50 protein-coding genes, 2 riboswitches and 1 other annotated feature (1 of these 53 running past the window's edge) are annotated in these 57671 nt (G+C 44.3%); of the genes, 27 read left to right on the plus strand and 23 right to left on the minus strand.

Annotation, left to right across the window (positions count from 1 at the left end):
• Window positions 1–1056: inosine/guanosine kinase (locus tag CAG60_RS08095; protein ID WP_161438696.1), on the plus strand; the 1056-nt coding region annotated here is incomplete at its 5' end.
• Between the two features lie 199 nt (window positions 1057–1255).
• On the opposite strand, the gene CAG60_RS08100 is transcribed toward CAG60_RS08095, so the two are convergent.
• Window positions 1256–1669: an H-NS family histone-like protein gene (locus CAG60_RS08100; RefSeq protein WP_004395065.1), complete on the minus strand. Its 414-nt coding sequence runs from the start codon at window positions 1667–1669 to the stop codon at window positions 1256–1258.
• Window positions 1670–2130: 461 nt separating this feature from the next.
• Window positions 2131–2358, plus strand: a riboswitch (Lysine riboswitch).
• Window positions 2359–2472: 114 nt separating this feature from the next.
• Here CAG60_RS08100 and CAG60_RS08105 point away from each other — a divergent pair.
• The 9 genes from CAG60_RS08105 to hisIE all read left to right on the plus strand — a co-directional run bounded on the left by CAG60_RS08105 (window position 2473) and on the right by hisIE (window position 11544).
• Window positions 2473–4062: a Na+/H+ antiporter NhaC family protein gene (locus tag CAG60_RS08105; protein ID WP_158138558.1), complete on the plus strand. Its 1590-nt coding sequence runs from the start codon at window positions 2473–2475 to the stop codon at window positions 4060–4062.
• Between the two features lie 133 nt (window positions 4063–4195).
• Window positions 4196–4332: a sequence feature (His leader region), on the plus strand.
• A gap of 40 nt (window positions 4333–4372) precedes the next feature.
• On the plus strand, window positions 4373–5269 hold the full coding sequence (gene hisG, locus CAG60_RS08110) for an ATP phosphoribosyltransferase (protein ID WP_154167907.1): 897 nt from the start codon (window positions 4373–4375) through the stop codon (window positions 5267–5269).
• 4 nt (window positions 5270–5273) lie between these two features.
• Window positions 5274–6572 (plus strand): histidinol dehydrogenase, encoded by a 1299-nt coding sequence (gene hisD / locus CAG60_RS08115; RefSeq protein ID WP_161438697.1) that lies wholly within the window; start codon window positions 5274–5276, stop codon window positions 6570–6572.
• Window positions 6572–7612: a histidinol-phosphate transaminase gene (gene hisC / locus CAG60_RS08120; protein WP_161438698.1), complete on the plus strand. Its 1041-nt coding sequence runs from the start codon at window positions 6572–6574 to the stop codon at window positions 7610–7612. Before hisD ends, hisC begins: the two co-directional genes overlap by 1 nt.
• A 62-nt stretch (window positions 7613–7674) precedes the next feature.
• Window positions 7675–8748: a bifunctional histidinol-phosphatase/imidazoleglycerol-phosphate dehydratase HisB gene (gene hisB, locus CAG60_RS08125; protein ID WP_161438699.1), complete on the plus strand. Its 1074-nt coding sequence runs from the start codon at window positions 7675–7677 to the stop codon at window positions 8746–8748.
• A complete protein-coding gene (hisH, locus tag CAG60_RS08130) occupies window positions 8748–9359 on the plus strand; it encodes an imidazole glycerol phosphate synthase subunit HisH (protein WP_202598548.1) in 612 nt (203 codons plus the stop codon). Before hisB ends, hisH begins: the two co-directional genes overlap by 1 nt.
• A 60-nt stretch (window positions 9360–9419) precedes the next feature.
• On the plus strand, window positions 9420–10157 hold the full coding sequence (gene hisA / locus CAG60_RS08135) for a 1-(5-phosphoribosyl)-5-[(5-phosphoribosylamino)methylideneamino]imidazole-4-carboxamide isomerase (protein ID WP_161438701.1): 738 nt from the start codon (window positions 9420–9422) through the stop codon (window positions 10155–10157).
• The gene (gene hisF, locus CAG60_RS08140) at window positions 10139–10912 is read left to right on the plus strand and encodes an imidazole glycerol phosphate synthase subunit HisF (protein WP_154167915.1); all 774 of its coding nucleotides are present in this window, start codon (window positions 10139–10141) and stop codon (window positions 10910–10912) included. Before hisA ends, hisF begins: the two co-directional genes overlap by 19 nt.
• Window positions 10909–11544, plus strand: a complete 636-nt coding sequence (gene hisIE, locus CAG60_RS08145; RefSeq protein WP_161438702.1) for a bifunctional phosphoribosyl-AMP cyclohydrolase/phosphoribosyl-ATP diphosphatase HisIE — start codon at window positions 10909–10911, stop codon at window positions 11542–11544. The genes hisF and hisIE overlap by 4 nt, the downstream gene beginning before the upstream one ends.
• A gap of 46 nt (window positions 11545–11590) precedes the next feature.
• Here the strand turns inward: hisIE and CAG60_RS08150 are convergent, their stop codons facing one another.
• Window positions 11591–12274: a pseudouridine synthase gene (locus tag CAG60_RS08150; RefSeq protein ID WP_237667763.1), complete on the minus strand. Its 684-nt coding sequence runs from the start codon at window positions 12272–12274 to the stop codon at window positions 11591–11593.
• Window positions 12275–12585: 311 nt separating this feature from the next.
• Here CAG60_RS08150 and CAG60_RS08155 point away from each other — a divergent pair, with 311 nt between their 5' ends.
• Window positions 12586–14814, plus strand: a complete 2229-nt coding sequence (locus tag CAG60_RS08155) for an NADP-dependent isocitrate dehydrogenase (protein ID WP_161438703.1) — start codon at window positions 12586–12588, stop codon at window positions 14812–14814.
• 53 nt (window positions 14815–14867) lie between these two features.
• Here CAG60_RS08155 and cspD read toward each other — a convergent pair whose 3' ends face one another.
• Complete coding sequence (cspD, locus tag CAG60_RS08160; RefSeq protein WP_004395077.1) at window positions 14868–15089, minus strand: cold shock domain-containing protein CspD; 222 nt, start codon at window positions 15087–15089, stop codon at window positions 14868–14870.
• A 694-nt stretch (window positions 15090–15783) separates the two neighbouring features.
• Between cspD and clpS the strand changes: the two genes are divergently transcribed.
• Both clpS and clpA read left to right on the plus strand, forming a co-directional pair.
• Complete coding sequence (clpS, locus tag CAG60_RS08165) at window positions 15784–16104, plus strand: ATP-dependent Clp protease adapter ClpS (protein WP_040904233.1); 321 nt, start codon at window positions 15784–15786, stop codon at window positions 16102–16104.
• A 39-nt stretch (window positions 16105–16143) separates the two neighbouring features.
• Window positions 16144–18408, plus strand: coding sequence for an ATP-dependent Clp protease ATP-binding subunit ClpA (gene clpA, locus CAG60_RS08170; protein WP_040904235.1), 2265 nt, complete (start codon window positions 16144–16146; stop codon window positions 18406–18408).
• A gap of 172 nt (window positions 18409–18580) precedes the next feature.
• Here the strand turns inward: clpA and infA are convergent, their stop codons facing one another.
• The 3 genes from infA to aat form a co-directional block, all read right to left on the minus strand.
• On the minus strand, window positions 18581–18799 hold the full coding sequence (infA, locus tag CAG60_RS08175; RefSeq protein WP_004395079.1) for a translation initiation factor IF-1: 219 nt from the start codon (window positions 18797–18799) through the stop codon (window positions 18581–18583).
• 84 nt (window positions 18800–18883) lie between these two features.
• On the minus strand, window positions 18884–19585 hold the full coding sequence (locus tag CAG60_RS08180) for an arginyltransferase (protein WP_161438704.1): 702 nt from the start codon (window positions 19583–19585) through the stop codon (window positions 18884–18886).
• Entirely contained in the window at window positions 19582–20316 is a 735-nt protein-coding gene (gene aat, locus CAG60_RS08185) for a leucyl/phenylalanyl-tRNA--protein transferase (protein WP_161438705.1), read from the minus strand. Before aat ends, CAG60_RS08180 begins: the two co-directional genes overlap by 4 nt.
• Window positions 20317–20349: 33 nt before the next feature.
• Here aat and CAG60_RS08190 point away from each other — a divergent pair, with 33 nt between their 5' ends.
• Both CAG60_RS08190 and aroA read left to right on the plus strand, forming a co-directional pair.
• Window positions 20350–20805 (plus strand): glycine zipper 2TM domain-containing protein, encoded by a 456-nt coding sequence (locus tag CAG60_RS08190; RefSeq protein WP_040904237.1) that lies wholly within the window; start codon window positions 20350–20352, stop codon window positions 20803–20805.
• A gap of 133 nt (window positions 20806–20938) precedes the next feature.
• Complete coding sequence (gene aroA / locus CAG60_RS08195; RefSeq protein ID WP_161438706.1) at window positions 20939–22219, plus strand: 3-phosphoshikimate 1-carboxyvinyltransferase; 1281 nt, start codon at window positions 20939–20941, stop codon at window positions 22217–22219.
• A 59-nt stretch (window positions 22220–22278) separates the two neighbouring features.
• Here the strand turns inward: aroA and CAG60_RS08200 are convergent, their stop codons facing one another.
• On the minus strand, window positions 22279–22530 hold the full coding sequence (locus CAG60_RS08200) for a YciN family protein (protein WP_158138553.1): 252 nt from the start codon (window positions 22528–22530) through the stop codon (window positions 22279–22281).
• Window positions 22531–22947: 417 nt separating this feature from the next.
• Here CAG60_RS08200 and topA point away from each other — a divergent pair, with 417 nt between their 5' ends.
• The 4 genes from topA (at window position 22948) to CAG60_RS08220 (ending at window position 29723) form a co-directional block, all read left to right on the plus strand.
• Window positions 22948–25578 (plus strand): type I DNA topoisomerase, encoded by a 2631-nt coding sequence (gene topA / locus CAG60_RS08205; protein WP_161429851.1) that lies wholly within the window; start codon window positions 22948–22950, stop codon window positions 25576–25578.
• A 433-nt stretch (window positions 25579–26011) separates the two neighbouring features.
• On the plus strand, window positions 26012–27229 hold the full coding sequence (gene glgC / locus CAG60_RS08210; protein ID WP_161429850.1) for a glucose-1-phosphate adenylyltransferase: 1218 nt from the start codon (window positions 26012–26014) through the stop codon (window positions 27227–27229).
• Window positions 27230–27239: 10 nt separating this feature from the next.
• Complete coding sequence (gene glgA, locus CAG60_RS08215; protein ID WP_040904783.1) at window positions 27240–28685, plus strand: glycogen synthase GlgA; 1446 nt, start codon at window positions 27240–27242, stop codon at window positions 28683–28685.
• Between the two features lie 213 nt (window positions 28686–28898).
• Window positions 28899–29723: an alpha/beta fold hydrolase gene (locus CAG60_RS08220; protein WP_004395089.1), complete on the plus strand. Its 825-nt coding sequence runs from the start codon at window positions 28899–28901 to the stop codon at window positions 29721–29723.
• Between the two features lie 238 nt (window positions 29724–29961).
• Here the strand turns inward: CAG60_RS08220 and CAG60_RS08225 are convergent, their stop codons facing one another.
• The 3 genes from CAG60_RS08225 to elyC all read right to left on the minus strand — a co-directional run bounded on the left by CAG60_RS08225 (window position 29962) and on the right by elyC (window position 33153).
• The gene (locus CAG60_RS08225) at window positions 29962–30552 is read right to left on the minus strand and encodes a TfoX/Sxy family DNA transformation protein (protein WP_040904243.1); all 591 of its coding nucleotides are present in this window, start codon (window positions 30550–30552) and stop codon (window positions 29962–29964) included.
• A gap of 113 nt (window positions 30553–30665) precedes the next feature.
• A riboswitch (cyclic di-GMP riboswitch) is annotated at window positions 30666–30748 on the minus strand.
• 205 nt (window positions 30749–30953) lie between these two features.
• Entirely contained in the window at window positions 30954–31964 is a 1011-nt protein-coding gene (gene purR / locus CAG60_RS08230) for an HTH-type transcriptional repressor PurR (protein ID WP_154167931.1), read from the minus strand.
• Between the two features lie 382 nt (window positions 31965–32346).
• The gene (gene elyC / locus CAG60_RS08235) at window positions 32347–33153 is read right to left on the minus strand and encodes an envelope biogenesis factor ElyC (RefSeq protein WP_154167933.1); all 807 of its coding nucleotides are present in this window, start codon (window positions 33151–33153) and stop codon (window positions 32347–32349) included.
• A 115-nt stretch (window positions 33154–33268) separates the two neighbouring features.
• Between elyC and cmoM the strand changes: the two genes are divergently transcribed.
• Genes cmoM through mukB form a run of 4 tightly spaced genes read left to right on the plus strand, consistent with a single transcriptional unit; the run spans window position 33269 to window position 40560 of the window.
• Complete coding sequence (gene cmoM, locus CAG60_RS08240) at window positions 33269–34063, plus strand: tRNA uridine 5-oxyacetic acid(34) methyltransferase CmoM (RefSeq protein ID WP_161438707.1); 795 nt, start codon at window positions 33269–33271, stop codon at window positions 34061–34063.
• A complete protein-coding gene (mukF, locus tag CAG60_RS08245; RefSeq protein WP_161426348.1) occupies window positions 34060–35397 on the plus strand; it encodes a chromosome partition protein MukF in 1338 nt (445 codons plus the stop codon). The genes cmoM and mukF overlap by 4 nt, the downstream gene beginning before the upstream one ends.
• Window positions 35378–36106, plus strand: a complete 729-nt coding sequence (gene mukE, locus CAG60_RS08250) for a chromosome partition protein MukE (RefSeq protein ID WP_004395095.1) — start codon at window positions 35378–35380, stop codon at window positions 36104–36106. The genes mukF and mukE overlap by 20 nt, the downstream gene beginning before the upstream one ends.
• Window positions 36103–40560 (plus strand): chromosome partition protein MukB, encoded by a 4458-nt coding sequence (gene mukB / locus CAG60_RS08255; protein ID WP_161438708.1) that lies wholly within the window; start codon window positions 36103–36105, stop codon window positions 40558–40560. Before mukE ends, mukB begins: the two co-directional genes overlap by 4 nt.
• A gap of 442 nt (window positions 40561–41002) precedes the next feature.
• Here the strand turns inward: mukB and hemB are convergent, their stop codons facing one another.
• The 7 genes from hemB to CAG60_RS08290 all read right to left on the minus strand — a co-directional run bounded on the left by hemB (window position 41003) and on the right by CAG60_RS08290 (window position 48715).
• Entirely contained in the window at window positions 41003–41983 is a 981-nt protein-coding gene (hemB, locus tag CAG60_RS08260; protein WP_202598549.1) for a porphobilinogen synthase, read from the minus strand.
• Window positions 41984–42418: 435 nt separating this feature from the next.
• Complete coding sequence (locus tag CAG60_RS08265) at window positions 42419–43393, minus strand: alpha-L-glutamate ligase-like protein (protein ID WP_040904245.1); 975 nt, start codon at window positions 43391–43393, stop codon at window positions 42419–42421.
• A gap of 1 nt (window position 43394) precedes the next feature.
• The gene (locus CAG60_RS08270) at window positions 43395–44903 is read right to left on the minus strand and encodes an inactive transglutaminase family protein (RefSeq protein ID WP_154167941.1); all 1509 of its coding nucleotides are present in this window, start codon (window positions 44901–44903) and stop codon (window positions 43395–43397) included.
• A gap of 8 nt (window positions 44904–44911) precedes the next feature.
• Entirely contained in the window at window positions 44912–45664 is a 753-nt protein-coding gene (locus CAG60_RS08275) for an ATP-dependent zinc protease family protein (RefSeq protein WP_154167943.1), read from the minus strand.
• A gap of 156 nt (window positions 45665–45820) precedes the next feature.
• Window positions 45821–46792, minus strand: a complete 972-nt coding sequence (cmoB, locus tag CAG60_RS08280) for a tRNA 5-methoxyuridine(34)/uridine 5-oxyacetic acid(34) synthase CmoB (RefSeq protein ID WP_004395101.1) — start codon at window positions 46790–46792, stop codon at window positions 45821–45823.
• Between the two features lie 116 nt (window positions 46793–46908).
• Window positions 46909–47637, minus strand: coding sequence for a carboxy-S-adenosyl-L-methionine synthase CmoA (gene cmoA / locus CAG60_RS08285; RefSeq protein WP_161438709.1), 729 nt, complete (start codon window positions 47635–47637; stop codon window positions 46909–46911).
• Window positions 47638–47812: 175 nt separating this feature from the next.
• The gene (locus CAG60_RS08290; protein WP_161438722.1) at window positions 47813–48715 is read right to left on the minus strand and encodes a DUF72 domain-containing protein; all 903 of its coding nucleotides are present in this window, start codon (window positions 48713–48715) and stop codon (window positions 47813–47815) included.
• A 323-nt stretch (window positions 48716–49038) separates the two neighbouring features.
• On the opposite strand from CAG60_RS08290, the gene aspS reads away from it, so the two are divergent.
• Window positions 49039–50814: an aspartate--tRNA ligase gene (gene aspS, locus CAG60_RS08295; RefSeq protein WP_161438710.1), complete on the plus strand. Its 1776-nt coding sequence runs from the start codon at window positions 49039–49041 to the stop codon at window positions 50812–50814.
• 169 nt (window positions 50815–50983) lie between these two features.
• Window positions 50984–51562 carry a thymidine kinase gene (locus CAG60_RS08300; RefSeq protein WP_161425134.1) on the plus strand — a complete coding sequence of 193 codons (579 nt, stop codon included), beginning with the start codon at window positions 50984–50986 and terminating at the stop codon, window positions 51560–51562.
• A 206-nt stretch (window positions 51563–51768) separates the two neighbouring features.
• On the opposite strand, the gene CAG60_RS08305 is transcribed toward CAG60_RS08300, so the two are convergent.
• From CAG60_RS08305 to CAG60_RS08315, 3 genes are all read right to left on the minus strand, one after another.
• Window positions 51769–52398: a YdcF family protein gene (locus CAG60_RS08305; protein ID WP_161438711.1), complete on the minus strand. Its 630-nt coding sequence runs from the start codon at window positions 52396–52398 to the stop codon at window positions 51769–51771.
• Window positions 52391–53221 carry an NAD-dependent epimerase/dehydratase family protein gene (locus CAG60_RS08310; protein WP_161438712.1) on the minus strand — a complete coding sequence of 277 codons (831 nt, stop codon included), beginning with the start codon at window positions 53219–53221 and terminating at the stop codon, window positions 52391–52393. The genes CAG60_RS08305 and CAG60_RS08310 overlap by 8 nt, the downstream gene beginning before the upstream one ends.
• A 127-nt stretch (window positions 53222–53348) precedes the next feature.
• Window positions 53349–53585, minus strand: a complete 237-nt coding sequence (locus CAG60_RS08315; protein WP_004395108.1) for a TIGR02647 family protein — start codon at window positions 53583–53585, stop codon at window positions 53349–53351.
• A 251-nt stretch (window positions 53586–53836) separates the two neighbouring features.
• Here CAG60_RS08315 and focA point away from each other — a divergent pair, with 251 nt between their 5' ends.
• Both focA and CAG60_RS08325 read left to right on the plus strand, forming a co-directional pair.
• Window positions 53837–54679: a formate transporter FocA gene (gene focA / locus CAG60_RS08320; RefSeq protein WP_004395109.1), complete on the plus strand. Its 843-nt coding sequence runs from the start codon at window positions 53837–53839 to the stop codon at window positions 54677–54679.
• A gap of 241 nt (window positions 54680–54920) precedes the next feature.
• Window positions 54921–55310 carry a DUF2750 domain-containing protein gene (locus CAG60_RS08325; protein WP_040904785.1) on the plus strand — a complete coding sequence of 130 codons (390 nt, stop codon included), beginning with the start codon at window positions 54921–54923 and terminating at the stop codon, window positions 55308–55310.
• Between the two features lie 110 nt (window positions 55311–55420).
• Here CAG60_RS08325 and CAG60_RS08330 read toward each other — a convergent pair whose 3' ends face one another.
• The 3 genes in view from CAG60_RS08330 to sapC are tightly spaced (at most 2 nt apart) and all read right to left on the minus strand, a layout consistent with a single transcriptional unit that may run on beyond the window.
• Window positions 55421–56209, minus strand: coding sequence for a peptide ABC transporter ATP-binding protein (locus tag CAG60_RS08330; RefSeq protein ID WP_161438713.1), 789 nt, complete (start codon window positions 56207–56209; stop codon window positions 55421–55423).
• Between the two features lie 2 nt (window positions 56210–56211).
• Window positions 56212–57201, minus strand: coding sequence for a peptide ABC transporter ATP-binding protein (locus CAG60_RS08335; protein WP_004395112.1), 990 nt, complete (start codon window positions 57199–57201; stop codon window positions 56212–56214).
• Window positions 57201–57671: the 3' portion of a putrescine export ABC transporter permease SapC gene (gene sapC / locus CAG60_RS08340; RefSeq protein ID WP_161438714.1), read on the minus strand. 417 nt of this gene lie beyond the right edge of the window; only the last 471 of its 888 coding nucleotides appear in the window; its start codon lies off the right edge, out of view; it ends in the stop codon at window positions 57201–57203. Before sapC ends, CAG60_RS08335 begins: the two co-directional genes overlap by 1 nt.

A 57671-nucleotide genomic window follows, 5' to 3' on the forward strand; every position in this document is an offset into this window, starting at 1 on the left:
CAATTAATTAGTAGTGAATATGCTGGTGGGACGATCGGTAATACACTACATAACTATTCGGTACTGGCAGACGATCGCTCTACCTTATTAGGGGTAATGAGCCAAGATATTAAGATTGGTAGCTATGGCTATCGTTATCTTTGTAATACTTCTAGTCGCGTTGATCTTAATTATTTACAAGGTGTTGACGGTGCGATTGGCCGTTGTTTTGCCTTAATCACCGAGGATGGTGAACGAACCTTTGCGATCAGTGAAGGTCAAATGAACCAATTAAATCCAGATAATATTCCAGAGAAAATTTTCCGTACCGCTTCTGCTTTGGTGATTACGGCTTATTTAGTGCGTTGTAAAGCGGGCGATCCGATGCCAGATGCGACAATGAGAGCGATTGAGTATGCAAAAAAATACGACGTACCTGTAGTATTAACCCTCGGGACTAAATTTGTTATTCAGGAAGACCCGGAGTTTTGGCAGCGATTTTTAAGTGAACACGTCACAGTGTTAGCGATGAATGAAGATGAAGCGCAAGCCTTAACGGGAGAACAAGACCCACTAGCCGCTTCTGATAAAGCGTTAGATTGGGTTGATTTAGTACTTTGTACAGCAGGTCCTGTGGGTTTATTTATGGCCGGTTACACCGAGGATTCAGCGAAACGTGAAACCTCTCTACCTTTATTACCGGGTTCAATTGCAGAATTTAATCGTTATGAATTTAGTCGCCCAACCAGTCGTCTTGGTTGCGAAAATCCTATCCGAGTTTATTCGCATATCGCTCCTTATATGGGCGGACCAGAAAAGATTAAAAATACCAATGGTGCAGGTGATGCCGCACTGTCGGCTTTATTGCATGATATGGCAGCGAATAAGTACCATAAAGAAAATGTACCTAATTCAAGTAAGCATCAATATCAATTTTTGACATACTCTTCTTTTTCTCAAGTGTGCAAATATTCTAATCGAGCCAGTTATGAGGTATTAGTACAACATTCACCTCGTTTATCTCGTGGCTTGCCTGAGCGAGAAGATAGCTTAGAAGAAGCCTATTGGGAACGATAAAGACACAAACACACAGCGGCAGATTATTTGCCGCAGTGAATAATAAAGGCTCCTAGTAGGAGCCTTTATTGTATGACAGATAAATTCCCTTTTGTTAACGAAATACTCACTAATCGAGAGTTAGGCTCCAAGGTTGATGAATGCGATTATCAGCAGATAAATACCAAGCCGTTAGTTAACAAAGAGGAAATAAAAGAGTTTAGATAGCAAACTCTTCTAATGATTTACCTTCATCCAATGCTTTTTGAATGGCTAAAGGCGTACGTCCTTGACCTGTCCATGTTTTTTCAACGCCATTGTCCATGTATTTATATTTAGCTGGACGTGGTGCACGTTTACCTTGTTTCGTCTTAGCTTTAGTTTTGGTTTCTCCAGCAAGCGCAGAAATTAACGCGCTCACATCAATACCTTCTTTAGCTATTTGTTCAGCAATCGCAGAGAGCTTAGCTTCTTGTTCTGCCATTGCCGCTTTTTCTTGTTCTTCAAGTTCTTTACGCTCTTGTACTACGGTCGTTAATTTATCGAGCGCTTCTTCAAGCTGTTCTAGAGTCAAATCACGAGCATATGCACGTAGGCTACGAATATTTAATAGCGTTTTAGTTAGTTCAGACATTACTGTTTCCTGTGAGATAAAATGGTTTACCGCTTAATATTAAACCTAGTTATTTGTTCTAGCAATATTAGGATGATGATAATAACACGAATATTGAGTAAAAAAAGATTAACAAGCCGAAGATTAATATTATTGGCTTATAGTATAGCCGGTTAATATGACCATATTTGAGCATAACGTTAACCATAAACAGGTTTTTTTCAAGTCTATTTACTATTTTTAGTGATATTCATTGCATAATCATCTGTCGCTATCAGCTCATGCCATCATTAATTTTAAATCGAGAATAGTGCCGCCATAAAAATCGATGATTTCACGGGTTACTGACCAGTAACGGCAAGCGGTAGAGCATCAAAAGGAATTAAACCTTACTATAGGTTGCATTGAGATGGATGATAAGTACAATGCGATGACCTAATGCGGGAGTCATGGACTACTTAAGATGATTAAGTAAGCGGATTTCTCGATGTAGAGGTGCGGTATTGAAAAGTAACTAGGGTTGGGGTGATGCCAATGAACCCAAGTGAAAGGCCTTATCGCCGAAGTAAGTCGTCGATCAACACGGCTTGCTGGGGTTGTTATCGAATAGGGACAACACTGCCATAGTCTAAGTACCGTACGCGTTTGGTGAACATAACCAACCTACCGTTCGGTACTGTGTTGTTAAACTATGGAGCGCTACTGTAGGGTTGGGTGAAGTGTTCGCTTCCCTTTCGCTTAGTTCAACATAAGCTGTGATGATCAATATCGTCCAGTTTGTCTGCAGTAGATCTCTTGCCATTTATTATTGGTTTTTGAAGATCATGAATGTAATTGATTTTGCTTCCTCGCCTTTGTCTTTGTTACCACCCTTGGTTGCATTGGGCTTAGCAATTATTACCCGTCGAGTGTTGTTGTCTCTTGGCGTTGGTATTTTAATCGGTGCTTTACTGCTCGCTAACTATTCCGTCACTGATGCGGTTTCTTATACCAGTGGTCAAGTATTCAGTGTGTTTATCGCTGATGGTGGTATCAATACTTGGAATATGAGTATTGTTGGCTTTTTATTATTATTAGGCATGATGACCGCGCTATTGACGTTATCTGGCGGTACTCGTGCGTTTGCCGAATGGGCGCAAGTTCGCGTAAAAAGCAAACGTGGGGCTAAATTATTAGCGGCTTTTCTTGGTGTATTTATTTTTGTTGATGACTATTTTAATAGTTTAGCGGTCGGTTCTATTTCAAGACCAGTCACGGATCGTTTTTATGTATCACGTGCCAAACTGGCTTATATTTTAGATTCGACGGCTGCGCCAATGTGTGTCGTGATGCCCGCTTCCAGCTGGGGTGCATACATCATGACGATTATCGGTGGTATTCTCGTCTCGCATGGTATTACTGATTATTCACCGCTTGGTGCTTATTTACGCCTTGTACCAATGAACTTTTACGCTATCTTCGCCTTGCTTATGGTATTTGCGGTAGTGTGGTTTCAAATGGATATTGGCCCGATGCGTCGTCATGAAATTAATGCGTCGCAAGGTCGAGGATTTGATAACGATCAGGACAATGATAGTCCCGCTGCTCATCAATTAAATGAAGAGTTAGACATCCCGGAAAGTGAAAACGGTAAAGTGTTGGATTTGGTGTTACCGATTGTGCTGCTGATTATCGCTACTATTGGTGCCATGCTCTACACCGGTGGACAAGCTTTAGCAGGTGAGGGGATGGCTTTTAATATTCTCGGAGCCTTCGAAAATACCGATGTAGGCACCTCATTAGTTTATGGTGGCTCTACGGGATTATTGGCGGCATTAGTAACGGTATTCAAACAAAAAATGCCATTACGAGACACATTGATGACGATGTGGATTGGTGCTCGTTCGATGTTTGGTGCGATCTTGATCCTTATCTTTGCTTGGACGATTGGTTCCGTGATTGGTGACATGAAAACCGGGGCTTATTTGTCTTCATTGGTGCAAGGCAATATTAATCCTCACTGGTTACCAGTGATGCTCTTTTTATTATCAGGTGTGATGGCGTTTTCAACCGGAACCTCATGGGGGACCTTTGGGATAATGTTACCGATTGCCGGAGACATGGCTGCGGCGACTGACATTGCATTGATGTTGCCGATGCTTAGTGCGGTATTGGCGGGAGCGGTGTTTGGTGACCATTGCTCACCGATTTCAGATACGACCATTCTCTCTTCAACAGGAGCACGTTGTAACCATATCGATCACGTTGCAACCCAATTGCCTTATTCACTTTCAGTGGCCTTTATTTCTGCGATTGGTTTTGTAGTGTTAGGGATGACGGCTTCGGTCCTAGCTTCTCTGGCGGCTTCAAGCGTGGTGTTTATCATCGTTTGTTTTATATTATCGTGGTTATCTAAAGCGAGAATGGTTCGTTAATCGCGAGCATTGACGATAAATTAGAAAAATTTGCAATTTGCAGTTGCAAATATGGTCAAGCTTAGTTAGTGTTGAAAATAGTCGAATTAAGCCATAGAAAGATAATCAGTATGCGTAATTTTGTAATGAATATTCATCACCATCATCATCCCTAGCCAGTCTTTCGGGAGATGTACGCATACCCGGGAGGCAGGATGCTCCCGGTGGTTAAATCAAAGTATATTTAGATTTTAAACCCTTGGGAGAGCACTCTTCCAAGGGTTTTTTTACGGTTTGATTTTAACGCGATAAATAACAAAGGAATGAACGAATGCCAACACAACGTCTAAGAATTGCTATCCAGAAGAAGGGTCGCTTAAGTCAAGAGTGCCAAGATTTATTGAAAAAATGTGGGGTGAAATTCAACATCATGGGCGAGCGACTCGTGGTTCATTCGCTGAATATGCCGATTGATCTCCTGCTCGTTCGAGACGACGATATTCCCGGATTGATCATGGATGGCGTGGTTGATTTAGGGTTTGTCGGTGAGAATGTCCTCGAAGAGACTCGCTTAGATCGCCGCGCGCTGAATCAGCCAAGCCAATTTGTCAGCCTCCGTCGGATGGACTTTGGTGGATGTCGTCTGTCGATCGCCATGGATAAAGATCAAACCTACACTGGCCCGCAAGATTTGAAAGGTAAACGGATCGCGACGACTTATCCGCAATTACTCAAAGCCTACATGGATGAACAGGGAATCGATTTTAGTACCTGTATGTTAACTGGCTCAGTAGAGGTCGCTCCTCGCGCCGGTCTTGCTGACGCGATCGCCGATTTAGTCTCAACGGGAGCCACTTTAGAGGCAAACGGATTAAAAGAAGTAGAAGTGATCTTCCAATCCAAAGCCATGCTTATTCAACGTTCAGGTGATTTCACGGCCGATAAAGCGGCATTGATTGATAAATTGCTGACTCGCATGCACGGCGTGCAACAAGCCAAAGAATCAAAATACATCATGTTACATGCTCCGGTTGAGCAGCTCTCCAAAATTACTGCGTTGTTACCCGGTGCTGAAGACCCGACCGTACTACCGCTCTCGGCAGATAAAAGCAAAGTGGCAGTGCATTTGGTGAGTTCGGAGAACTTATTTTGGGAAACGATGGAGCAGCTCAAAGCCTTGGGAGCCAGTTCTATCCTTGTGTTACCGATTGAAAAAATGATGGAGTAAGGAAATGAGAACGGTTGTTTGGCCATCACTGAGTGAAACTCAGCAAGAATCGGTTTTAGAGCGCCCAGCGATAAGTGCAGGAGCCAATATTACCGCCACGGTACAAGAGTTGATCAGCCAAGTTCGCCGTGAAGGGGATAAGGCGTTGCTGGCACTGACGGAAAAATTTGATCGAGTGAAACCCGACACCTTGCGTGTCTCGCAAGCAGAGATTGACGCCGCCAGTGAGCGTTTATCCGGCGAGATGAAGCAAGCTTTGCAGCAGGCGTACAGTAACATTGCCAAATTTCATAAAGCGCAAAAATCGCAGCCTCTGAGAGTAGAAACCATGCCTGGTGTCGTTTGTGAGCAAGTGACTCGTGCTATTAATAAGGTTGGTTTATATATTCCCGGTGGCAGTGCGCCGTTACCTTCAACGGTACTAATGCTTGGCGTTCCAGCGCAAATTGCGGGCTGTCGAAAAGTGGTGCTTTGTTCGCCGCCACCAATTGCCGATGAGATCCTCTATGTCGCCAAATTATGCAATATCGATGAGGTGTATAACGTCGGCGGTGCTCAAGCGATTGCGGCGATGGCGTATGGCACGGAAACCGTAGCTAAAGTCGATAAAATCTTTGGTCCTGGTAATGCTTATGTGACCGAAGCTAAGCGGCAAGTGAGTCATGACTTTCAGGGCGCAGCGATGGATATGCCTGCTGGTCCGTCAGAAGTGTTAGTGATCGCTGATGAGACAGCGGACGCTGAATTTATTGCTGCTGATTTACTCAGTCAGGCCGAGCATGGGCCTGACTCACAAGTGGTGTTAGTGACGCCATCGCCAATGATTGCCGATCGCGTGACTGATGCTGTGCAGCGTCAGCTTAAAACGTTAACTCGGGCAGACATTGCTCAGCAAGCGTTGGCTTCCAGTTTAATCATTATTGCTGATTCGCTGACCCAAGCGGTGGCGATCTCTAACTATTATGGTCCAGAACATTTGATTGTTCAGACCAAAAATCCTCGTGAGCTCGTGCCATTGCTCGATAACGCAGGATCGATATTTTTAGGCAATTGGTCACCAGAATCGGTCGGAGATTACGCCTCAGGCACCAATCATGTGCTGCCAACTTATGGTCATACACGGACCTATTCCAGTTTAGGTTTGGCAGATTTTACTAAGCGTATGACAGTCCAAGAGCTGACAGCGGATGGCTTAAAGGCATTAGCACCGACAGTGGTTGCCATGGCTAACGCGGAAGGATTAGATGCTCACCGACGTGCGGTCACGATCCGTATAGAGAAATTACAAGAGGCGAAAAACTGATGGAAAAATTGGCACGCAAACAAATTCAGGCTTTAACGCCTTATTTATCGGCTCGTCGTATTGGCGGTAGTGGCGATGTGTGGCTGAATGCCAACGAATCTCCGTTCGATAATCACTATAAAACCGACTTTGCTCGTCTTAACCGATATAGCGATTGTCAGCCACAAGCACTGATCCAAGCTTATGCTGACTACGCTGGAGTTAAGCCCGATCAAGTACTCACTTCACGCGGTGCTGATGAGAGTATTGAGCTATTGATCCGCACCTTTTGTGAGCCGAATCAAGATGCGATTCTTTATTGTCCCCCGACTTATGGCATGTATGCGATCAGCGCTGAAACCTTTGGGGTGGAGCGTAAACAGGTTCCGCTTAGCGCAGATTGGCAACTCGATTTAACCGCGATTGAGGCCAATCTTGAGCAGGTGAAATTAGTTTTTGTGTGCAGCCCGAATAACCCGACTGGCAACCTTATTCGTCGTGAAGATATCATCGCGCTATTAGATATGACTCAAGATCGGGCCATTGTGGTGATGGACGAAGCCTATATCGATTTTTGTCCCGAAGCGTCAACGATCGATTTACTGCAAACCTATCCTAATCTGGCCATTTTACGCACCTTGTCGAAAGCATTTGCATTGGCGGGCTTACGCTGTGGTTTTACCTTGGCGAGTCCAGCGATCATTAATCTGTTACTTAAAGTGATTGCTCCTTATCCGGTTCCGGTGCCAGTGGCGGATATTGCCCTGCAAGCTTTATCGCCATCAGGTTTAGCGCGTACTAAATTTCAGGTATTGGATCTCAGTGCGAACCGCGCCTATTTACAAGTCGGTTTGCAAATGGTGCCCGGTGTCGAGGTCTTTGAAGGCTGGGGTAATTACTTATTGGTTAAGTTTCCCGATGGCGATGCGCTATTTAAAGCCGCTTGGGAGCATGGGATTATTTTACGTAACTCGCCAATCGACAATGCAGTACGAATTTCTGTCGGCAATCGAGAAGAGTGTGAAAAAGTCGTCGCCTTTGTGCGCAATTATTACCAATAAATGACATTAACGGGCATCAAGGCGCAATAACCTTGAGTGCAGAATAAGAAAAGGATATTCCTGTGAGCATACAACAAAAAATTCTCTTTATTGACCGCGATGGCACCTTAATTGTCGAGCCTCCGGTCGATTTTCAAGTGGATCGTTTAGATAAGCTTAAGTTTGAGCCTGATGTGATCCCCAGCCTGTTGACACTTCAAGAGGCGGGTTATCGTTTGGTCATGGTCACCAATCAAGATGGTCTTGGCACCGACAGTTATCCGCAAGCAGACTTTGATGCGCCGCATACGATGATGATGGAGATTTTTCAATCACAAGGCGTGAAATTTGATGAGGTGCTGATTTGCCCTCACTTTGAACAGGATAATTGTGCCTGTCGTAAACCTAAATTGGGTTTGGTGAAGTCTTATTTGCAAAGTGGCCAGATCGATTTTAAACATTCAGCGGTGATTGGCGATCGAGTGACCGATCTGCAATTGGCAGAAAATATGGCGCTGCAAGGGATTCAATATCATCCACAAAATTGCAATTGGCGGCAGATAGTCAAGCAGCTAATCGTCAAAGCGCGCACCGCTCAGGTAGTACGTAAAACCAAAGAAACTGACATTCAAGTCGCGGTTAATCTCGATGAAACAGGCGGTAATCAGATTGAAACTGGTTTAGGTTTTTTTGATCACATGCTGGATCAAATTGCTACCCACGGTGGGTTTCAACTTAAACTAACCGTTAAGGGCGATTTGCATATTGACGATCACCACACGGTAGAAGATACCGCTTTGGCATTAGGCCAAGCCTTAAGAGAAGCCTTAGGTGATAAGCGAGGTATTGGCCGTTTTGGTTTTAGCTTACCGATGGATGAATGCTTAGCACAGTGTGCTTTAGATTTATCGGGTCGTCCTTACCTTAAATTTGACGCGCAATTTAGCCGTGAACAAGTCGGGGATTTGTCGACGGAAATGGTCTACCACTTTTTCCGCTCTCTCACTGATACCTTAGCCTGTACTTTGCATTTATCCTCAACCGGTGACAACGATCATCATATTATTGAAAGCTTGTTTAAAGCCTTTGGCCGCACTCTGCGCCAAGCGATTCAAGTGCAAGGTAATGAATTACCGAGTAGCAAAGGAGTGCTGTGATGAAACCCAAGGTGGTCATTATTGATACGGGATGTGCCAATATCGCTTCAGTACGCTTTGCAATTCAACGACTCGGTTACGATGTCACTTTGTCTCGCCAGCCAGAGGAGATCCTCGCTGCGGATAAGCTGTTTCTACCTGGCGTAGGTACCGCGAGTGAAGCGATGCATAACCTCAAACAGAGACAATTAGTGGAATTGATTCAGCGCCTTGAGCAACCGGTACTGGGGATTTGTTTAGGGATGCAATTGATGGGCAGACGCTCACAAGAGCATGGCCAACAAGCGCAGCAGGTGGTGGATTGTCTTGGCTTAGTGAGCGGCGATGTGCAGCGTATGCAAACTAAAGATTTACCACTTCCCCATATGGGCTGGAATACGGTGACCGCTCAGCAAGGTAATCCGTTATTTGCGGGTATTGATGCCAATGAGTATTTCTATTTTGTCCACAGCTTTGCCATTCCAGTCGCTGATTACACCATTGCTGAATGTGATTACGGACAGCCTTTTAGCGCCGCTATCCAACAGGGCAATTATTACGGTGTGCAGTTTCACCCTGAGCGCTCGTCAAAAGTGGGCGCAAAACTGATTGATAATTTTTTGAAACTGTAAGTTTGAATGGTTAAGGATCGCGGCTTAGTCGATGGACTCAGCCAGCATTAAGGATAAGTGATGATTATTCCCGCATTAGATTTAATTGATGGTCAGGTGGTACGCCTCTACCAAGGTGATTACGGCCAAGTGACTGAATACAAAGTGGACCCCGTTGAGCAATTTAATTTATATCACCAAGCTGGGGCCAACTGGCTGCACTTGGTGGATTTAACCGGTGCAAAAGATACCTCAGCACGGCAGCTTGAGCTGATCAGTAAGCTATTAGCCAGTACGCCGGCCAATATCCAAATTGGCGGAGGTGTACGCAGTGAGCAAGACGTTATCGATTTACTGACGGCTGGAGCTCAGCGTGTGGTTATCGGCTCGACAGCGGTTAAGCAGCCGCAGTTGGTCAAGCAGTGGATGGAAAAATATGGCGCTGAGAAAATCGTCCTCGCCCTAGACATCAATATTGATCAAGAGGGCGTGCGCCGAGTTGCTGTGTCTGGCTGGCAAGAAGATTCTGGGGTAACCATTGAAGCACTATTAGACGATTATCTCACTGTCGGCTTGCAGCATGTATTGTGTACCGATATTGCCCGTGATGGGACCTTAAATGGCTCCAATGTCGAATTATACATCGATTTATGTCAGCGTTACCCTCAGGTCCAGTTCCAATCATCAGGGGGGATTGGTAGCCTCGCTGATATTGCTGCACTTAAAGGCAGTGGCGTGGCGGGTGTGATTGTCGGTCGAGCATTATTGGATGGTAAATTTACCGCTCAGGAGGCATTTTCATGTTGGCAAAGCGAATAATTCCTTGTTTAGATGTGCGTGACGGGCAAGTCGTGAAAGGGGTCCAGTTTCGTAATCATGAGATTATTGGTGATATCGTGCCACTCGCTCAGCGTTATGCACAAGAAGGTGCCGATGAGTTAGTTTTTTATGATATCACCGCCTCCAGTGATGGAAGGGTGGTCGATAAAAGCTGGGTTGCCAAAGTTGCTGAGGTCATTGATATTCCTTTTTGCGTCGCTGGCGGCATTAAAACGGCGCAAGATGCGGCGCGGATCTTAGAGTTTGGTGCTGACAAAGTTTCTATTAACTCACCGGCGTTAGCTGATCCTAACTTGATCACTCAATTAGCCGACAAATTTGGTGTGCAGTGTATTGTGGTCGGGATAGATTCTTATTTTGATCAGGCAACGGGGCAATATCAGGTCTATCAATTTACCGGTGATGAAGCGCGCACTAAAGCCACGCAGTGGCAAACGCAAGATTGGGTGCAAGAAGTCCAACAACGCGGCGCGGGGGAAATCGTACTCAATATGATGAATCAAGATGGGGTGCGTAATGGTTATGATTTACAGCAGCTGAAAATGATCCGTGCGGTATGCCAAGTGCCGCTGATTGCATCAGGAGGCGCGGGGACTATGGCGCATTTTGCCGATGCGTTCCAAGTTGCCAACGTTGATGGCGCGCTCGCGGCATCGGTATTCCATAAACAAATCATTAATATTGGTGAGTTGAAGCAATATTTACATCAACAACAGATAGAGGTAAGACGATGAGCCAAACGAAACAAACTGAGCGGCCACTGGTTGAGTGCATTGATTGGCAAAAAGTCGATGGTCTTATCCCTGCGATTGTGCAAGATTTTGACTCTAGCCAAGTATTGATGATGGGTTACATGAATCCAGAGGCGCTTGAGGTGACACTAACTACTAAGCAGGTGACTTTTTATTCGCGCTCCAAACAGCGCTTGTGGACTAAAGGGGAAACCTCTGGCCATGTTTTACACCTAAGAAATTTGGCCCTCGATTGCGATCAAGACACCCTGTTAGTCAAGGTCAATCCGATTGGTCCCACTTGTCATACTGGCACCACGACTTGCTGGGACGGTGATAGCCAAGAAGAATCACAAATGGTTTGGCTTCATCAACTTGAGCAATTATTGGCGGCTCGTCAATCTGCCGATCCTGAGTCATCCTACACCGCTAGCCTTTACGCGAGCGGCACTAAGCGCATTGCGCAGAAAGTCGGTGAAGAAGGGGTTGAAGTCGCGCTTGCGGCGGCGACGGGTGATAAGGCGGAGCTGATCAGTGAATCGGCGGATCTTATCTATCATCTATTAGTGCTATTACAAGACCAAGGCTTAGCCCTGAGTGATGTGATTGATAAATTAAAGCAGCGTCATCAGTAATCACAATCTGACCATGCCTCTAATAAGAGCATGGTCAGACAATTATTTACAGATCGATTTCGCGCCATTCTCCGGGTTGGAGCGTTTCTAGGGTTGTGTTACCAATCGAATAACGAATCAGACGTAGAGTGGGAAAGCCGATGTGAGCGGTCATGCGTCGTACTTGTCGATTGCGACCCTCGATAATGGTAATCGCTAACCACGTCGTGGGGATTGCCGCTCGAAAGCGCACTGGTGGATGACGCTCCCATACCAGTGGTGGCTCGATAATCTCAACCTCAGCTGGTAACGTCGGGCCATCTTTAAGAGTGACACCACGGCGCAATTGTTCTAAATCGGCTTCTTGAGGCTCCCCTTCAACTTGCACCCAATAGGTTTTTGGCGCTTTAGCTTTAGGTTGAGTCAATCTTGCTTGTAATACGCCATCATTAGTTAAGATCATTAATCCTTCGCTATCACGATCGAGTCGCCCGGCGGCATAAATGTCTTTTATCGTAATAAAATCAGCCAGTGTTTGTCGGCCTTGGCCATCGGTAAATTGGCTTAAGGTATCGTAAGGTTTATTAAAGGCGATGACTTTTCGTTCGTCAGGCGATCGTGGTAGGGAAGCGATTTTCTTTCGCTTGAAGCTGGGTCTTTCAGCGAGTTTAGGGCGTTCGGCGCGTTTGAATTGCGCAGGTGCGCTGGTCGTTGAGGAACCGGAAAGCGTACGACGTGAGCGGGATGACATGTTAAGCACCTTGCAAATATGTAAATGAGTTGTGTTTGAATGTTTTATCTGACGCAGAAATAGGCTATGCTTTTCGCGCCTGAAAACAAGATTGAACGACGGAATGATAGACTATTATCTTGTTTTTGTTTAATTATAGCCAATAGAGAATTTCTCACCGTGAGACTCAACCAGCACATCCATCGTGAGAGTTAACCTTATAATAGTGAGACAAACGTGGCCAAGTTTTGAGGATGTAAAACTAGCTTGTTCACGGACATTCACATCGTACTATTTCATCCCATAGTGCGGTTAGAACAAAGGGAAAGTTCATGCCTACAGAAAAACCAACCATCATCTATACCATCACTGATGAAGCGCCGGCGTTAGCGACGTATTCATTACTGCCAATTATTCAATCATTTACGGCATCATCAGGGATCAGTGTTGAGACCAGAGATATTTCGTTAGCCGGGCGTATTCTTGCCAGCTTCCCTGAACACTTGAAAGAGAATCAACGAGTCAGCGATGCTTTATCTGAGTTGGGCCAGTTAGCACAAACCCCAGCGGCGAATATTATTAAACTACCAAATATCTCAGCGTCGATTCCTCAGTTGAAAGCCGCGATAAAAGAGCTGCAAGACAAAGGTTATGATCTTCCCGATTATCCTGCAGAACCGAGCACTTACGATCAGGAAGCGATCAAAGCCACTTACGATAAAATTAAAGGCAGTGCGGTAAACCCAGTACTACGAGAAGGTAACTCGGATCGTCGTGCGCCAACATCAGTGAAAAATTACGCCAAGAAAAACCCGCACTCAATGGGCGCTTGGTCGAAAGATTCCCGTTCTCACGTGGCGAGCATGGATGATAAAGATTTCTTTGGCAGTGAAAAATCGTTAACGGTTGCCGGTGACATTCAGGTCTCGATTGAGTTTGTCGCTCATGATGGCACTCGTAAAACTTTGAAAAAGCCATTTGCGTTGCTGGATAAAGAAATCATCGACACCAGCGTGATGAATAAGAAAGCTTTAGTGGCGTTTTACGAAAAAGAGATCGCCCAAGCTAAGCAGCAAGATGTGTTACTGTCTTTACACCTTAAAGCGACGATGATGAAAGTCTCTGATCCGGTGATTTTTGGTTATGCGGTTAAAGTTTATTACCAAGATGTATTTGCTAAATACGGTGAGCTGTTTGATCAACTCGGTGTTGATGTTAATAATGGTCTTGGCGATGTTTACGCTAAAATTCAGACCTTACCACAAGCGCAGCGTGAAGAAATCGAGTCTGCCATTCAAGCGGTATACACCACTCAACCTCCGTTAGCCATGGTTGACTCAGATCGTGGTATCACCAATTTACACGTACCAAGCGATATTATTGTTGATGCTTCAATGCCAGCGATGATTCGTTCATCAGGTCAGATGTGGGGACCGGATGGTAAACAAAAAGATACTAAGGCGTTGATCCCTGACCGTTGCTACTCAGGGGTGTATCAAGCGGTGATTGATTTTTGTCGTGATAATGGCGCTTTTGACCCAACGACCATGGGTAGTGTGCCTAACGTTGGTTTAATGGCACAAAAAGCCGAAGAATATGGTTCACACGACAAAACCTTTATCCTTGATGCTGATGGCGTTGTTCAAGTCATTGATCAATCAGGTAAAGTGTTGCTTGAGCAGGTAGTTGAAGCGGGGGATATCTTCCGTATGTGCCAAGTGAAAGATGCACCGATTCAAGATTGGGTTAAATTAGCCGTTAATCGTGCTCGCGCAACGGGAGTGCCAGCGGTATTTTGGCTCGATGAATCTCGCGCTCATGATCTTGAGCTGATTAAAAAGGTTAAGCAATACTTGCCGGATCACGATACCCATGGTCTAGACATCAAAATTATGTCGCCAGTACAAGCTACACTCTACACTTTGGCGCGCATGAAAGAAGGCAAAGACACCATTTCAGTAACCGGTAATGTACTGCGTGATTATCTGACTGACTTATTTCCGATCCTTGAATTAGGAACGTCAGCGAAAATGCTGTCCATCGTTCCGCTAATGAACGGTGGCGGTCTGTTTGAAACCGGAGCGGGTGGCTCTGCTCCGAAGCACGTACAACAAGTGCAGAAAGAGAATCACCTGCGTTGGGATTCTTTGGGTGAGTTTCTCGCTCTTGCTGCCTCATTGGAGCATCTGAGTGTGGTCACGGGTAATCCGAAAGCCCAAGTATTGGCCGATACCTTGGATGTAGCAACAGGCAAGTTTTTAGATAATAACAAATCACCGTCACGTAAAGTCGGCGAGTTAGATAACCGTGGCAGCCATTATTACCTTGCTACTTACTGGGCAGAAGCACTTGCTGAGCAAAAGCAAGACAGTGATTTAGCCACGGAGTTCGCTCCCATTGCTCAGCAATTGAAGGCGCAAGAGCAACAGATTATTCAAGAACTTAATCAGGCGCAGGGCGTGCCGGGTGATTTAGGTGGCTATTACGCGCCTGAGTTTGCCAAGGCGTCTACTTTGATGCGTCCTAGCCAGACGTTAAATAAGATTATTGACCGCGCTTAAACAACAAAACCCGCCGAAAGGCGGGTTAGTTTTAGACACAAGTTGGCAGCGAATTATTTACTTGGTTGGCCTTCAATCGGTACCACATTACTCGCATGATAGCCTTTAGGGCCCTGTTCCACTTCATAAGCAACCTGTTGGCCCGCCTTTAATGTGCGATAGCCATCCATTTTGATCGTTGAATAATGAGCAAAAATGTCTTCATTTCCGCCTTCCGGACAAATAAAACCAAATCCTTTAGCGTTGTTGAACCATTTTACTGTACCTGTAGCCATGCTATACATCCCTCATGCATTGTATTACTGATGTTGTTAACGCTTACCTTGTTGATCGACAATCTCCAATAAACAAGGCATCAATCTTCGCTTTTTATTCCGTTAGCGAAGCGGTTGTTAAGTGAATAACCATTTAGCCGCTGCCAAATTTTTAGTCACTAATTGACCAATGTAGCCAATGATTGAGCGCAGTCAATAGTAAAAAGACATAAAAATCGCCACTTTTATAGGTAAATCACTTAACTGGAATGCTATTAAACGCATATTTATCAAATATACACTGGCGTTGTGGTATTGATAGTGTCTCAGCCGCATTGATAATGTGATCCTCAATCGCTAAGAGATAGATGCGTTGTTTAGGATTTTCCTCTAGATCTCAGTTGATCGATTGAAGGGGTTATTAACGTAAGATGATGTAATGAGAAATTTAGCGTGTGGATAAATGCAATTTGATTCGCAAATAGCAATGCATAATGTGATATCGGGTGCATAGTGGTGGGCAAATTTTACACATTTAAACCTAGCGGATAACCGGAAAAGTGAGGTTTTATTTGCAGCGATACCATTGCTAGATTAGTCTCTAAGTAAGGGTTGTTTTTCACCTGAGCAAGCCACCAGTAAAGTTTATTTACTGCGCTGATGAAAAGGGTAACAATGAGTAATACAACGAGAAACGCTCCTAAATACGACGGTTATGAGTAGAAATTTTGAATGGGTCACTCCAGGCTCTGACTTACTGGAGAAAGAGAAAACCGCGGTTAAACCCCCGGCAATGTATCATGTGGTACTCAATAACGATGATTATACTCCGATGGACTTTGTCATCGAAATACTGGCTCGGTTCTTTTCAATGGACATGGAACGAGCGACGCAAGTCATGTTGAGAGTTCATTATGAAGGAAAAGCCATTTGTGGCACGTATACTGCAGAGGTAGCAGAGACGAAGGTGGCACAAGTCGCGACATACTCAAGAGAAAATGAGCATCCCCTCTTGTGTACCATGGAGCAAGCTTAGACTTGCAACAACAATCTGGTTGTTCCTCAAGGAGGTCTTATGCTTAACAAAGAACTAGAATCGAGTCTCAATGGCGCGTTCGCTCGAGCGCGAGATAAAAGACATGAATTTATGACCGTCGAGCACCTCCTACTTGCATTATTAGAAAATGATGCAGCGAAGGATGCACTCGTCGCTTGTCAAGCCGATATCGATAACTTACGTCGCGAGCTTGATCAGTTTATTGATCAAACTACACCCTTAATTCCTAATAACGATGAAACACGCGAAACTCAGCCTACATTAAGTTTTCAACGTGTATTACAGCGCGCTGTTTTCCATGTTCAATCTTCTGGTCGCAGTGAAGTCACGGGTGCTAACGTACTGGTTGCCATTTTTAGTGAGCAAGAATCTCACGCGGCGTACCTATTGAAAAAGAACGATATCAGCCGTCTCGATATTGTTAACTACATTTCTCATGGCATCACGAAAACATCTGGTGCTGAAGATTCGTCAGGGGATGCCTTTGGTAGCAGTAGCCCTGAAGAATCAAATTCTGATGAACGTTTAGAAAGCTTTGCTTGCAACTTAAATCAGCTTGCCAAACAAGGCCAAATTGACCCTCTAATCGGCCGAGATAAAGAGCTTGAGCGCACTATTCAAGTATTATGTCGTCGTCGCAAAAATAACCCTTTATTAGTGGGTGAGGCCGGAGTAGGTAAAACTGCGATTGCTGAAGGTTTAGCGTGGAGGATTGTTGAAGGTCAAGTACCTGAAGTCATCCAAAATAGCGTGATTTACTCTTTAGATATTGGTTCGTTATTAGCCGGGACCAAATACCGTGGTGATTTTGAAAAACGTTTTAAAACCATTCTAAAACAGTTAGAAAAAGAAAAAGATGCAATTTTATTTATCGATGAAATTCATACCATCATCGGTGCTGGGGCGGCTTCTGGCGGACAAGTTGATGCGGCTAATTTAATCAAACCTTTGCTGAGTAGTGGTAAGCTACGTTGTATCGGCTCAACGACTTATCAGGAATACAACACCATATTCGAAAAAGAGCGTGCGTTATCCCGTCGCTTCCAGAAAATTGATGTTGTCGAGCCTTCCATCGATGATACAACAAAAATTTTGATGGGCTTAAAACCAAAATATGAAGCTCACCACGATGTTCGTTATACCAATAAAGCGTTACGCGCAGCGGTGGAGCTCTCGGCTAAATACATTAACGAGCGTCACTTGCCAGATAAAGCGATTGACGTCATTGATGAAGCTGGGGCGAGAGTTCGATTGATGCCTGCAAACCGACGCAGAAAAACGGTCGGTGTGGCGGAAATTGAAGCCATGGTTGCTAAAATGGCTCGTATACCCGAAAAGTCAGTTTCTTCTTCAGATAAAGATATTTTGAAAAATCTGGATAAGAAGATGAAGATGCTGGTATTTGGTCAAGACAAAGCTATTGAAGTGTTGAGCGAGTCGATTAAGCTGACTCGTGCAGGATTGGGTGCGGAAAATCGCCCTGTCGGCTCCTTCTTATTTGCAGGCCCAACAGGGGTCGGTAAAACTGAAGTTACTGTTCAGCTATCTAAGTTGCTTGGTATCGAGTTACTGCGCTTTGATATGTCGGAATATGGTGAGCGTCACTCGGTCAGTCGTTTAATTGGTGCGCCTCCTGGTTATGTTGGTTATGACCAAGGCGGATTATTGACTGATGCAGTGATTAAACATCCTCATGCTGTCGTGTTATTGGATGAGATAGAAAAAGCGCATCCCGATGTATTTAACCTATTACTCCAAGTGATGGATAATGGGACGCTAACCGATAACAATGGCCGTAAAGCCGATTTTCGTAACGTTATCTTAGTCATGACGACCAACGCTGGGGTTGCGGAAACGGTTAAAAAATCGATTGGTATGATTCAGCAGGATCACAGCCATGACGCGATGGCGGAGATCAAGAAAGTCTTTACGCCAGAGTTTCGTAACCGTTTGGATCATGTAATTTGGTTCAATAGCCTTGATGAGCGAGTGATTCACCAAGTCGTTGATAAATTTATTGTTGAACTACAAGTGCAGCTTGATGCTCGTGGTGTTTCTCTTGAAGTGTCAGAAGATGCACGCCACTGGTTAGCCGTGAAAGGTTATGATCGTGACATGGGGGCTCGCCCGATGGGTCGAGTGATTCAAGATCAGTTGAAAAAACCATTGGCTAATGAATTACTGTTTGGTTCGTTAGTCGAAGGTGGAACGGTCAAAGTGGATTTAGCTGATGATCAATTAACGTTTCAGTATATGAGTTCTCGTGAAAAGGTCGCTCATTAAGCGTAATCCTTTGCTCAGCGAAACTCACGATTGAATGAAATTAAGTTAATAAAAAAGCGCACAGAGTATCGTGCGCTTTTTGTTATCCGTGTATCACCCGATCCATGATTCACTCTCAGGCAACAAAAACGGAGCATTAAGCTCCGTTTTTGTTGCATTCGAAAATCAGTGATTAACGAGCACGGAAGACGATGCGACCTTTAGAGAGATCGTACGGTGTCATCTCGACAGTAACTTTGTCTCCAGTAAGAATGCGGATATAGTTTTTGCGCATTTTACCAGAAATGTGAGCCGTCACTGTGTGACCATTTTCTAGCTCAACACGGAACATTGTATTTGGAAGAGTATCAAGGACAGTGCCTTGCATCTCAATTACGTCTTCTTTAGCCATTTAATCCTCTTTAGAAATTTGGCGAAAAATAATCAACGGCGTATTTTGCCGTTAAAAAATCAATATGTAAACTTGGGGCGTATTCTACCCTTGCCAACGCTGTTTGACTAGCTTTTGATGTGCTCTGAAGCGTACTTTGTAGTTCATCGCTGGGCATTCATCAATTTGATATCCCAAATAAAGCCACTGTTTGTTCATGGTTTTAGCAAGCTCAAGTTGACTAAGAACGCTCAATGTTCCTAAAGATAGGGAACTATCGGGATCAAAGAAGGTGTAAAATGCACTCGCACTACTCGGGAGAATATCGGTGATAGCGACAGCGACTAACTGATCATCCAAATAGAGATGTAAGTATTGTGTATCTAACCAGTCCGAATTAGCAAATTTAGCAAATTCATCACGGCGAGGAGGATACATAGTACCACTATTATGACGCGCTTCGATGTAACGAGAATAGAGCGTAAACCAATCTTGATCCATCTCTGGTTTTAATTGCCACCGATAACGAGATTGTACTTGTTTGAGCAGGCGTTTTTGACTTTTCGATGGGGTGAATTCACTCACTGATACGCGCAGAGCTTGGCAAGCTTGGCAATGATTGCAATGAGGCTTATAGATAATGTCACCACTGCGTCGAAAACCATTGGCTAGCAGTAGCTCATAGTTTTCTGGACTCTGCATGTGAGGCTCCATGGCAACGGCGACTCGCTCCATACGATCGGCTAAATAACTGCAGGGATGATTACTGGTTAAACCAATGCGTATTTGCTGTAAATCAGAACTCATAGCGACTCCTTCGATGAGTCGTTAACGGTAAGAGATAACCATTGAGGTTGAAAGCAGTGATCTGTTACCTGACCTTGCTTTAAGGATAGCAATGAATCTAAAAATTGGTCACGTGGTAATTCAACGGCACCTAATGAGCGAAGATGTGGGTTCATGACTTGGCAATCGATTAATTGCCCACCACAGCGTGCAAAATGGACACAGAAATACCAAAAACCGATTTTTGATGCGTTATCAGCTAAACTAAACATCGATTCACCACAAAAGAGCTGCCCGACTTGAATGCCGTATAGCCCTCCCACTAAGGTATCATCACGCCACACTTCAACGGAATGGCAAATGCCTTGCTTGGCAAGTTGTTGATAGGATGAACGCATATCCGCATTTAACCAAGTTTGCTCAGCAGGACGTACTGCTGCACATAATTCAATCACACGTGCCGTATCATGATTTAAACTGACTCGATAAGTGTGTTTGCGTTGAAATTTTTGCACACTTTTTGCTGGTTTAAAGGTCTTAGGAAAAAACACGGCACGCGGGGAGGGACTCCACCAAAGAATGGGTTCGTCAGGGCCATACCATGGGAAGATACCATTGTGGTAAGCTGAAATAAGACGATCGGGATGCAAATTCCCACCAAAAGCCAGTAGGCCATTAGGCTCATCTGAGGCAAGTAAAGGCGAGGGGAAATCGAAATTATCACTCGCTAATTCAGTGAGATAGAGTGCCATTACTTAACCAACTTATCCTAATAGGAGTAAAAAATGACAAAGTGGATATGGATCTTATTGATTTTTCCTCTGTTTGCCAATGCTGCGTATCAACGAAATCAGGCGAGACCGGTTAATGATGTCGTTTTTGGGCAAGTAGAAACCGTCCGTTATATTACCCAGCAAGAGATTATACATTCAAAATCAAAGGGCTGGGAAACATTGCTTGGTGCGGTAGTTGGAGGCCTTGTCGGTCATCAGTTTGGTGATGGTCGAGGTAAACAAGTTGCCACGGCGGTTGGTGCAGCAGCTGGTGCGGGTGTTGCTCATCATCATGGAAATAAAACTCATCTTATTGAGTATAAATTGGTTGAGCTATTGATTAGAACGAACGATGGTCAATTGATTGATGTTATTCAAGATCTCGATAACCAAATGATCTTTAACCGAGGTGATTTAGTAAGAATCTTGTACTTCTCAGATGGTGTGAGAGTGGATAAAGAAAGATAAGCAAGATTTTTTGTATTGAGCGATGGATAAAGACTAGCGAGGATAAAAGATTTTGGTTAGTCTGCCAGTATCAAGAATTTTACTGCCTTCAATATTAATGGTTATGATGACAGTGCAAGGAAATACACGTTTAATGGAAAGTCTTACCTTACAGCCTATTGCAAATATTAATGGTGAAGTTAATTTGCCAGGTTCAAAAAGCGTTTCAAATCGAGTGCTTCTGTTAGCCGCATTAGCCACCGGAACGACACGCTTAACCAATTTACTCGACAGTGATGATATCCGCCATATGCTCAATGCATTGAGCCAATTGGGTGTTAAGTATCGGCTTTCAGCGGATAAAACACAGTGTGAAGTAGAGGGGTTAGGTCAACCCTTTGTAATCGATGGTTTACAGGAACTCTTTCTCGGTAATGCCGGGACGGCAATGCGCCCATTGGCTGCAGCATTGTGCTTGGGGCGTGGTGAGTTTGTTCTCACGGGTGAGCCACGAATGAAAGAGCGACCAATAGGCCATTTGGTGGAGGCTTTGCGTCAAGCGGGGGCAAATATCGAGTATTTGGAAAATGAGCATTATCCTCCATTGCGTATTCAAGGAACCGGATTAAAGGCGAGTCATGTTTCGATTGACGGTTCTATTTCCAGCCAATTTTTAACGGCCTTCTTAATGTCGGCACCATTAGCAGAAGGCACCGTGACTATTGATATTGAAGGCGAGTTAGTTTCAAAACCGTATATCGATATTACGTTACATCTGATGCAACAATTTGGTGTTCAGGTGATCAATCACAACTATCAGCAATTTGTGATTCCTGCTGGTCAATCGTATGTTTCTCCTGGTGATTTTCTGGTTGAAGGCGACGCTTCTTCTGCTTCTTATTTTCTTGCTGCTGCCGCGATAAAAGGCGGTCAAGTTAAAGTAACGGGTATTGGTAAAAATAGTATTCAAGGCGATGTCCAGTTTGCTTATGCGTTAGAGAAAATGGGCGCACAAATTGAATGGGGAGACGATTATGTGATTGCTCGTCGTGGAGAGTTAACTGCGGTCGATTTAGACTTTAATGCTATTCCTGATGCTGCGATGACGATTGCTACGACGGCTCTATTTGCTAAAGGGTCAACGGCGATTCGTAATGTTTACAATTGGCGAGTTAAAGAGACCGATCGGTTAACCGCGATGGCAACAGAACTGCGTAAAGTCGGTGCTCAGGTCGAAGAAGGTGAGGACTACATTATCATCACTCCGCCAAGCCATTTACAACATGCGACAATCGATACCTACGACGATCATCGCATGGCGATGTGCTTTTCTTTAGTCGCGCTTGGTGAGACACCAGTGACGATTAATGATCCAAAGTGTACATCAAAAACTTTTCCTGATTATTTTGAGAAATTTTCCCAGTTATCTCACTGAGTTAATTAGGAAAATAAATGTTCAGCGTCACTACGGAAAAAGCCTCAATATAGAGGCTTTTATTGTTTTTTAAGGGTAAATTGTTTTGAAAGATGATGAGCTAAATATTTAAACATATTAAAAACGGCGGTTGTTTTTTCACTTGGCAGACCTTGAGGGTCAAGAAAATACTCACCTTTAAATACCAATACGCCGTCTTTTTCTTCTACGCTGGTCGTGCGCATTCCCTCTATATAGCTATCGTGTTCTTGAATTAATTGATTGGCTATGAGTAATAAATCGAATTCATTGATGGGTTGTTTGGTCTGCATATTGTTCTCTTTATTTTAGGTTGTTCTTTGATTTACTTGCTCTCGGTATTACGTTTCTCTATGCTGCTGCCCAGTAGATAACGACTGTCTAGCAATTGATAACGTGATTGTAGAATTGTGTCATGTAAAAACCATGATCATAAACAGGAAATGGATAAAAGACAATTTTGCCTGATTTTGTGATTAACAACATATTTTCTAGATTAATGGTCGCGCCTAAAACAGACTCTCTTTACTATGAGGCTAATTTTGTCTTGCGAATGCTGTTTCGTCGATTTGTCGAGCAAACAAGCGTTTTTTTTCAAAAACAGGTTGATCTTCTGCTTAACTGGCTCGATAGTAAAAAAAGAAGCAATATTTTTAGAACATCATGCGATTTATTACTCGCAGTGTGATTAAGGGCATTTGAATCAAATTATGGGTAAATCACTCGTTATAGTGGAATCGCCAGCCAAGGCTAAAACAATCAATAAATACCTTGGTAAAGACTTTATTGTTAAGTCTAGTGTCGGTCATGTCCGCGATCTGCCTACGGCAGGTCAAACTACTACCACGGCTAAAAAAGCGACACCAGCAGCGAATAAAGCACTTTCTTTGGAAGAAAAAGAGCGTTTAAAAAAAGAAAAAGAACGGACCGCTCTGATTAAGAAAATGGGAGTGAATCCTTTTCAAGGTTGGGAAGCGAACTATCAAATTCTCCCAGGCAAAGAAAAAGTGGTCGCTGAGCTACAGAAATTAGCTAAAGACGCCGATTGCGTTTATCTCGCAACCGATTTGGATCGCGAAGGAGAAGCTATCGCTTGGCACCTACGTGAGATCATCGGTGGTGATGAAGAGCGCTATAAGCGGGTAGTGTTTAACGAAATTACTAAAAATGCCATTCAGCAAGCCTTTGAGCAACCGGGAGAGCTGAACATGGATGGCGTTAATGCTCAACAAGCGCGTCGTTTTATGGATCGCGTTGTAGGCTTTATGGTCTCGCCATTATTATGGAAAAAAGTGGCTCGTGGCCTTTCTGCTGGTCGTGTGCAGTCGGTAGCGGTGAAACTCCTCGTTGAGCGTGAGCGTGAGATCAAAGCGTTTATTCCTGAAGAGTTTTGGGATATTCATGCGGACACAAAAACCAGTACGCAAGATGATTTTCGTTTGATGGTGGCTCAACAAGCGGGCTCTGCTTTTAAGCCGACCAATGAGGCTGAAACTCAAGCCGCACTTTCAGTGTTACAAAAAGCGCGCTTTGAAGTTTGTAAACGCGAAGATAAACCTACCAGCAGTAAGCCTAGTGCACCTTTCATCACCTCAACGCTTCAGCAAGCCGCTAGTACACGTTTAGGCTATGGCGTGAAGAAAACCATGATGTTGGCACAACGCTTGTATGAAGCGGGTTACATTACTTATATGCGTACTGACTCGACTAATTTAAGTAGCGAGGCGGTAGAATCAGCCCGTCAGTTTATCGAGCAGCAATTTGGTCCACAGTATCTGCCACAACAAGCGATTGTCTATGGTAGCAAGAAAGGGGCTCAAGAGGCGCACGAAGCGATTCGTCCTTCCGACGTTAATGTCAAAGCCGATGACTTACAAGGGATGGAAGCGGATGCACATAAGATTTATGCTCTGATTTGGAATCAATTTGTCGCTTGTCAAATGACCCCCGCCCAGTACGATTCAACCACCATCAGTGTTAAAGCAGATGAGTATACGTTGAAAGCGAAAGGACGGATTTTGAAGTTCGATGGCTGGACTCGCGTACAGCGTCCACTCGGTAAAAATGAAGATCAAATTTTACCCGCAGTTCAAGTCGGTGAAGTACTTACTCTTGAGAAACTTGATCCTAAGCAGCATTTTACCAAACCGCCAGCACGTTTTACGGAAGCCGCATTAGTCAAAGAATTAGAAAAGCGTGGTATTGGGCGTCCATCGACCTACGCGTCGATCATTTCTACCATTCAAGATCGTGGCTACGTGAAAGTTGATCAGCGCCGTTTTTATGCAGAGAAAATGGGCGAAATCGTGACCGATCGTCTCGATGGTAGTTTTACTGATCTAATGAACTATGATTTTACTGCTCGGATGGAAGAAAAACTTGACCAAATTGCAGAGGGTGAAGCGAATTGGAAACAAGTATTGGATGCCTTTTTCGTTGATTTTAGTGGTGATTTAGAGCAAGCCGAGCAGGACGAAGATCACGGTGGTATGAAGCCTAACCATATTGTCATGACTAATATTATGTGCCCAACCTGTTCTCGTCCTATGGGGATCAGAACGGCTTCAACGGGGGTCTTCCTCGGTTGTTCAGGTTATGCATTGCTTCCGAAAGAACGTTGTAAAACGACGATTAATTTGGGCGATGAAGATGGCATTATCAATGTTCTTGAGGAAGATGTCGAAACGGCAGCGTTACGAGCGAAAAAACGTTGTCCGATTTGTGAAACGGCGATGGACGCTTATCTGATTGACGGTCAACGTAAACTACATGTTTGCGGTAATAACCCAAACTGTGAAGGTTATGTCGTTGAAACCGGTGAGTTCAAAGTTAAAGGTTACGACGGTCCCGTTGTTGAGTGTGATAAATGTTCATCAGATATGGTGTTAAAAACTGGACGTTTTGGTAAGTACATGGACTGCACCAATGACAACTGTAAGAACACTCGAAAGATATTGAGAAACGGCGAAGTTGCTCCTCCTAAAGAAGATCCGGTTCATTTCCCTGAACTGCCGTGTGAAAACTCAGATGCCTATTTTGTGCTACGTGACGGTGCTTCTGGACTATTCTTAGCCGCCAGTAATTTTCCGAAATCTCGTGAAACACGGGCGCCTCTTGTTGAAGAGTTACAGCGTTTTAAACAACGTTTACCTGAAAAGTACCAATATCTAGCGACGGCTCCCACTCATGATCCCGATGGGCTTGCTGCGGTGGTACGGTTTAGTCGTAAGAGTAAAGAGCATTACGTACGCACGGAAGCAAATGGTAAACCTTCCGGTTGGACGGCAATCTATGACGATGGTCACTGGCAAGTGACGGACAAACGAAAGTCAGCCAAATAAGAGAAATTTTTCTTATCGATAACAACATTGAGGCAGCCATTGGCTGCCTCAATGTTTTCCTAGTAAGTCATTCTTAATGGAGAATCGGTGTGCTTTTTCAAGCAAAATTATTCCCCAATTTTCATCCTATTTTTCTCATCATCAATAAATAGTCGTTATTTTTCGTTACCAAAAATGAAACATAAAAATGCAATTTCATAACGTTATGATGCCTTAATTGTGAACAAGATTAGGAGTTCAACCGATTGGCTGTTTTACTGGCTCAAAATAGACAATTGCCATTTGTATTTTTATGCAAACGCTATAAAGTAATACACAACCAATTGCACTTTTCGTGGTTGGCCGAAAGGCCGTAATAAACTAAGGATAGTATCGTCATCCCCCCAATAGTATTGACATGACGATAATCAATAAAACTTAATGGAGAATAACAATGACCGGTGTACTAGGAATGATTCTGGCTGGTGGTGAAGGCTCAAGATTGAAGCCTTTAACTGAATCGCGTACTAAACCTGCCGTGCCATTTGGTGGTAGTTATCGCTTGATAGATTTCGCCCTAAACAATTTTATTAATGCAGATTTAATGCGAGTGTATGTATTAACACAGTTCAAATCGCAATCCCTTTATCTGCATATGAAAAAAGGCTGGAACGTCTCTAGCCTGCGTGGCAGCTTTATTGATTCCATACCTGCCCAGATGCGTGATGGTAAACGTTGGTACGAAGGAACGGCCGATGCTATTTATCAGAACTTACGTTTCATTGAAATTTCTGAAGCCGATGATGTCTGTATCTTTGGTTCTGATCATATCTATAAAATGGATATTCGTCAGATGCTTGATTTCCATCGTCGAATGGAAGCCAAACTGACCGTCTCTGCCATTCGTATGCCTCTTGTCCAAGCGTCACAATTTGGGGTGATAGAGGTAGATGTCACGGGGAAGATGATTGGTTTTGAAGAAAAACCTCAGCACCCTAAATCGATACCGGGTGAGCCTGAGTGGGCATTAGTATCAATGGGTAATTACATTTTTGATACCGATACGTTATGCCGTGAATTACGTGAAGATGCGGTAAACCCAGAGTCTAGCCATGATTTTGGTAAAGATATTATCCCTAAAATGTTTCCGCAGGGTGAAGTCTTCGTTTATGATTTCTCAACCAATAAAATCAAAGGTGAGAAGGGCGAAGCCTACTGGCGTGATGTCGGCACGATTGAATCTTATTGGTCTGCGCATATGGACTTATTGCAAAAAGATGCGCCATTTTCTCTTTATAACCGCAGTTGGCCTTTACATACTCATTATCCACCGTTGCCACCAGCGACCTTTGCTAATGAAGGAGAGAAAAAGGTTTGTATTACCGATAGTTTAATTTCAGCGGGAAGTTATATCCAAGGTGCAAAAATTTATAAATCGGTGTTAGGTTTTCGAACCAATATCGGTGCAGGTTCATGGATCAGTGAATCGATTATTCTTGGTGATGTCAAAATTGGCGCTGGTTGTACGATTAAACGCACGATTATCGATAAGGACGTCGAAATTGCTCCAGGAACGGTGATTGGGGAAGATTTACAATTAGATAGGCAGCGCTTCCATGTCTCTGATGAAGGCATTGTAGTCATCGAAAAAGGAATGAAAGTTGGATTCTAATCTTGAAAAAATGAATATTTGGTTTGTTGTATCCGAAGCAGAAGGCTTAGTGAAGAGCGGAGGCTTAGCCGACGTTGCCAAAGCTTTACCAAAAGCATTACAGGAGTTAGGTCACCAGGTAGCCATTGTGCTACCTGCTTATCGTTCAATTCCAAATAAAATGGATTTACCCATCATACTCGAAACCGAGTTAACCCACTGGCCTCATACTCGCTATCAAGTAAGGCAGGGTGAGCTCGACGGTGTTGTGGTTTACCTGATTGATTGTGATGTTTACTTTGATCGACCAGAAATGTATGCGGAGCACAATCAAGCTTACACGGACAACGGTGAGCGTTTTGGTTTTTTCTCGGCGGCGTGTCTGGATATTTTGCCCAAGCTGAATATTAAGCCAACCATCATCCATGCCAATGATTGGCATACAGGTTTAGTGCCTTTTTTATTAAAAACTCGCTACCGTGAAGACCCACACTTTTTCGGCGTTAAGTCGGTGCTGACTATTCATAATGCCATTTTCAAAGGTATTTTTTCCTACTACCAATTGGAAGTTATCCCCGAGTTAAATCTCTCTGGGATGGAGTTTCTACAGTACGGACATGATCATGTTAGCATGCTACGAGCTGGTATTGCTTTTGCCGATAAAATCAATGCGGTGAGTCCTAATTATGCTTCTGAACTGTTGACGCCGTTAGGTTCTCACGGATTGGTGGATGATTTTGTGCGCCGTGCGCGAGATCTGCATGGGATTGTCAATGGATGCGATTATTCTGAATGGAGCCCCTTGACGGATCGTTATATTCCTCAGACTTACCATGCGGAACGACAATCGCTCACTCTAGGAAAATCAGCCAGTAAACTTGCCTTGCAGCAAGAGTTAAATTTACCACAAGTGACGACACCGATGTTTGGCATGGTATGCCGTTTGACTCATCAAAAAGGATTTCATTATTTATTGCCTATTCTTGAGTCGTTTTTGCGTAATCAGGTACAAGTGGTGATCGTCGGCACCGGTGAACCGGAGATTGCGGCGGCATTACATAAAATTGCTGCGCATTATCCTGATAAGTTAGGGTTTGTTGAGACTTACAGCAATCGTTTGGCTCATTTAGTTGAAGCGGGCTCGGATTTTTTTCTCATGCCCTCAGAATTTGAAGCTTGTGGACTAAACCAAATCTACAGTATGGCTTATGGTACTTTACCTATCGTACGCGAGGTTGGAGGTTTAAAAGATACCGTACAAGATTATGATAAATACCCTCAGCAAGCGACGGGGTTTGGTTTTCAAGAGCCGTCACCAGCGGCATTATTGATCACGATGCAGAGGGCGTTGCTGTTTTATCTACAGCAGCCTGAAGAGATGCTTAACGTTCAAATACGAGCGATGAGCAGAGATTTTGGCTGGCGTGAGTCTGCTCTTGAATACCTTAAAATGTACCGCTTAGCCATTTTTGACTAAATGTCTATGAAGACGGGAAGCGTCAATGCTTGTTGATCGGCTACCATCGTCTTTTCTTTTCTAATCACTTTCCTTTATACCGATGGGGAGCTTCCCCGTCGGTTTACCAATCGCCCGTTTAACAACAATAGATTTTTACAACTCAAAAACGATTTTTGACACTAAAATATGCTAATCTCTCAGTATCAATGATTTTGATTTTCTGTGGTATCCATGTCTCAATCTTTACTGTTTCATAAAGTTTATCCACATCCAACCAGCCGAGAATGGGTGGTGTTTGTGCATGGGGCGGGTGGAAGCTCGTCTATTTGGTTTAAGCAGATCAAAGCGTATAAGCAGCATTTTAATCTGCTATTGATTGATTTACGCGGCCATGGAAAATCTCATCGTCTTATCAAAGATTTGATTGCTAATCGATACACCTTTAAGACAGTAACCATTGATGTACTTAAGGTGCTGGATCACTTAAAAATAGCTTCAGCCCATTTTGTCGGGATGTCACTGGGGACCATTATCGTGCGTAATATTGCCGAATTGTCCGCCCAGCGAGTTCGCTCTATGGTATTAGGTGGCGCTGTCACTCGTTTGAATATCCGCTCTCAGCTTTTGGTGAAGTTAGGCCATCTCAGTAAACATCTCATTCCCTACATGTGGTTATATCGACTGTTTGCTTATATTGTCATGCCGCAACGCAGTCAGAAAGAGTCTCGTCATCTGTTCGTTCGAGAAGCTAAAAAATTGTGTCAGCAAGAGTTTAAACGTTGGTTTACATTGACTGCCGAAGTCAATCCATTGATGCGTTATTTCAAAGATCGAGAGTTGCCTATTCCTACCTTGTATTTAATGGGGGAGCGCGACTATATGTTTATTCGCCCAGTACGCGAAATGGTCGCCGCGCATCGACAGAGTGAACTGTTGGAACTCCCAAATTGTGGTCATGTTTGTAATGTCGAACAACCGGAGTTGTTTAACCAGCTGTCGATTCAATTTATCCAGCGGCAAAGTACAGCAACGACTTTATCTCATTCAGTGACTTAATCTCAGTATCAACCGATTGAATGGCACGATTGTTGGGCAGCTATGCTTGTCTTAAGCCAATCATGTTGTTGATTTATATTGATAGAGATTAGAGGAAAGGGTTGGCGAGCTGTCGGCTTCAATTGTGCAAACGATATCGAAATGATTAAGGTCAAGGAATCATGATGCTTATTAGGCGGCGTTATGATTGGTAGATATACCCGCTACTGACTCTCAGTGAGCGGGCTAGATATCAAAATTAAAACAGGTTTTTTTTCAATTCTTCACGACGACTTGGAGGGATAACCGACCAATGTTTTCCTTCGATTGCCCCTTCTAACGCCCACAATAACTCTAAACTGACATCAGATGAGTGACTTTGTCTGATCGCCTGATAAGCGGCGACAGCACCCGTTTGTTGCAACTGATCAACGGAATGAATGCCTGCTTTTTTGAGCATTCTTTCGGTTGCTAAACGTAGGTTAGGCAGATCTTTAAGACGAGTGGGTTTAGTCTGCTCTTGCTGCTCTCGCTCCGATTTGGCTTGGCGTAAGGCGACGGTTGCTTCCTGCAAAATGGTCGTTGGATCAAGCCAACAGGTATCAGGTAAAGCAAAGTACTTAGTTACCACAGGAAAGCCGCGTTTTTTATAAACGTAGGGCAGATAGCCTCTTTCGGTAAAAACTTTAGCAGATTCATCGTCAGCTCGAAGATGGAGTTGATTGTTGACGACTAAAGCGAACATAGTGTCATCGACAAAAATGCCGAAGCCACCAAACATTGAGCGCGACTTGACCTGGCCAAGCAGTTCGAATAGCCGCATTGAATCTTTTAATACCGGTTTATCCATGCTGTCATTCTCGGTGTATTAAGCAATTCGCCAGCAAAATCAGGTCCGAGAAAATAGCAAAACGTCAAAAAGCATAATAGGGGGAGTTGACTGCTTGTTTTGGCTATTTTGTCATCGGCAACCCCGCTACCTACCACTATAGTTTAGGCCGGAGGCTTTGCGTCCCATCTTTTCAAATGGTTTGCCCTGTGCGTGACACGTTTCATTATTGACAAAATAGTATAACGTGGATGTATAAAATAAACAAATCATTGAATAAATATCACACTCAGTGATTGTTTATATGATGTTTGTTTCATTTTGATTTGAATTAGGCAAAGATTGCCCCCCAATCGTGGCGCTAAGGCTACGATTGGGTTTGAAGTCTTTTTTGCTCAATAATGGGTCAATGAAGTGGTTATCTATTTAGCGGTGAGTTTTTTGACTGAGTCACGTTCCACGATTTCAGGGTGCATTTCAAAAATACGTCTTTCGTGTTCTTTATCTTTGATGCGCTCCAACAATATTTCAAACGCATTTTTCCCAACACGGCGTTTAGGTTGATGGACCGTGGTTAGTGGCGGAGAAAAATATTCGGCTAACTCAATATTATCATAACCAATGACTGACATATCGTCTGGTACGCGTATGCCACGTTGCTGTAAACGGCTGATCAGACCTAATGCCATGGTATCATTAAAGCAGAATACCGCGCTCGGGCGTGTATCCATAGCAATGATTTTATCCGCGGCTAGAACGGCAGTATCGCATTCGAAATTGCCTTCTAAAATCCAATCTTCTTTTACCGTTAGGTTGGCTTCTGCCATGGCACGCCGAAAGCCTGCGATACGTTCTTGACAGGCGGCTTTAACAAAGTGACCACTTAGACAAGCAATTTCAGTGTGCCCATTTTCGATCAAATATTTCGTTGCTAGATAACCCCCTTCTTCAGAGTTATCAATGATCTTATCGGCTTGTGATGTTTGCGGGCCCCAATCCATAATAACTTTAGGGATCGAGGGATGACTCTCTAACATCTCAAGTAACTCTTCCGTTAAATCGGAGCACATGACCAACATACCGTCGACCCGCTTTTCAGCAAGCATACGAATATAGTCACGTTGTTTCTCGTAGATACCACCAGTATTGCAGAGGATCAGTGTATAGCCTTGGCGATAGCAATAGCTTTCAACACCATCGATCACTTCAGAAAAGAATAGATTGGTGGATTGAGTCACCAACATACCGATCGTACGCGTGGTGTTACATTTTAAGCTGCGTGCGACGGCGCTTGGTGCATAATTCAGCTGTTTAACCGCGTCCAAGACTTTTTCTTGAGTGGTTTCTGCCACAAAACGTGTTTTATTGATGACATGAGATACGGTTGTTGTCGATACGCCTGCTAGGCGTGCAACGTCTTTAATCGTAGCCATAAAATTATCCTGTCGGTGACTGCTCGGAGTTAGGTAACTAGAGCAGTAGTTATGTCCCGAAAGTGCAATCGCCCTGTTAGGAGATCGTGATAGGAGAGAGGTTTGTTTTAAGCACTGTCGATGCTGCCTTTTTACAACGTCTCATTCTTCGGGTATAGGCTAACGTCAGCCTAAAAGTAATAAAAACACAAAAACCGCTGTTAAATAGCGGCCTATTGGTTACATTTAATCTTGTTAATAACCAGCAAGATTCTAGACTGCAACGCAGTAACTCGCAATCAAATTCGGCCCATAATCCTTCCAATTGATGTTAAATGTGCACAATGTTTATCAAGTTGTGCACCAAACCACTTTTTCGACGATGCCGCTTATAACAAGAATATCAATCACCCTCTACGGCAGGCGATGATTCATTCAATTTGGGTTCATGGCTCACCCAATCGCGCATGGCTTGCCATATTAGCCCCATGGTTTCATACCAATACCGCTCAGTTTGTTCTAAATAGAGCGCTCTCGGAATATATTTATCCCAAGCTTGGCTGATATTCGTTTGGGCAAGATAATTTGTCGGCGCAGGGATAGGCGTTAGCCCTGCAGATTGAAATTCATTCATTGCACGGGGCATGTGGCTGGCCGAGGTGACCAGAACCAGAGTGCGCTGCTGAACAAAAGCGGCCGCTTGTCTTGCTTCTTCCCACGTATCTTGCGCCGTCTCAAGCAAAATAATGTCTGATTTTGCGACACCAAGCGCAAGCGCCACTTTAGCCAGCATGCGTGCATGACTCATTTCACTCCCCCCTGCATAACCCGATAGGATCAGTTTTGCGCCAGGGTACATCCGCATTACTCGAATTCCTTCGCTAAGACGCATTAACGCGGCTCGGGTAAGTTCAGAGGTTGGTGGGATGCTATCATCGACGACATGGCCATTACCTAAAACCATAACATAATCGATAGTACCCTCAATGGGTAAAAAAGCGCTGTACTGACGCTCTAAAGGCATTAATAAGCGACTGGATACTGGTTGAAAAGAAATAACCAATAAACTAGACAAACAAAATAGAACCACTAAGCAGCCAGTCTTTCGCTTTGCGGTAAACATAATCAGCATCAAGCCGATAAAACCAATCATCAGCAGTGCTGGTAATGGCATCAGTAGAGAAGAAACGATTTTTTTCAGCTCAAACATAGATTAAATAGTCCGAAAAAACAGCACTTGATAATAAAATCAGCGAAAGGTCCTTTATTCCTGCCATTCCTATGACAGAATAGCAGCACGATTTATTATCATAACTCAAGCCACTGTGACTGAAGATCGCAATTTCGACGATATTGCCCACAAATTTGCAAAAAATATTTACGGCTCTGACAAAGGCGAGATTCGTCAAGTCATTGTTTGGGATGATCTCAAGCAAATTTTGACCCATTTTAACGGTCAGACAACGCCCCTGCATATTTTGGATGCGGGAGGGGGCTTGGCGCAAATGTCGCAAAAACTCGCCATGCTTGGCCATCAAATCACCTTGTGTGACCTCTCGCAAGAGATGCTCGATTTAGCCAAACAAGAGGTGACCGACCATGGATTACTGGAGAGATTTCGCTTTGTGCATTCTCCCGTACAATCTGTGCAGCAACATTTGACTGAGCCCGTTGACATCATCTTATTTCATGCGGTGATGGAGTGGTTGACGGAACCACAAGAGGCTTTACAGCAACTGTTAACACTGGTGCGTCCGGGCGGTATTGTTTCGGTGATGTTTTACAACCAACATGGCTTAGTTTATAAAAATGCGGTATGTGGCAATATTCCGCATATTTTAAATGGCATGCCACATCGTAAACGATTTAAATTACAGCCACAAAAAGGGCTGCTCCCTGCTGATGTGTATCAGTGGATTGAACATGCTGGATGTCAAATTATGGGTAAGTCAGGCATTCGTTGCTTTAGCGATTATATCGGCAATATGACCAATATGGGCGAGTTTGAGTTTGCAGACCTTTTGGCATTGGAGCAACAATTTTGCCGCCAAGAGCCTTATCTATCTTTAGGACGCTACATCCATGTTTGGGCTAGGAAACAACCACAGGAAGAACAATGAGTGATATGACTCACAATGCGACTGAACAACCGATTGATGAACTCGTCAGTTGGGTGAAGCAGCACGATTTTTCTTTGAACTTACCTGCTGAACGGCTGGCGTTTTTGATAGCGATTGCGGTATTGAGCCATGAAAAATTCGATGAAGAATTAGGGGAGGGGGAATTGCATGATGCGTTTGCGATTGTTAGCCGCCTATTTACTGAAACGGGTGATGTCTCTGCATTTCGGGCTAATAACGCCATTAATGAGCTCGTCAAACAGCGTTTGCTGAGTCGTTTTACTAGTGAGGTCACCGATGGCGCGAGCATTTATCGCTTGTCGCCTTTGGCGATTGGCATTACCGATTATTATGTTCGTCATCGTCAGTTTTCGAAATTAAAACTCTCTATTCAACTTTCCTTGTTAGCGGATGAAATGGCTAAAGCCGCCAACTCCGCTCAGCAAGGGGGGACACCTGCGCATTGGAAAAAGAATGTTTACGGGGTATTAAAATACTCGGTGAGTGAAATCTTTGATCGCATCGATCTCAACCAACGCGTTTTAGACGAGCAGCAGCAATCCGTGAAACAACAAATTGCCGATCTATTGAATAAAGATTGGCGAGAAGCGATTCATAACTGTGAAAGTTTATTGTCTGAAACCTCATCGACGTTACGAGAGCTGCAAGATACGCTTCAAGCCGCAGGCGACGAATTACAAACTCAAATTCTTGATATTCAAGAGATTGTTTACGGCGATCCAGAATTAGAGTTTATCGATGAAGTGCTGTTTGTGCTGCAAATGAAATTAGACCGAATCATCAGTTGGGGACAACAAGCGATCGATTTATGGATTGGTTATGACCGCCATGTGCATAAGTTCATTCGCACGGCGATAGATATGGATCAAAATCGCGCTTTCAGCCAACGTTTACGCCAGTCGCTGCACGATTACTTTTCTCAACCTTGGCTACTCACTTATGCCGAGGCCGAGCGTTTGTCTGATTTACGCGATGAAACTCTGATGTTACGAGATGAAGAAGTGACCGGCCACATTCCCCCTGCTGTCGAATATGAAACGTTTCAAAAGGTTCACGATGAGCTTGCGGAGCGTATCGCTGGGATGCTTCAGAGCCATAAACAACAGGGCCAACCGATCAACCTTGGTCATGTGCTGCGTGATTATCTTGCCGCACACCCAAGAACTCATCATTTCGATCTAGCCCGTATTGTTGTCGACCAAGCCGTTCGCTTGGGTTATTCACAATCCGACTACCAAGCCATTCAACCTGATTGGCAAGCGATTAACCAATTTGGTGCAAAGGTACAAGCTAATGTCATTGACCGATATTAACCACTATATGCCAGAGAATCTGGCTAAAGCGATTGTTAACCCGCTTTTTCCGGCTTTAGACAGCCAATTACGCGCAGGGCGCCATGTGTCCAGCGATGATTTAGATAACCATGCGTTTCTCAGTGATTTTGAGCCAGAGTTAGCACTTTTTTATCAGCGCTATAATACTGAGTTAGTTCGTGCGCCCGAGGGCTTTTTTTACTTACGTCCACGCTCTACCTCATTGATCAATCGCAGTGTTTTGTCTGAATTAGATATGCTGGTTGGTAAGGTGCTGTGCTTCTTATATCTAAGCCCAGAGCGTCTTGCCCATGAAGGTTTATTTACGTATCAAGAACTCTATGAAGAGTTATTGAGTTTGACCGATGAGAAGAAATTGATGAAGCTTGCGACCAATCGTGCGCAAGGTTCAGATTTGGATAAAGAGAAACTGTTTGAAAAAGTCCGCACTTCGTTACGTCGTTTACGCCGCCTAGGGATGATTATCCACCTTGGCGAAACCACCAAATTTAGAATTACCGAAGCGGTATTTCGTTTTGGAGCCGATGTGCGTATTGGCGATGATTTACGTCAGGCGCAATTGCGTTTGATACGAGATGGTGAAGCCGTTGTTCATAGTCAAGAGCCTAGTCAGCAAAGCTTATTGGATACGGTATCTGCTGACGAACAACATGAAGATCAACCGACATTATGGGAAGATGAAGCATGATTGAAAGAGGTAAGTATCAATCGCTGACCATGATCAATTGGAACGGCTTTTTCGCACGTACTTTTGATATTGATAATTTGGTGACGACGTTATCTGGCGGCAATGGGGCGGGTAAATCAACCACGATGGCGGCGTTTATCACCGCATTAATTCCCGATCAAAGTTTACTGCATTTTCGAAATACCACAGAAGCGGGCAGCGCTCAAGCCTCTCGCGATAAAGGCCTGTACGGTAAATTACAACCTGGCGCCTGCTATGCGGCATTGGATGTGGTCAATTCTCGCCATCAACGCTTACTGTTTGCAGTAAAACTTCAACAAGTTGCCGGCCGTGATAAAAAAGTCGATATTAAACCTTTTGTGATCCAGGGTTTACCTAGCCATATCAAACCGACGGATATTTTGATTGAAAGTGTTTCTGATCAACACGCTCGAGTGAGACAGCTCAATGAAGTCAAAGATGCCGTTCATGCTATTGAAGGTGCGCATTTTAAATCGTTCAGTTCTATCGTCGATTATCATAGCCACATGTTTGAATTTGGTGTGGTACCGAAAAAGCTGCGTAATAGCAGCGACCGATCAAAGTTTTATCGCCTCATTGAAGCGTCTTTGTACGGCGGTATTTCCAGCGCGATTACCCGTTCATTACGCGATTACTTACTGCCACAAAATGGTGGGGTGAAAAAAGCGTTTCAAGATATGGAGTCAGCGCTGCGAGAAAACCGCATGACGTTGGAAGCGATTAAAAACACCCAAGCCGATCGTGATCTGTTCAAACATTTAATCACCGAATCGACCCAATATGTTGCCGCAGACTACATGCGTCACGCCAATGAACGTCGCAGTAAAGTGCAGCAAACGTTGACGTTACGCCAAGAGTTATTCAGCGCTCGAGATACGCTTCTGGAACACAATCGGCTATTGAATCAAGTGCACGAAGAGCTGGAAACGCTGCTTGAACAAGAAGCTGCGCTGGAACAGGATCATCAAAGTGCAGCCGATCATCTGCAGTTAGTACAAAATGCCCTTCGTCAGCAAGAAAAAATCGCCCGTTATCAAGACGATCTTGAAGAGTTGAGTCTGCGTCTTGAAGAGCAGCTAATGGTGGTTGAAGAAGCGCAAGAGCGCTTAGTGATGGTTGAAGACCAAGCCACTGCGGCTGAAGAGGAAGTCGATAGTCTGAAAACTCAGCTTGCAGATTATCAGCAAGCGTTGGACATTCAGCAAACGCGAGCTTTGCAGTATCAACAAGCAATGCAAGCCTTGGCAAAAGCACGTCAGCAGCTCGCTGATGATAGCTTGACGGCAGAAAGTGCTCAGACGGTGATGATTGAGCTGAGCGCACGCCAAGAGTCAACCACCCACGAATTACTGGCAGTTAAACATAAGCTCGATATGTCTTCGGCCGCTTCCGCGCGGTTTAACGAAGCCTTGCATTTAGTGAGCCGCGTTTTAGGTGAGGTCACTCGTAGCCAAGCGGCAGAGCATGCAAACCAATTACTCGCTCAAGCACAGCAAGCACAGCAACTCGTACAGAATGAAGCGCTTTGGTATGAACAGCAGCGCGATTTACAGCACCGTATCGAACAGCAACAATCTGTGCGTCAATCGGTGACTGATTATCACCAGCAATTTCAGGTGATGATTGATGATCCATCCCAATTGCAGCAAGAACGCGAGAAGCATCTCGCTCTGTTAGAAGAGCTTGATGAGGCACAAGAAGTGCTACGCGATCAGCGTAGTCAACAGCGTGGTCTTGAACAAGAACAACGCAATGCTATCAAACAGTTGGAGCTAAAAGCGCCAGCTTGGCATCAAGCGATAGAAGCATTGCAGCTATTGCGTGAGCAAAGTGGGGCGGGTTTAGACAGTCGACAGTCGGTAATGACTGAGATGCAAAGCATTTTAGAGCGTGAAAAACACCAATCGGCTCAGAAAGATGCGTTAGCTCAACGTCGTGAGCAATTAGAGAAAGATATCGAACGCTTGGCTTCACCGGGCGGATCGAATGATCCTCGCCTTAAAGGCCTTGCCGATACCCTTGGTGGCGTTCTACTTTCTGAAATTTATGATGACATAACGTTAGAAGATGCGCCGTACTTCAGTGCTATGTACGGTCCGGCTCGTCACGCGATTGTGGTCTCTGATCTTTCAGGCATCAAAGAAAAACTGGTCGAGTTAGACGACTGTCCAGAAGATCTTTATCTGATTGAGGGCGATATTGATGCGTTCGATGATAGCTCATTTAACGCCGCAGAATTAGAAGGTGCGGTCTGTGTTCAGCTCAATCAGCGTCAAATGCGCTATTCCCGTTTTCCAAAAATCCCACTGTTTGGGCGTGCAGCTCGTGAGCAACGTTTAGAGCTACTGCGCGATGAGCGTGATGAAGTCGTCGAAGCGCATGCTAAGGCCGCGTTTGATTCACAAAAGTTACAGCGCTTATACCGCAGTTTTAATGATTTTGTTGCTCAGCATTTACAGGTGGCGTTTGAGCCGGATCCTGAACAAGCACTCAGTCAAGCTCGTGACGCACTCAATCATCTTGCTCGCCAGTTAGTCGAGTTAGAGCATCAACAACAGCAACAAACCAGTCGACGTCAACTGAGTAAACAGGCATTAGCACTATTAGAGAATATTGCGCCTCATTTACGCTTGTTGTCTGAATCTGGATTAACCCAACGAGCCGCAGATATTGACGCCAAGTTAGCTCAGTTAGTGGAAGCGAAAGCTTGGCTTCATGCTCATGGTAAAACGGTTGAACAACTGGCGCCGATTGCTTCAGCGTTAGAGGTTGATCCTGAGCAGTTTGAAGTCTTAGAACAGCAATATCTTGCTGCGGATCGCGGACTGCAACAACTCAAAACACAAATTTTTGCCCTCGCTGATTTGGTTGAACGTCGCCACCACTTTGCTTACGCAGATTCGGTGGATCTTCTCAATCAAAGTAGCGAACTCAGTGAGCAGTTAAAAGCTAAGTTAGTTCAAGCTGAGAGCCTGCGTCAGCGTACTCGCGAAGAGTTAAAACAAGCGCAAGCGCAATTCAATCAGTACAACCAAGTGTTGGCATCGTTGAAAAGTGCTCATCAGGCTAAATTGGAAACAATGCAAGAGTTTAAGCAAGAGCTACAGGAGTTTGGCGTACATCCAGATGAAAACGCATTATTCAGAGCTCAGCAGCGCCGTGATGAGCTGCATGAACGTTTGCACAGCTCTCGTAGCCGTAAGAGTCACTATGAGCGGACAATCACCTCAACCGAAATTGAGATGAAATCGCTTGCCAAGCGATTGAAAAAATTAGAAAAAGAGTATCAAGATTTACGTACTTTCGTTGTTAATGCCAAAGCTGGGTGGTGTGCGGTTCTTCGTTTAGCCCGCCAAAATGATGTTGAACGTCGTTTGCATAAACGTGAATTGGCTTATTTATCGGCTGATGAGTTACGCTCCATGTCGGATAAATCACTCGGGGCGCTACGTCTTGCCGTGGCGAATAATGAGGCGCTGCGTGATGCGCTACGTCTCTCGGAGGATAATGCGTACTCTGAGCGTAAGGTACTGTTTTACATTGCGGTTTATCAGCACTTACGTGAGCGCATTCGACAAGATATTATTCGTACCGATGACCCTGTTGAAGCGATTGAAGAGATGGAAGTCGAGCTAGCTCGCCTAACAGAAGAGCTGACTCAGCGGGAAAACCGCTTAGCGATCAGCTCAGATTCGGTGGCGAGCATTATTCGTAAAACCATTCAACGTGAACAAAACCGTATTCGCATGCTCAACCAAGGGCTTTCGAATATTGCTTTTGGGCAAGTGAATGGTGTGCGTTTAAATGTCAAAGTTCGTGAAAGCCATGAAGTTCTGCTCAGTGGTTTAGCCGAGCAGCAGGCTCAACATAAAGATCTGTTTGAAAGCTCACGTTATACCTTCTCAGAAGCGATGGCGAAGCTATTCCAACGAGTGAATCCCCATATCGATATGGGGCAGCGTTCACCACAAATATTGGGTGAAGAGCTACTCGATTATCGTAACTATCTTGAGTTGAGTGTTGAAGTTAATCGTGGTTCAGATGGATGGTTACAAGCCGAATCGGGCGCATTGTCAACGGGTGAAGCCATTGGTACTGGCCAATCTATCTTACTGATGGTCGTACAGAGCTGGGAAGAAGAGTCTCGTCGTCTACGCAGTAAAGATATTATCCCATGCCGTTTATTGTTCTTAGATGAGGCAGCACGTTTAGATGCTAAATCAATAGCAACGCTATTTGAACTGTGTGAACGTTTGGATATGCAATTATTGATTGCGGCTCCAGAAAATATCAGCCCAGAAAGAGGGACCACCTATAAACTGGTGCGTAAGGTATTTAAAGATCATGAACACGTGCATGTGGTCGGACTGCGTGGTTTTACTAGTGAAAAACCAAAAAATGAATCTTTGCCACTGGCCGATGCTGTCAGCTAAGCTGAGTCACTTGTAAATAAAAAGCGCCTTGATGATAAGGCGCTTTTTTTTATGATCATTGTTGTCTTCACTGAACGGGTATTGATGTGAGAGGACATTAAAGTTTGAAACCTTTCTACTTCCGAAGCTCGCTTCCATCGTGGTTACAGCGACCAAATGTAACAATAAAGATTGAAACTTAGACTCAATCAACGTGGTTATCCCAAGAAAAAGTGTGATTACAAAGTTTGTGATCACAGTATGATTATAAAGTTCGAAACTCATTTTTGGACAAAAGTGTTTCAGCCAGAATGGGCTGAAACCTTAAAGCTTTAAACATTTGAATGCGAATATGCCAACTCTGAAAATTGAATAATGTGGACAAAGAACATTCCTTTAGTCCACAGTTTTGGTATAGTAGAGAACTTATGTTAATTATTGAAATTCATAGCCAAATACTCAGCTAAATTTCTTCACTTAACCATGTCGCATACTGCTTGGTATAGTAGCTGACAATTAAATCTGCTCCAGCTCGTTTTAGCCCAATAAAAGTTTCGTTCACCACTGACTTTTCATCGAGAGCACCAGCCAGAGCCGCAAATTTAATACTCGCATACTCTCCACCTACTTGATAAGCAGCTAACGGTAAATGAGTCTCTTGTCTTAAGCGGGAAAGCACATCTAGATAAGGTGTACCTGGTTTGACCATAAGAATATCAGCACCTTCAGCTTCATCAAGAGAAGCTTCGAGTAAAGCTTGTCGACCGTTGGCATAGTCAAGTTGATAGCCTTTCCTATCACCATTGAGTCCACAATCTACTGCCGTCCTAAATGGCCCGTAAAAGGAAGAAGCAAACTTTACTGAATGTGCCAAAATTGCCACGTCATGATAACCGACGGCATCAAGGCCCAGACGAATCTCTTTTACTTGACCATCCATCATTGATGAAGGAGCTAACATATCAGCACCCGCTTGAGCTGCTGTTAAAGATTGCTTAACCAAGTTTTCAACCGTAAGGTCGTTACACACGTTATTATTTTTTATTACTCCACAATGCCCATGAACAGTATATTCACAGAAACAGATATCTGGAATGACCATCATATCTGGTACAGCAGACTTTATTATTTTAATCATACGTGCAAGTAAACCATGATCATTCCATGTGTCGCTTCCTTGCGCATCTTTAGTATGAGATATTCCAAAAGGCATCACATAGCGTATACCTAAAGCATGAAGTTCTCGAACCTCATCCGCTAAATGACACTCTGGGATTCTGCTTATGCCAGGTAGAGTAGAAATTGGCACTGGTTGCTCTATATGTTCCTCGACAAATATAGGATGAATTAAATCACCTAGTTGTACATGATTTTCTCTTAATAAATCTCGCATAGCTTCGGAACTTCGGAGGCGTCTTAGACGTCGTGATGGGGCAGTGTTCAAAATACCATATCCTAATTTAAGTGACTCAATGTAAAGGTTTGTTAGTCAGCACTTATGATTTCTCTTTAGTAACAAATCACTTTTTGATTTAAAAAAACATTTTTTTACTCTGCTCTTCAATACAAAACTAGTCAATAGTTATGTCAGAAATGAGGTGGCAGCCCACAACGCAATACTTTTCTGTATTCAGGCTTCGTATAACTTTTAGTATGGAAATATATGTCTTCAAAATTTAAAAGAGTATTTGCACTAAACGATTTCGGGGCAAATCTGCGTTACGGTCATTGCCCTTCAGTATGGTTCTGGATAAAACCTTGTCAGAGTACAAGGTAAACTACGACAAAAAATCATCGAAAAGTTTCGAACTTTATTGTCAAGCTGCAAACTTAGTTGTCCACCGTCAATTGAATGGCGGTAATCACCATCTAATGAGTATTACCCGTTTTTTAGCCCAAATTGTTTCGCGGCATAAGCCACTCGCTCGGCTGGTGTTGGATAAATCAGTGGTGATCCGATGCTTTCAATATGCTGTAACCTTGGTAGTAAGCCAGCACCATTAGCGGTTTGAATCGCTAATCCTGGACGAGCATTGAGCTCAAGCACCATCGGACCTTCTTCTTTATCAAGGACCATATCAGTTCCAATATAACCTAAACCGGTCATTTCCCATGCACTGGCCGCTAAGGTTAATAAGCGTTCCCAATGCGGTACCGTAAGCTCAGATAATGATCTTCCGGTATCGGGATGATGGGTCACTGGGCGATTGAACTGTACAGCACGTACCGCTTTACCCGATCCGAGGTCAACGCCCACTCCCACCGCTCCTTGGTGTAAGTTAGCTTTGCCATCTGAAGCAGAGGTAGAAAGCCGCATCATTGCCATTACTGGGTAGCCTTTAAAGACGATGATCCGTACATCGGGAACGCCTTCATAGCTGAAACCATCAAAGCAGTCATCAAATTTGATTAGGTTTTCGATCACGGCAACGTCATTTTTACCACCCAGCGAGAAGAGACCAGCTAAAGCGTTACTGACGTGTCGTTCCACATCTTCTTTATTAATGGTCGAGCCAGAGGGCTTGGTGTAAATGCCATCTTTGTGTGAGGTGATGACTAAGATACCTTTGCCGCCACTGCCTCGTGCCGGTTTGATAACAAAGCCCGGCCACTCTTTGACCATCTCGTGAATGCGCCTAACATCGCCTTGGTTGCTGATCACGCCAATCAGCTTTGGCACCGTACAACCTGCGCGTTGAGCAATCAGTTTTGTTTGCAGCTTATCGTCAACCAGAGGGTATTTGGAGCGATCATTATAGCGACCAATATAGCTATGATTACGCTTATTCATACCCATGATCCCCTTACGGCGTAGCTTGAAAGGGGAGGTGTATTCAGAAAGAGAAAAAAACATATTAATCTCCGTCTACCAAGGGTTTAAAGCGACGCAGTTCGGTTAAGCGATAACCAGTATACGTTCCCAATAATAAAATGCCTGCTAAGACAATTAACTGTAATCCAATAAAGTTGAAAGTTAAGTGCTGTACATAAGGGTTAGTCATGGCTAAGTAAATCAGCACGGCAGTCAATAACGAGCCACCACCTTGCAGAATCACTTCTTTAGCGCCTTCCTCTTCCCAAAGGATAGACATTCGTTCAATGGTCCAAGATAAGATGATCATTGGGAAGAACGTAATCGTTAAGCCTTCGGTCAGGCCGATTTTGAATGCGACGACAGTAAACATTGAAATGATTAAAATCACCGAGATAATCACCGCCGATATTCGGGCGACCAGCAATAAGTTTAACTTAGAGAGATAGCTACGAATGATTAAGCCTGTGCCGACAATCAATAAAAACCCGATGATCCCCGTGGTTAATTGGGTCTGGACAAACGCGACGGCAATCAAAACGGGCATAAAAGTTCCCGAGGTTTTTAAACCAATGATCACACGTAAAAATACCACAATCAGTGCGCCGATAGGGATCAGCATAATATTTTTAAACATCGCTTGTTCTTCAAGCGGTAAGCTATGAATGGATAGGTTTAATAATCCATCGGCACTGACTTTACTATTGGTGGCTTGTTGAGGAGAGACATCTTGCGCAATCATCGTGAAATGCACTTGGCTGTTTTGTCCACCCATCACATCAAGTAAAGAAACATTCGATTCATCCCACACCAACAAATTCGGTTGAGTCGGTTGAGTGCCAGTTTCTGGATTAAACAGCACCCATTTACTGCCGTCCCAGACTTGATTCATATGTTGGATCGATTGACGCCGACGTCCGTCTTCTAGGCGAATGACGCCAACCACTTTATTAGGAATTTGTGCATACGAAAGGAGTTTTTGCGCCGCGTCGACTTTACTCATTTTATTGAGCAGCAATGCGGCGTTTTGATTTTCTGCTTCGTTGAGCGCTTTAATCAGTTCGCGAGTAAAGGTAACGTCATCCGCTGAACGACGGTTAGCCTGCTCAATAAGCGCGATGGCTGAGGTTTCATCTGGACCGTCAAATGTGGGTTTAACCATCGGTGCGCTTGGCGGGAGAGGAATCGCGTTCGCTTGTGGATCCACCAAGAACTGAGTTTTGTAATAAATGGTCTGTGGACCTTTGGCCTGACGAATGGTCCACTCTGCACGTCGGCCACTTTCTGTAGTGACATAAGAGATACCGTAACCCGGAGAAGAGGCATTCTCTCCAATCAACGTAAAGCCATCTTGGGTATGAGGAGCGGCGAGAGAGACTTTGACTTCCCGACCTTGCGCGTTAAATTCAATTCGCGCTTCAATGTCCCAGACTTGGCGAGTTTCACCGGGTGTCCATGGTACACCATAGCTTTGATGACGCATGACACTTAAAGTAATCCCCACCACAATTAACAACAATATGGATAGATAAAACGGAATTCGTGACGTCATAATGGGCCTTATTTTACTTTAGTTTCTGTCTGAATGTATTGACGGCTTACATCCACCACGGCGATATCGCGAATAAATTCCCGACCTAATAAAATAGGATGGGTCATTTGTGAACGATCAGCGAGGGTAAATTGAGATTTTTGATGAATAGGCCCCAATTTCACCCATAATTCGACCACAGCACGACGCTCTGTTTGCTCGTTGGTCGCTTGACGAATACGAACATAACGGAGAATAGGCGCTTCTATCCAATTGCTATCGTCTTTGACGCTATTATCACCGGTGAGGTGAAAACGTACCCAATTCTTGCCATTGCGTTCAAACTCTTCAACGTCGACGGCATTCAGTGAAGAAGTCGCTGCGCCAGTATCAATTCGAGCATCAAACGATTGTTTAATACTGTCGATGGTCACGCGTTCGATTTCACCTAATACCAGATCCTGACGAGGGATAGTTTGAGTGGCATTGACCGTGGCGAGGGAATCAGCGGATGGTGATGGTTCACTGATGATGATCGGTCGGTTGGCGAGGTCTTTTAACTCGTACATTTCATTCTGTAAGCTAGAGACTTTACCTTCAAGGCTATCGATATAATCCATCTGATTGCTGATATGGAGTTCTAAATTAACGATTTTATTAGCAATGTTTGACTCAGATTGGTGAAGTGCGGCCAGCGTAGCCTGATGATATTCATCCCCCTTTAATAGTGTGCAGCCTGAGAGTAGGCTCAGTGCAACGATGGGAGCTATTCGCTTAAACATTGGCAACCTTATTGTTATGTGATGGTTTCATTCGTTATACCCTCGATGACTTAAAGGACGATCGGTGACTTTAAGTCATCGATCAGCGCCCGAGGGCGCTAATCTCATCCGTTAGGGTAGACGTATCCGTAGCCTGACGAGTTAAGGCTGTGTCAATTATGGTTTCTGAGCAATTAAAATTGCTCGACGTGGCGCTGGATAACCTTCCACGGTTTTACTTGGATCGTTATTATCAAGGTAATCGGGGAGCGAATTATGAGTCATCCACTCGGTACTGCGTTGCTCATCTTGTGAGGTAATGTTCTCGTCGACAATCCGTACATCCACAAATCCGACTTTTTCTAGCCAGCCTTTTAATGCCAGCGCTGATGGGAAAAAGTACACATTTCGCATCTGGGCATAGCGGTCAAAAGGCACAAGAACCGCATTTTCATCCCCTTCAATCACCAGAGTCTCTAAGACCAATTCACCCCCACTAACCAGTTGATTTTTTAATTGGATGAGGTGATCTAATGGTGAGCGACGATGATACAATACTCCCATACTAAATACAGTATCAAATGCTTGTAATTCAGGGAGTTGTTCAATACCAAGCGGGACTAAATGGATACGTTGATCGTTATCCATCAATTTTCGAACGGCTTCAAATTGGATTAAAAACAGTTCAGATGGATCGATACCCATCACCTGATACGCTCCTTCGCCGAGCATACGCCACATATGGTAACCATTACCACAGCCGACATCCAATATTGAACGCCCCTGAAGGGGTGAAATGTGAGGTAGAAGACGATCCCATTTCCAGTCGCTGCGCCACTCGGTATCGATATGAATGCCATGCAGTTGATAAGGACCTTTGCGCCATGGATGGAGCGTTTTTAATAGACTGGTTAGTTTTTTTTGCTCACCTTCAGGCAAGGGGTGTGTATTGCTCACCGACACCGACTCTTTTAAGTCAATATGATCAGGACTGGCATCCGAGATTTTTTTTAAGGCGCGTAGCCAGCGTTCCATATCCCCATGAGGTTTCGCCTGCCATTCAGCAAGCTGCTTGGGTAACACTTCTAACCAAGGCTGTAAGCGGGTGTCTTGCGCAATGCGCTGATAAAGTGGACCAAAATTAAACATAATCGTCTATTCCTAACTAGTACAAACCCACGATGGTAGAGAACCCATATCTACCTTGCAGGAAAAAAGCGTGGTTATTATTTGAGGTAATCATGCCAAGTCAGCACACGATGGGATTATTTGATGGCGAACATCGACCCAAAATTAAAGCATTGGAACCACATTTCGTAGCTCGAAAAGCCTAAGGCTTTGAAGCGTGCTTTGTGGGCTTCTATTGAGTCTGGGCGCATCACATTTTCAATTGCACTGCGCTTTTGGCTAATCTCTAATTCGCTATAGCCATTAGCACGTTTAAAGTCATGATGTAAATCGATCAGCAGCTCGTGAGCCGTTTGATTAGGGAAAATAAACTTTTCAGAAATAATCAATATTCCGCCACTACGTAATCCAGCATAAATATTTTCCAGTAGGCGATAACGATCGTCAGGGGACAAAAATTGCAGTGTGAAGTTAAGCACCACCACAGAGGCATTGTCGATCTGAATATCACGAATGTCCGCTTCGATAATCTCGACTGGCGTATCAGAACGGTAAGCATTCACGTGCAATTTACACCGTTCTACCATCGCCGATGAGTTATCGACGCCGATAATTTTGCACCCTTCTTGTTGAATATGACGACGCATGGATAAAGTGGCAGCGCCTAATGAACAGCCAAGATCATACAAATTAGAGTGTGGCTTAGCAAAACGTTCGGCGAGCATGCCAATCGCGGAAATAATATTACTGTAGCCCGGAACGGAACGCTGAATCATATCGGGGAACACTTCAACCACTCGCTCATCGAAGGTAAAATCACCGATTTTATCGATAGGAGCGGAGAATATGGTGTCTTTGTTGGCCATGAGTAACCCTTATACACACTTGATTTTACCTGTCCTTTTATCATCACGACGCGAATAGAAATGAGCGCTCGCTAACATCGAGGAATAAAATGACGGGTTAGATAAAAAAGTGCCGTATTTTATGAAAAATTTACTGGTCTGTCATTATATACCCAGAGCTAGTGACAAAACATCGTCAAAATATCGACATTTGTTGACTGTTTTGGGCCGGAAATGGAGCTAAATCGGGTAACGTTGTTTGTTTGGCGATTCCATCGGCAATAAGCGCAAGTTGGACGCTGGTTTGTAATTGCCGATACAAATCAACCGCGAGTTCTGGGGCATAAAAGTTATCCGGCGTATGAATCATCAGATAGGGTTGTTTTCCGGCGGCGATCCATTGGGGTAACTTTTGTAGCCAAGGATTAAAAAAAGCATCATTCGCGGTTAAATCAGGATGGCCGATAAAGCGAATCATGGGGTTATCGGCAGTGGCTAATGCGTGGACGGGCACTTTCGGCTTTTTCTTTTGTGCATCAATAATGGTTTCGTTGCTTGGCTCGGCGGCAAAAACAGGGCGGCTATCCATGATAATTCGATTGATCCCCTCTTCAATCAGCCATTGGTTAAAACGGCGCTCTTCTTCACCTTTAGCAAAATAGTCACGATGGCGCACTTCTACCGCTAATGGGAAATCTTTGGGGAAATAGCGGCAAAATTTTTGTAAATGACTCAACTGAGCGGTACTAAACGAAGCCGGCAGTTGTATGGTCCATAAACCAATTCGTTGATGCAGTGGAGCCATTAATTGTAAAAACTGTTTGAGTTCACCTTGGCATCCAACCAACTGATGTTGGTGGGTAATACTTTTCGGTAGCTTAAATGTGAAACGGAAATGGTCATGGGTTGCGGCTCGCCAATTATTCACCGTTTGTGGCGAGGGCGACGCATAAAACGTCGTATTGCCTTCGACGGTGTGAAAAACGGTTGCGTAGTGCGCTAAACGATCGGCCGCTGAACTACCCGAAGGATAAAAGCGCCTTTGCCAGCCGGTATGTGACCATAGGGTCAGTCCTAGACGTAGTGGTAAGTTTGTCATCGTCACGGTTTATTTGCTTCTTACTTCAAGTGGTTTGGTCATTGCTGCGATGATGAGTTTTTTCTTGTTGGTAAGCATGAGTTCTTTGAAGAATACGTTATTTTAACGTTATAATCAGCGCCAATTTTATTACTGTTGATGCTTTGTACATATTTTGCTGAATTATTGTACGGAAAAGGCAGGGCAGAAGAAAACACAGCAAAATTGTATTCTGGAAGGTCGATTTTCAACTTTTTTCAGCGTATAAATGGAATCATGCGCCGTAGCTAACATTATCTGCGGCTAGGAATAAGATGAATTAAATAGAGGTTGGGAATTTCATTATGCGTAGCCATTATTGTGGTCACCTGAACAAGTCCCTTGTTGGACAAACAGTAGAACTTTGCGGTTGGGTTAACCGCCGTCGTGATTTAGGCGGTCTGATTTTTATTGATATGCGAGATCGTGAAGGTATCGTTCAGGTTGTTGTCGACCCCGATATGGTGGATGTGTTTAACATTGCCAACCAAGTGCGTAATGAGTTCTGCATCAAGCTAACGGGTGAAGTCCGCGCTCGTCCAGACAGTCAAATCAATCAAGATATGGCAACGGGCGCAGTAGAAGTACTGGCTCAAGATTTGCAGATCATCAACCGTTCAGAAGCCTTACCTTTAGATTCCAACCAAAAGAACTCGGAAGAGCAGCGCCTAAAATACCGTTATTTAGATTTGCGCCGCCCAGAGATGAGCGATCGGATTAAGCTGCGAGCCAAAGCGTCAAGTTTTGTCCGTCGCTTCCTTGATACACATGGCTTCTTGGACATTGAAACACCGGTATTGACCAAAGCAACACCAGAAGGTGCGCGTGACTATCTCGTCCCAAGCCGAGTGCACAAAGGCAGTTTCTATGCTTTACCTCAGTCTCCTCAGTTATTCAAACAGTTACTGATGATGTCTGGCTTTGACCGCTATTATCAAATCGTTAAGTGTTTCCGTGATGAAGACTTACGTGCCGATCGCCAACCAGAATTTACTCAAATCGATATCGAAACCTCATTTATGACGGCGGATCAAGTTCGTGCGGTTACTGAGCAAATGATTCGTGAGATGTGGTTGGAGCTATTGGATGTTGATTTGGGTGAGTTCCCCGTCATGCCGTATAGCGAAGCGATTCGTCGTTTTGGTAGTGATAAACCTGATCTACGTAACCCAATGGAACTGGTTGATGTAGCGGATTTACTGAAAGAGGTCGATTTCAAAGTTTTCTCGGGTCCTGCCAATGATGAAAAAGGTCGTGTTGCTGCGCTTCGCGTTCCTGGTGGTGCAGCGCTATCGCGTAAGCAAATTGACGAATACACCGCGTTTGTCGCTATTTATGGCGCGAAAGGTTTAGCGTGGTTGAAAGTCAATGATCGCGCTGCTGGTTTGGAGGGTATCCAATCGCCAGTCGCTAAATTCCTAAATGCCGAGATTGTGCAAACAATTATTGAGCGTACTCAAGCAGAGAATGGCGACATCATTCTTTTTGGCGCTGATAATGCCAATGTTGTCGCGGAAGCGATGGGTGCTTTACGTCTTAAAGTAGGCAAAGATTTGGCCATCACCAACGGGGCAACTTGGGCACCATTGTGGGTTGTTGATTTCCCTATGTTTGAAACCGACAGCGAAGGCAATGTTGCGGCAATGCATCACCCATTCACTGCACCATTGAATATGACGGCAGAAGAATTAAAAGCCAGCCCAAGTAATGCGTTGTCTAATGCTTACGATATGGTGTTAAACGGCTATGAAGTCGGTGGTGGCTCTGTTCGTATTCATGATGCGACCATGCAATCAGCGGTATTTGATTTGCTGGGTATTGATGAGCATGAGCAACGTTTGAAGTTTGGCTTCTTGTTGGATGCACTAAAATACGGCACACCACCACACGCTGGCCTTGCGTTTGGTTTAGACCGTTTAGTGATGCTGTTGTGTGGAACGGAAAACATCCGCGATGTGATTGCTTTCCCGAAAACGACCGCAGCGGCTTGTTTATTGACGGATGCTCCAAGTGTCGCTAACCCAGCCGCTCTTGAAGAATTAGCGATTGCCGTGACGGCAGCTAAAGAAAAAGCACAGTAAACGATGGTTGTTTGATGATAAGAAGAGGGTGGCTTTGAGCCGCCCTTTTTTATCGTAGAAATGAACCGTTAAGCTCACGAACAAGCCTTATCGTTGCTAATAAGCATCCACATTTGATGAGGGTTTGCTACAATGGCGCGCTTTTTAGTTTTAATAGGAAACCTCCCCGTTGGCTCAGATGTATTTTTATTACTCCGCAATGAACGCGGGTAAATCAACCACCTTGCTGCAATCGTCGTTTAACTACCAAGAGCGGGGCATGACTCCGGTGATTTTTACTGCCGCGATTGATAACCGCTTTGGTGTTGGTAAGGTCAGCTCGCGTATTGGCCTTGAAGCGGATGCTCATCTGTTTGATGACACCACCGATTTATTGCACGCGATCACTCAATTAAATACCGAACAGAAACGCCATTGTGTACTGGTTGATGAATGCCAGTTTTTAACTCGCGAGCAAGTGTATCAGTTAACGGAAGTGGTCGATAAGTTAGATATTCCGGTACTTTGCTATGGTTTGCGTACCGACTTTTTGGGTGAGCTGTTTGAGGGAAGTAAATATCTGTTATCGTGGGCGGATAAATTGATTGAACTGAAAACCATTTGTCATTGTGGTCGCAAGGCGAATATGGTGATCCGTACCGATGAGCACGGTCAGGCTATTTGTGAAGGTGACCAAGTCGATATTGGTGGTAATGATCGCTACGTCTCGGTATGCCGTCAACATTATAAACAAGCGCTTGGGCGTTGAGTTCTGTTCGCGATATTCCTTGCCGTCAATCATCTCAGTAGACGAGGGGCAAGCCTTCATTTGCCCCTAATATACCCTTCCTACTTGAAGCTGCAGCGGTGTTGGCTACGTTCGTTCACCCCAATCACATAGTTTGCCTATGCTCATGGGGATTTACTCACTTGCCGCCTACCTGCAACTTCAACTCGTTTGGGTATAATGAATGTTTAAAACAACCGCTTAAGGGCTTGATAAGCTTGCTGTACTTCATCTGGGATCGATTGGGGAATCTGAAAACCCTGCGCAGGGTAATCCAACAAACGTTGAAAATCGTCCAGTAAGGCGTGGAGTACTACATCGAGCGTCAGGGATTCGGTCAAGTAATCAAAAAAATCTCCGCCAGAAGAGGTCACTTGCAAAGAAGTTAACGTTGCTGGCCACTGTTTAGTAAAGGTCGCGAAAGCGCGTCGCTCCATATATGGTTTATGCACAATCAGTAAACGTTGAGCCTGAATACCTTTCTCACTGAGCAATTGATGACTCAAACACACATTCTCACCACTATGGGTGGCTCGGGTTTCTAATAAGATCGCAGAACTGGGTAAGCCGCACTCTTTAGCGACCATCGCGAATGTTTCAGCTTCACTGTACTCAAATAAATCTTCCGTAAAGCGCCCTTTATCCCCAGAAAAAAGCACCCACGGTGCTAGTCCTCTTTGGTATAAATCCGCGGCCACTTCGGCAACGCGTATATCATTACTACCAGGGACAACGATCACATCAGCAGGTTTTAACTCGTGTCCCATTTGCATAAACTGCCACAGAGTTTCTAAATGTTGATAAAGACGTTTACTCATAACCGTGCAGCGCCTCTAATGTATTAGCGTAGTGAAAATGAAATCCCATCGTGATCAGCTTATCACTGACAATTCGTTTATCGGGTAAATGAACAATCGGTGGTAAAGGATGAGGTGATTGAACCGCAGACAAAGCCGCTCGGTAAAACTCGGCTTTACTGACCGTTGTCGGCGTAGTGACATTGATAATGTGGTTGTTAACCTCACTCAGCGAAAAAGTAATCGCTTGTAAAACATCATATTGATGGACCATATTGGCGGGCGCTTGATCGCTGACTTGAGAAAGACGAAGCGCAAAGCGAGCAGGGTGGCGATTGGGACCGATTAACCCACTGCAACGCAAAATAGCATACTCGATACCGCTATCGATAACGGCTTGTTCGGCGCAGAGCATGATTTTGGCTTTCTCTGAAAACATAGAGTTTTGTTCACACTGAACCAAAGAGGCATCTTCTTCACGCATCGTTTGTGCTTGGTCAGGATAAACACTGGTTGAGCTGATCATGATAATTTTGCGAATGCCCGCTTGTTGTGCTGCGTTAACTAACGTTTGCCAGCTTGCTTGGTAGTCGGTGCCGTGGCCTTTGCGAAAACCGGGAGGAAAGCAGCCAATCAACGCATCGCATCGAAAGGTCAATAATTCTTCGGCAAGTCTAGAGGCTTCTGGTAATTGACAAACAAACCCCTCCACGCCTTGTGCGTGCAATTGCTCAACGCCTGATAGGCTGGTGCGGCTGGCACAAACGTAATAATTTTGTTGTTTGAGATGTTGAATCAGTGGTTGGCCCAGCCAACCTGCACCGATAATGGCGATACGTTGCATACAATTACCTGTTGGATAGTGGTTGTTAGGAGCTTGTCACTGAGAGAGCAATAACGTTAACTCCAAAGCCATCGTGAATGATGAGCCGAAAGTTAACGTTATTATCGCATGGTTTGATGGAAGAAGATTAAGCGTGAGTTAACACGTGCAAAAGACGTTGGGTAAGTTCGGCCATTTCAATCCCTTCGTGAGTCAAATAACCACCATCGGGTAAGCTGCATAAGCCTTTTTCATGAAGTCGCTGTGCAGCGGCTTGGAGTGCTTCTGGAGCATCGCTGTGTACTTTTATACCCGTTGCTGCGCTGCTGACATCAAATTGAATAAGCAGGTTTAATTCATCAAGGTGCTGTGGAGAAAATTTCATCGTAAACCCTTACTATGGTTGATTTAAATTCACCTTAATCGTCGAAAGAAAAAGACGCAATCATAAACATAGAGAACTGTTATCTTAATCCATTATGGGCTTTTTTTATGCAGTTAAAGGAAGGAGAAAGAAGCTGCGTGAGGTAGGCTTTAAAACATTTTTGGTAAACATCAATAATACCCCTTGAACAAAAAAGGAAATGGAGCGATTATCCGCCACTCTTTTACCTGTATCAAAATGTAACATTAATTATGGATCTGAACCAGTTCGACTCTCTGCTTCCTCCACAAATGGCGGAACGTGCTGCCGTCACCGGAGAAAGTAAAGCCACTAAACCTATGTATAAATCGTTTTTACTGGCGATTTCTGCAGGCATTCATATTGGTATCGCTTTTGTGTTTTACACCGTGGTTACCACGGGCGCACAAGATATTCCCTACGGTATTGCTAAGCTGATTGGCGGGATAGCCTTTAGTCTTGGATTGATTTTGGTGGTGATTACGGGGGGAGAGCTCTTTACCAGCTCTGTATTGACCTTGGTCGCCAAAGCGAGTGGGAAAATTTCTTGGCCACAGTTAGTCAAAAACTGGATCGTGGTCTATTTTGGTAACTTATGTGGTTCTGTTTTATTGGTTGGGATCATGTTATCAACCAAGCAGTTTATGGATGATGGTGGACAACTCGGTTTAAATGCAATGGCGATTGCCGAGCATAAGCTGCATCATGGTTTTCTGCAGGCTTTTTCTCTTGGTTTGATGTGCAATATTTTGGTCTGTTTAGCCGTATGGATGACTTTCAGTGCTCGCTCTTTAACAGACAAAGTCATGGTACTCATTTTACCCGTAGCGATGTTTGTTTCTTCTGGGTTTGAACACTGTATTGCTAACATGTATCAAGTGCCGTTAGCCATTGGCATCAAATACGTGGCCCCTGAGGCTTTTTGGCAGATGACTGGGGCGAATATCGCCCAGTATGCCGACTTAACCATGATGAACTTCATTGTCGATAACTTAATTCCTGTTACCTTGGGCAATATTGTCGGTGGTGGTGTGTTTGTGGGGATTTGGTATTGGTTAATTTATCTCAAAGAGTAGGTTTTTATCGTTGGGCTGGTTATCCACATTTTCTGTGGATAAGTGCTTTCAAACTCAGTGCGTAACATTAACTGAATGATTTTTCGTATAAATGATGCACGATATTCGTGCAGTGATAGCTCGGCTAAGGTGCAGCGGCAGCGATGAATATGAATGTGATGTTGTCGTGGCGGCGCAAACGGAGCTGGCGTAATGATTAAATTACGGTATGATCTTGGGCTTAAAAAAAGCGGAGAATATTATGTCTAATTCACTTAGCGCGGAGCAAATCGCGGCCGTCAATCAGTATGATTCTGAACAGCGTTTAACGTATTGCATTAAGCACATTGTTGCTAATCAGCAAGTCTGGATTTTAAAAGACCAAGATGGCTGTGTGATGCTCAATACTGAAGACGAAGAGTGTGTGCCCGTTTGGCCGCATCGTGAGCTAGCCGAGGCGTGGGCCACTGGCGAGTGGGCAGAGTGTGAAGCTCAGTCTATTCCTCTTAATCAATGGCGCAGTCGCTGGACTCCTGGATTGGCAGATGATGATCTTTCGGTTGTAGTTTGTCCGAATGAGAATGAAGAAGGGGTGGTCTTATTTCCCGATGAATTTGATAGGGAATTGAATAAGCAAAAATCCGCCCAATAAAGTGAGTTAGAGAACAAAGGCCCAATGATTTGGGCCTTTTGCTTATTCGAGTAGGCATTCAATCGTTGATCTTAACCGCTCAATGATACTTTATGTTACCGGCTAAGCCGTTACTTAAAGTTTGGTGCTTTTTGAAAATGGCTTTCAATCATCCGTTGAGTAATAGGATGCTGAGGATCAGCTAAGACTTGTAAAGTGTTACCTGACTCAACAACTTCACCTTCATGCATGACCATGATTTTATCCGTGATATGTTTAACAATGCCAATATGTTGCGAAACATAAATAAAAGACACGCCCATTTCTTCTTGTAACTCTAAGAAAAGGTTGATGATTTGTGATCGCATGGCCATGTCTAAACCGTTTAATGCTTCATCGGCAATGATCACCGAAGGTTGCAAAATCAGCGCCCGAGCCAAACAAACCCGCTGTTTTTGCCCAGTGGCTAACATTTGTGGATAAAAGTAAGCATGTTCTGGAAGCAGTCCTACGCGCAGCAAGGTGTCTCTCACACGATTCATCCGTGCTTCTGGTGTCATGCTGGTATTACGTTTCAGCGGGCCTTCTAAAATTCTACCTATTTGTAGGCGCGGATTGAGCGAGGTATTTGGATCTTGAAAAATCATCCGAATTAATTTGCAACGTGTACTGTAATCTTGATGCGCTAGAAGCTCGCCATTGACCAAAATGTCGCCGCAGGACGGCTCCACTACGCCCGCTAACATACGTGCAAGAGTCGATTTACCTGAGCCATTTTGACCGATAAAACCAATAGTCTGTCCAGCCTCTAAGCTAAAACTCACTGGCTTGACCGCATGGTGAATGGTTTTACGAAACAGACCAGAGCGATTCACAAAATCTTTGGATAACTGATGAACTTCTAGCAGTGAAGCACTCATGATTATGGCTCCATATTCAGTGGAAAATGACAAGCAAACTTATGGCTTTTAATGAATCGAGTGGCAGGCACTTCGACACATTGACGCTGAGCATAAGGACAACGAGGTCCTAAGCGACAGCCGATCGGGAGATGTTGCAATGGGGGAATGGAGCCTGGCAATGATTGCAGCTTCTGTTTGTGAGGTATCCAATCACTGAAATCGGGCATCGCTTTGAGAAGCGCAACGGTATAAGGGTGCTTAGGCTCAGTCATGATCTTAGGTGTATCAGCGGATTCCACGGATTGACCACAATACATAACAGTGATGCGTGTTGCCCATTGGGTAATGGTGGTTAAGTCATGGCCGACTAACAAAATAGAGGTATTATTGACTTGGTTCATCCGACTGAGTAAACGTAAAATTTGTGATTGAGTAATGGGGTCCAAGTCATTTGTTGGTTCATCGGCAATCAACAATTTCGGTTTTGCTGCAATCGCCATGGCGATCATCACTTTTTGGCATTCACCATCGGTTAGCTCATAAGGGTAGCTTGCCATGATTTTACGATGGTCTTTAATACCGACTTTATGCAGTAAAGCAATGGCTTGTTTTTTTCGCCAAGTAAAACGCTCCCACCAACGCCCTTCAAAGGTACGCGAGGGGATCGATTCAATCAACTGTTCACCGACTTTATCAGAGGGGTCAAGGCAGGTTGAGGGTTCTTGAAAAATCATGGCAATATCACGAGCAATGACTCGTCTGCGTTCACGGGGGGTCAGTTGGAGCAGATCAATATTGCCAAGACGCATCCTATCGGCAGTAATTCGCCAGTTATCTTTGCTCACCCCCACAATCGCTTTAGCGACTAAGCTTTTACCTGATCCAGACTCGCCAACTAAACCTCGAATCTCGCCTTCATTCATGGTTAAGCTCATACGGTCGACCGCTTTAACTAACCCTTGCGGCGTATCAATTTCAATCGTGAGATGGCGAATATCTAACAGCGGCATTATTCCACTCCTGCATTTAAGGCTTGACGGACGCCTTCACCGACTAAGTTAATCATCACCACAGTAAACATAATCGCGAGGCCGGGTAGCGTCACCGTCCAAGGTGCTAAGTAAATCAGCTCCACAGAATCACCGAGCATGGCTCCCCATTCGGTACTGGGTGACTGAGCGCCTAAACCTAAAAAACCGAGGGCTGAAATATCTAAAATCGCCACCGACAGCCCTAATGTGATCTCGGCGGCAATGACCGGTAGTACGTTAGGTAATATGGAATACCACAAGAGATAAATATCACTCGCTCCATCAAGGCGAGCGGCCAAAATATAATCTTTCTCTACCTCGTTATGTACTGCGATATAGACTGAGCGAACAAAACGCGGGATCAGGGCTAAGCCGATAGCCAATAAGACATTAAATTCGCCTGGCCCTAAGAAAGCGACGAAGATTATTGCCAGTAGCAAGGACGGGAT

The organism is Vibrio sp. V33_P6A3T137, from assembly GCF_009904835.1.
Taxonomy (GTDB): domain Bacteria; phylum Pseudomonadota; class Gammaproteobacteria; order Enterobacterales; family Vibrionaceae; genus Vibrio; species Vibrio metschnikovii.

Coding starts and splice junctions, on each gene's coding strand:
- CAG60_RS08100 (WP_004395065.1), bottom strand. CDS start 1,669: ATGTCTGAACTAACTAAAACGCTATTAAATATTCGTAGCCTACGTGCA.
- CAG60_RS08105 (WP_158138558.1), top strand. CDS start 2,473: ATGAATGTAATTGATTTTGCTTCCTCGCCTTTGTCTTTGTTACCACCC.
- hisG (WP_154167907.1), top strand. CDS start 4,373: ATGCCAACACAACGTCTAAGAATTGCTATCCAGAAGAAGGGTCGCTTA.
- hisD (WP_161438697.1), top strand. CDS start 5,274: ATGAGAACGGTTGTTTGGCCATCACTGAGTGAAACTCAGCAAGAATCG.
- hisC (WP_161438698.1), top strand. CDS start 6,572: ATGGAAAAATTGGCACGCAAACAAATTCAGGCTTTAACGCCTTATTTA.
- hisH (WP_202598548.1), top strand. CDS start 8,748: ATGAAACCCAAGGTGGTCATTATTGATACGGGATGTGCCAATATCGCT.
- hisA (WP_161438701.1), top strand. CDS start 9,420: ATGATTATTCCCGCATTAGATTTAATTGATGGTCAGGTGGTACGCCTC.
- hisF (WP_154167915.1), top strand. CDS start 10,139: ATGTTGGCAAAGCGAATAATTCCTTGTTTAGATGTGCGTGACGGGCAA.
- hisIE (WP_161438702.1), top strand. CDS start 10,909: ATGAGCCAAACGAAACAAACTGAGCGGCCACTGGTTGAGTGCATTGAT.
- CAG60_RS08150 (WP_237667763.1), bottom strand. CDS start 12,274: ATGTCATCCCGCTCACGTCGTACGCTTTCCGGTTCCTCAACGACCAGC.
- CAG60_RS08155 (WP_161438703.1), top strand. CDS start 12,586: ATGCCTACAGAAAAACCAACCATCATCTATACCATCACTGATGAAGCG.
- cspD (WP_004395077.1), bottom strand. CDS start 15,089: ATGGCTACAGGTACAGTAAAATGGTTCAACAACGCTAAAGGATTTGGT.
- clpS (WP_040904233.1), top strand. CDS start 15,784: ATGAGTAGAAATTTTGAATGGGTCACTCCAGGCTCTGACTTACTGGAG.
- clpA (WP_040904235.1), top strand. CDS start 16,144: ATGCTTAACAAAGAACTAGAATCGAGTCTCAATGGCGCGTTCGCTCGA.
- infA (WP_004395079.1), bottom strand. CDS start 18,799: ATGGCTAAAGAAGACGTAATTGAGATGCAAGGCACTGTCCTTGATACT.
- CAG60_RS08180 (WP_161438704.1), bottom strand. CDS start 19,585: ATGAGTTCTGATTTACAGCAAATACGCATTGGTTTAACCAGTAATCAT.
- aat (WP_161438705.1), bottom strand. CDS start 20,316: ATGGCACTCTATCTCACTGAATTAGCGAGTGATAATTTCGATTTCCCC.
- CAG60_RS08190 (WP_040904237.1), top strand. CDS start 20,350: ATGACAAAGTGGATATGGATCTTATTGATTTTTCCTCTGTTTGCCAAT.
- aroA (WP_161438706.1), top strand. CDS start 20,939: ATGGAAAGTCTTACCTTACAGCCTATTGCAAATATTAATGGTGAAGTT.
- CAG60_RS08200 (WP_158138553.1), bottom strand. CDS start 22,530: ATGCAGACCAAACAACCCATCAATGAATTCGATTTATTACTCATAGCC.
- topA (WP_161429851.1), top strand. CDS start 22,948: ATGGGTAAATCACTCGTTATAGTGGAATCGCCAGCCAAGGCTAAAACA.
- glgC (WP_161429850.1), top strand. CDS start 26,012: ATGACCGGTGTACTAGGAATGATTCTGGCTGGTGGTGAAGGCTCAAGA.
- glgA (WP_040904783.1), top strand. CDS start 27,240: ATGAATATTTGGTTTGTTGTATCCGAAGCAGAAGGCTTAGTGAAGAGC.
- CAG60_RS08220 (WP_004395089.1), top strand. CDS start 28,899: ATGTCTCAATCTTTACTGTTTCATAAAGTTTATCCACATCCAACCAGC.
- CAG60_RS08225 (WP_040904243.1), bottom strand. CDS start 30,552: ATGGATAAACCGGTATTAAAAGATTCAATGCGGCTATTCGAACTGCTT.
- purR (WP_154167931.1), bottom strand. CDS start 31,964: ATGGCTACGATTAAAGACGTTGCACGCCTAGCAGGCGTATCGACAACA.
- elyC (WP_154167933.1), bottom strand. CDS start 33,153: ATGTTTGAGCTGAAAAAAATCGTTTCTTCTCTACTGATGCCATTACCA.
- mukF (WP_161426348.1), top strand. CDS start 34,060: ATGAGTGATATGACTCACAATGCGACTGAACAACCGATTGATGAACTC.
- mukE (WP_004395095.1), top strand. CDS start 35,378: ATGTCATTGACCGATATTAACCACTATATGCCAGAGAATCTGGCTAAA.
- mukB (WP_161438708.1), top strand. CDS start 36,103: ATGATTGAAAGAGGTAAGTATCAATCGCTGACCATGATCAATTGGAAC.
- CAG60_RS08265 (WP_040904245.1), bottom strand. CDS start 43,393: ATGTTTTTTTCTCTTTCTGAATACACCTCCCCTTTCAAGCTACGCCGT.
- CAG60_RS08270 (WP_154167941.1), bottom strand. CDS start 44,903: ATGACGTCACGAATTCCGTTTTATCTATCCATATTGTTGTTAATTGTG.
- CAG60_RS08275 (WP_154167943.1), bottom strand. CDS start 45,664: ATGTTTAAGCGAATAGCTCCCATCGTTGCACTGAGCCTACTCTCAGGC.
- cmoB (WP_004395101.1), bottom strand. CDS start 46,792: ATGTTTAATTTTGGTCCACTTTATCAGCGCATTGCGCAAGACACCCGC.
- cmoA (WP_161438709.1), bottom strand. CDS start 47,637: ATGGCCAACAAAGACACCATATTCTCCGCTCCTATCGATAAAATCGGT.
- CAG60_RS08290 (WP_161438722.1), bottom strand. CDS start 48,715: ATGACAAACTTACCACTACGTCTAGGACTGACCCTATGGTCACATACC.
- aspS (WP_161438710.1), top strand. CDS start 49,039: ATGCGTAGCCATTATTGTGGTCACCTGAACAAGTCCCTTGTTGGACAA.
- CAG60_RS08305 (WP_161438711.1), bottom strand. CDS start 52,398: ATGAGTAAACGTCTTTATCAACATTTAGAAACTCTGTGGCAGTTTATG.
- CAG60_RS08310 (WP_161438712.1), bottom strand. CDS start 53,221: ATGCAACGTATCGCCATTATCGGTGCAGGTTGGCTGGGCCAACCACTG.
- CAG60_RS08315 (WP_004395108.1), bottom strand. CDS start 53,585: ATGAAATTTTCTCCACAGCACCTTGATGAATTAAACCTGCTTATTCAA.
- focA (WP_004395109.1), top strand. CDS start 53,837: ATGGATCTGAACCAGTTCGACTCTCTGCTTCCTCCACAAATGGCGGAA.
- CAG60_RS08325 (WP_040904785.1), top strand. CDS start 54,921: ATGTCTAATTCACTTAGCGCGGAGCAAATCGCGGCCGTCAATCAGTAT.
- CAG60_RS08330 (WP_161438713.1), bottom strand. CDS start 56,209: ATGAGTGCTTCACTGCTAGAAGTTCATCAGTTATCCAAAGATTTTGTG.
- CAG60_RS08335 (WP_004395112.1), bottom strand. CDS start 57,201: ATGCCGCTGTTAGATATTCGCCATCTCACGATTGAAATTGATACGCCG.